Source organism: Bacillus safensis FO-36b (assembly GCF_000691165.1).
GTDB classification, from domain to species: Bacteria; Bacillota; Bacilli; order Bacillales; family Bacillaceae; genus Bacillus; species Bacillus safensis.
In genome coordinates, this window is sequence record NZ_ASJD01000011.1 from 1 (window position 1) to 57,671 (window position 57,671).

Sequence of the window (57,671 nt, forward strand, 5' to 3'; positions counted from 1 at the left end):
GCCGACAACAAAAACAGAAATCTATCCGCGTGATCCAAAGCTTGAATCAGAAAAATCAGCGGTTTTGCAGAAAAAAGCAGAAGGTAACAAAGATGAGAAACACCCAGAAGTAGGCGATACCCTGCTTTATACAATTAAAACAAAAAACACGGTAGAAGACAGTCTTGTTGAAAATCTAGTGATTTCAGATCAATTACCAAAAGGGTTGAAGTATGTCACCGGGTCCCTTCAAATTGATGGGGAATCTGTCACAGATGTGAAAGACGACGATAGCGGTGACTACACAGATGGAAAGGTTACAGGTTCTTTTGGTGATGTGAAGGACACGGACTGGCATACAGTGACGTTTGAAGTGACAGTTGAAAAGGGACAGGCTGGTCAAGACATTCAAAACACAGCTGAAGTAACTGGCGAAAACACGCCGCCAGATGATCCAACAACGAAAACAGAAATTTATCCTCGTGAACCAAAACTAGCATCTGAAAAGGCTGCAAGTATTCAGAAAAAGGCAGAAGGCAACAAAGATAAAAAGACACCACAGGTAGGCGATACCCTTCTTTATACAATCAAAACAAAGAATCTTGAAGAAGACAGCATCGTCAACAATCTCGTGATTTCTGATGAACTGCCAGAAGGTCTTCAATATGTCGAAGGTTCACTAAAAGTAGATGGTCAAGCCGTCACAGATGCAAAAGATGATGACAACGGAGACTACACAAAAGGTACAGTCACCGCTCAATTCGGCGATATCAAAGAGACCGACTGGCATACAGTGCCCTTTGAAGCGAAGATTGCTAAAGGCCAATCAGGTAAAAGCATTCAAAACACAGCAAAAGTAACAGGCGATAATACACCGCCAGACGAACCAACAACCGAAACAAACATTGATCCAAGAGATCCAAAGCTTGAATCAGAAAAAACATCAGAAATCTCTCAAAAAGCAGAAGGCAATACCGATGAAAAAGAAGTACAAGTAGGCGACACCCTTCTTTACACGATCAAAACAAAAAACACGGTAGAAGACAGTGTCATCAAAGACTTAGTGATCGCAGATAAACTGCCAGAAGGTCTTGAATATGTCGAAGGGTCGTTAAAAGTAGATGGACAAGCTGCCACAGATGCAAAAGATGACGATAACGGAGATTACACAAAAGGCACAGTCACCGGTCAATTTGGCGATATCAAAGATACCGACTGGCATACAGTGACCTTTGAAGCGAAGGCTGCCAAAGGATCTGAAGGGAAAACCATTCAAAATATCGGAGTCGTGAAGGGTGAGAATGTAGATGAGCCAGACAAACCTGAAAACTCAACGACAGTAGAACCACCAAACGTGCCAGAAGTCCCAGCAAATCCAGATCAACCTTCTGAGCCACAACAGGATACACCTGGTCATCATCTTCCGAATACTGCAACAGCAATGTACAACCTTTTACTAGCAGGATTTGCCCTTGTATTAATAGGTGCATCCCTTATTGTATGGAAAAGAAGAAAAAGAAACGGATAATCGTCCATGGTTCAAAAAATCATCTCAACTCTATTGATTACAGCAGGTATTTGTCTTGTGATCATAGGATATATAAGGATCGTTGATGGACAAAGGCAAGTAGATCAATCTTTCCAGTCTGCACAAGCAGCCATTCAGCAAAAGGGGGAAACGGATTCCCCTTTTGTTCCAAAGGCTGGTGAAACCATTGGACTCTTACACATTCCAAAGTTAAACGCTGAGTTACCAATTGTAGAAGGAACAGAAGCAGAGGACTTGGCAAAGGGTGTTGGTCATTATCATGAGAGCAATTTACCAAATGAACAGGGACAAATCGTTTTATCTGGGCATCGTGATACTGTGTTTAGACGAACAGGAGAACTTGTGAAAGGGGATCAACTCGTCATTGAGCTTTCATACGGTCGGTTTACCTATGAAATTGAGAAAACAAAGATTGTAAAAAAAGATGATCAAAGTATTATTACACTACAACAGGAAAAGGAAGAACTTGTCCTGACAACATGCTATCCTTTTTCTTTCATTGGTCCTGCACCAAACAGATATATCATATATGGAAAGCGTGTTTAACCACTGGATCAGCCTGCAACTTATCCTTTCACTAACCGATTAAAGTACTTCATTCCTTGATAAAGAGGGAATTGCCTATATCTAGAGATGCAGGAGGGGGGTCAATTTGTTAAATCAAGACTATGTAAGATATATAGATAACTTTGGAAGAATTGTTCTTCCGACAGATATAAGAAAACGGCTAAAAATTCTTCCGCAAGATTTTATGGAGATTTATCGAGAAGAAGACCAAATTGTGATGAAGCCATATTGGCAGGACAAACCTTGTATCGTCACAGGGGAAGTGACAAACTCCAATAAGGTGCTATCCGGCGGGGTGGTCATCAGTCCAGAGGGAGCGAGACTGCTCCTGCAGGATTTACTGGCGCTTCGCCTGCAAAAAGAGATATAAAAAAAGGCTGTCCTCACCACGTGAGAACAGCCTTTTTTCATCATACTGGATTCAAAATCCGGTTTAAGAATTGTTTTGTTCGTTCTTCCTTTGGTCGTTTGAAGATTTCCTCTGGAGGACCTTGTTCGACGATGACGCCGCCATCAATAAAAATCACTTCGTCTGCTACTTCTTGGGCAAACTTGATTTCATGTGTGACAACCGCCATGGTCCAGCCTTCCTTCGCTAGATCCTTCATGACCTTTAAGACTTCTCCGACAAGCTCAGGGTCAAGCGCAGAGGTAGGTTCATCAAAAAGCATGAGCTCTGGCTGAATGGCAAGTGCACGGGCAATCCCGACACGCTGCTTTTGACCGCCTGAGAGCTGGAATGGATACAGATCCTTTTTATCTTCCAGACCGACCTTTTGCAAGAGCTGAATGGCTTCTTTTCGAACCGTTTCCTTTGGACGGCGCTGCACTTGGACAGGGCCTTCCATCACATTTTCAAGCACTGTACGGTGAGGAAACAGGTGATAATCCTGAAACACCATTCCTGATTTCCGGCGTAGCTTCAGCAGATCAGCTGATTTATTTTTTTTCGAAAAATCAATCGAGAAATCATCGAAGGTAAAGGAGCCGCCATTTGGTATTTCAAGTGCATTTAAACAGCGAAGCATCGTTGTTTTTCCTGAACCAGATGGACCGAGGATGGCCACAACCTGCCCTTTGTTGATCGAAAAATCAATCGACTTTAAAATCTCATTTTCACCAAAGGATTTCTTTAAGCCTTTGACTGTTAGCATGTCGTTCCCTCCTTACCTTGCGACATATCGATCAAGTCGTTTTTCAATTTGATGCTGAACGAGCGATAGAATGAAGCAGAATACCCAATAGATGAGGGCTGCTTCCATATAAATAAACAAGATCTGATCCAAGTTCGCCGCAGCAATCTCCTGTGATTTACGGAACATCTCTGCCACGAGAATTTGGGAGGCAAGGGATGTATCCTTCACCAAACTAATAAATGAATTAGAGAGCGGTGGAATCGATACACGCACAGCCTGCGGTAAAATCACGCGGACGAGCGTTTTGCGATGTGTCATCCCAATGGAATAACCTGCTTCCCATTGCCCTTTTGGAACAGACAGGACGGATGCACGGATAATTTCCGACGCATACGCACCTACGTTTAATGAAAAAGCAATAATGGCACTTGGATATGGATCCAGTGTGATATTAAATGTCGGAAAGAAATAGAAAATAATAAACAATTGCACAAAAAGCGGCGTTCCGCGAACGGCCGACACATAGATGGAGAAAATCCATCTGAGGGCTTTCATTTTAGACATTCTAGCAAGAGCTGTCACAAGCGCGATAAAAATACCAATAATAAAGGCAATGATGGCGAGGGGAATTGTATAATAAATCCCCTGCATCACCATTGGCCAAAAAGATTGCTGAAGAAGATCCCAAGGAATGACGACTCCTAGGATGTTATTTTGTAACATCTTCACCAAACCATTTCTTAGAAATCTTAGCGAGTGTACCGTCTTTTTTCATTTCTTTTAATGCGCCATTCACTTTGTCAACGACTTCGCCGCTGCCTTTTCTGAATGCGAAATACGTTTCTTGAGGATCTCCTGTTTCAAATGCAACTTTTAGGTTTTTGTTACCGCTTGTTTTCAAGTAATTCAATACAGCCAATTTGTCATTGAACGTCAGATCAGCACGTCCTTGCTGAATCAATTGAATGGATTGTGCAAGACCTTCAACGCCTTCAATCTTAGCGCCAGCATCTGTTGCTAGTTTATTGTAGTTACTTGTTAATGATTGTGCTGCTTTTTTGCCTTTCACATCAGATAGTTTCTTGATGTCGTTGTTATCTGATTTTGTCACAACAATAGCTTGAGATGTCGTATATTTATCAGAGAAATCGTATTGATTTTCACGTCCAGTTTTCCCAACTTGGTTCGCTACCACGTCAAAACGTTTTGCATTCAGTCCAGCAAACATACTGTCCCATTGTGTTTCTTTGAATTCAGGTTTTAAGTCAAGACGTTTTGCTACTTCTGTGATGACTTCTACATCATAGCCAGTTAATTTATCTGTCTTTTTGTCATGGAAGGTGAAAGGAGCATAAGTACCCTCTGTTCCGATGGTTAATACACCTTTATCCTGAATGGATTTCCAAAGGTCTCCTGATTCCTTAGACCCAGATTGTTTATTCGCGTTGTCGCTTGCACCAGATCCACATGCCGTGATCAATGCAACACAAACGCCTAAAATAATGGCAAAGAACATTTTTTTCATTTTATTCCCCACTTTTCTTGTTGGTATTTACAACATATGATCTTACAGAGAAGCAACCTAAAAGTAAAGCATTTGAAACTAGCTTGAGCGAATCTCACCAACTTTATGCCCTCAAACGGTCGAACGGACAAACGATAGAACTATACCCAAGTTAAAAGGTGAATAAAACCATACACAAGTTCAAGATGATTAAGATGATTTGATTGGTGGAACGTTAGATAAACGATTCGGGTAAAATATGCTATGATCATCCCAACGAAATTTTCCAATCGATTCAATTGACTTCTAAGAAACAAAAGGGAAGTGTGAACATTTGCATACATCGAAACAAAAACCTGTCATGATCTTAATACACGAAATGGAATAAATGATCATATGAAGAGTATGATCCATTATTTCGACAAAGCTGGATTTGAGGTTTATTGTCCTCATTTATTGGGACCGGCGAAGCACTTCCCTTATGTCAGTGAAAATGAGGCTTACGACTACTTTATGAATAAAGTTGGTTTTGATAAGCCGGTAAAGAGTGTACTGAATCTGGCAAAAGAGTTAAAGACGAAGAATGCCGCGATAGATATATTTCTGCTAGGTTTTAGTGTGGGGGCAACAATTGCCTGGCGATGCAGCCAAAATGATCAGCTGTTTAGAGGAGTTATTGGATTTTATGGTTCAAGGATCAGAGATGACGTCGATCTTGCGCCCGCCTGCAAAACGCTGTTATTTTTCCCGGAGATCGAAGCATCCTTTCATCCCAGGGAGATTGCGAGTGTTTTGGAGAAAAAGAAAAAGCTTTGCGTGACAATAGTAGAGGGAGAGCATGGATTCGCCAATCCTTATTCTGCGGCTTTTCACGCTGAATCTAAAAATCGCTGCTTTCAGGAAATAGATGAATTTATCAAAGTGTGTTTGCTAAAAGCAGAATGACTTGTGACAAAAGTGATCATAAGAACTGTCTAAAATGAGACTCGAAAAGAATGAAACGAAACCAGTGTGCAACGATAAAGTTTCATGCTGGTTTTTTTGTGCAATATTTTAGATATATGGCATCCTATCAAATGGTTTGATCCACCACATAGTTGTGCGAACATTACTAAAATAAAGACTTTGAGACAGTGACCATAGAAGGAAGCATATTTATTATAAAAGATGTATAATTAGTAGGTTGTTTTGAAAATGGAATGAATCACATGGAGACATGTTTTGATAACAGAGCATCTTAGAAGAAGGAGGGCATCATTGTGGATGTTGGACAAAATCAGCCTGAACAATTGAAAAGGGCGATGACCTCCCGCCATTTATTTATGATTTCACTTGGCGGTGTCATTGGGACAGGCTTTTTCTTAGGAACGGGCTATACGATTGGACAAGCAGGACCGGTCGGAGCCGTTCTTTCATATATTGTGGGCGGATTGATCATGTATTTAACCATGCTGTGTCTTGGGGAGCTGTCTGTTGCACTTCCTGTGTCGGGGTCGTTTCATACGTATGCGACGAAATTTGTCAGCCCGGCAGCGGGTTTTGCTGTCGGCTGGATTTATTGGCTCGGCTGGGCAGCAACGGTTGCCCTTGAGTTCTTATCAGCAGGGCAGCTGATGAGGCGCTGGCTCCCGCAAGTGGATGTGTGGATTTGGTGTCTCGTATTCGGACTCTGTCTTTTCTTATTAAATGCCCGGTCAGCGAAAGCGTTCGGGGAGTCGGAATTTTTCTTTTCTACCATTAAGATTATTGCAATTTTACTCTTTATTGGCGTAGGCGGAGCGGCGATGTTTGGGTTTATTGATACAACGAGCGGTGAACCCGCCCCTTACTTCAGCCATTTTGTGAATGACGGGCTGTTTCCAAATGGCCTGCTTGCTGTTGTGGTTACGATGATCACAGTGAATTTTTCATTTCAAGGAACAGAGCTGATCGGGATTGCGGCAGGAGAAAGTGAAAACCCTGAGAAAACCGTTCCCCGTTCGATCCATCAGACCGTATGGCGTACACTTGTCTTTTTCGTCTTATCTATTTTTGTCTTAGCGGGTATGGTGCCTTGGAAGGAAGCTAGTGTGCTGCAAAGCCCATTTGTTACTGTGTTTGAGAGAACGGGCATTCCTTTTGCGGCAGACATCATGAACTTTGTCATTATCATTGCTTTATTATCTGTTGCGAACTCTGGCTTGTATGCATCAACAAGAATGCTGTATTCCTTATCGAAGGAAGGAATGGCAGGAAAAGCATTTAGACGCGTCAATCAGCGCGGTATTCCGATGAATGCTTTACTGCTCACCTTCCTATTTACAGGGATTTCGCTGTTATCCGGCTTCTTTGCAGAGAAAACGGTATTTGCCTGGATCGTGTCCATTGCCGGCATGAGTGCCCAGACAGGCTGGATCACGATTACATTATCGCAGCTGCTTTTCCGTAGAAAATACTTGAAAGCAGGCGGAAAGCTGGAAAACTTAAAATTTAAAACGCCTCTTTATCCGGTGCTCCCGATCATTGCAATTACACTGAATACCATCGTATTGGTCAGTCTTGCCTTTGATCAAGAGCAGCGCATCGGGCTATATGTCGGCGTACCGCTTATGATCATTGGATATGTTGTCTATCACCGCTATGTGAAAAAGCATCAGGCACAAAGTGAGCCGCTGAAGCTGCAAATCAATGGAGATGACGAGATCCGGTTTTAAACCATCAAAAAGAAGCCAACCCAATCGGGAGGCTTCTTTTTTTGATTCAATGAACGCCTTTCATCGCTTTCTTAATCACTGGTGTCAGTAATAGCATCACACCGCATAAAACGATGGCAAGGAATCCGATGATACCGAAATAGACGGTTTCCGGCACTTTATCAAACAGTTTGACTACTTGCGCATTGATCGCCTGTGCCATTGCATTTGAAAGGAACCAAAGGCTCATCGTTTGCGCTGAGAAGGCAGCAGGGGCCAGCTTTGTTGTCGCTGACAGTCCAACTGGTGATAAGCAGAGCTCTCCGATCACGACGAGGAAGAAGCTCAGAACGAGCCATAATGGGCTCACAAGTGTGTTCGGACCGGACATGTATGCAGGAATGATCATGATGATGAAGGATAACCCTGCAAACAAAAGACCGAGTGAGAATTTAATCGGGGTAGACGGCTGTTTCTTCCCAAGTCTGACCCATAACCAAGCAAACACTGGGGACAGCAGCACAATAAAGATTGGGTTCAATGATTGGAACCATGAAGACGCTAGTGTCATCCCAAGGAAATTCAAGTTTGTTCGTTGATCTGCATATGTCGCTAAAATGTTTGAGCCCTGCTCTTGAATCGCCCAGAACATCACGGCAGCAAGGAACAATGGAATATAAGCGAGAACCCTGGATTGCTCCACTGCGCTCGTCTTTTTACTGAAATACATGACAATGAAATAAACAATTGGAATGAGTACACCAAGGGCACTGACAAACCAAGTGAATAGATTAATTGTGAGTGCGCCTGTTTGAATGCCAATGACAGCAAAAATCGCAAGCAAAATCACAACCAATGAACCGTAAATTTTGAAGTTCTTACGTTCGGCAGCTGATAATGGATTGGTCACATAAGTGCCGGCAAGACCAAGGTTCGGTTTTTTTGTGACGACAAATGTAATGAGTCCAACAAGCATCCCAACGGCAGCGAGTGAGAACCCGAGGTGGAAATTCACTTTTTGACCGAGTGTTCCGACAATTAATGGGGAGATAAAGCCACCCATGTTGATCCCCATGTAGAAAATACTAAATCCAGAGTCCCTGCGCGGGTCTGTTTTTGTATACAGGTCGCCAACAATGTTTGAAACGTTTGGCTTGAGAAGACCTGTCCCGATAATAATCAGTCCCATACTAATAAAGAGCGCTGTTGCTCCGCTTGGCAAAGCCAAAATCACGTGGCCAAGCATAATGAAAACTCCGCCATAAAAGACCGTACTGGATGATCCAAATACCCGGTCGGCGAGCCATCCGCCAATCACTCCTGACATATAGACAAGCGCACCGTAGACAGACATGATCGAATTGGCTGTCGTCTGATCAAAGCCTAGACCGCCTTTTGTCACCTCTGTGTACATATAATAAATAAGCAGTGCACGCATGCCATAATAGGAGAAACGCTCCCAAAATTCAGTGAAAAACAGGGTGTAAAGTCCTTTAGGATGTCCAAAAAACCCTTTTTGAGGAACACTTTTAACAATTTTATCGTGGTCAATTGTAGACATGGCATAGATCCTTTCTTAAAAAAAGAGATATGAGAAAAATGATATTCTTGTATAGTTCTTGTGTCAATATAAAACTATTCTAAAACAGGAAAATGTTAGTTCAATAGGCGTAAAGACTCAAAAAATTAAAAAATTCATTGAAGTAAAAATTATCGGAAAGTTATTCCTGAAGAATTTATTTAAAATTTGAAGCAATGTACAAGCAAACCTTTGACACATGCATAGGATGACGAGAGAACATGTGTGAAAAGGAGTGATTTAGGTTGGGGGAATTGAATGAAGCTGATCTAAAAAAACCTGTTGTCAATGTACTAGATTTTGGCGTAATTGCTGATGGGAAAACGGATTGTACAGCTAAGATTAATGAATGTTTAGAATGGACAAAAGCACAGGGGTATTCCCATGTCTGGCTGCCGAGCGGCACGTATTTAATCGATGCGGTGTACAGAGGTGATTCATTTTTTCCTTTTCGAGGTGCGGGTATACGGGTGCCAAGTCATATATGCATTGAGATGGCGTCAGACGCTGTAATAAAGGTAAAACCAAATGATTCATGGGGGTATGCAGCCTTTTATATAGGAAAGGTTCAGCATGTGACCATCCGAGGCGGGCGTATTGAAGGGGATCGTCATGAGCATGTATACAAGCTGCTCCCCGCTGAACGAAGAACCCATGAATGGGGCTTTGGGATATGTATTGAAGGTGCCTCACATGTGGAGGTGAATCATGTCCAAATAAAAAATTGTACGGGAGACGGCATCATTGTCAGTCCCCATGGTTTATTGACAGAGGGTGAACCTTACTCTCCTGCTTCATCTATTGATATTTCTGGCTGCACCATCACAGATTCGAGACGAAACAATATTTCGATTACAGGCTGTGATGGGGTTATTGTGGAGGACTGTCTCTTGGAAAGAGCAGGAGTAAATGGGGTCGAGCCAAGAATGGGTATTGATATTGAAGGCTATGGAGAAAATGCCGTTAATATGGAGGAGCCTTTGAATATTCAGATTCGCAACAACATCGTCAGAGGAGGTGCTGCAAGCTCCATCTATAACTTTAACGGCTATGGTGTGATCATTGAAGGCAATCATACAGATAGCAGTATCTCCTATGGCTTCTCCACCGAAACGATCATTGCCAACAATTTGATTCGTGCAGTAGGAGGAGGTGTGACAAAAGCAGGGATTACGAGCTTAGGCGTCTCACTTGGCCAAACGGAAAACAATGTGATGATTATTGGCAATATGATTGAGGGGTTTGAAAAAGGAATTGATGTGAGAGGAGACAGCGTTCACATTACAGGCAATAAGATTAGTCTTTTTGAAGATGCGGCTGTGTCCGTTTATATGGCGAATCGTATTCTAATAGAAGGAAACCATATTGAATCAGGAACGAATACCGGAAAAAGAAGCGCCTCGCTGCGTATCTATCAATCGGATAGTGTCGTCTTTTCAAACAATACGGTCTACTCTGTTATCGATGCGGCCGTGGTGAGAGGAACGAATATTCTCATCCAGCACAATCAATTCAAAGAATTCAGCAGAGGAATCTGGGTGCAGGAAGGGGAAGCTGGGCTCAACGGCAACCACTTTATTCAAGAAGGACACCCGGAGCTAGATTCTTCGTATACGATCAGTGTCACAGGAAATGCAAAGGCTTTCATCTGGCAAAATCGCTTTAAGCACTATCAAAACTACGCTGTATACAGCAGCACGACGGGGGCATTGGAAATTAAAGATAATTCCTTTGAAGAAACATCCTTATATGTGGTGATGTATATTAAAAATGGTTCACCACAAATTGGAGATAACCGTTTCTATTTAAATCGATCGATTGGACAGCCGACGGCGATCTTTATTGACCAGGCCGCCTCAGCCCGTGTGCTGCGCAATAACATCATCAATATTTCTCCTCAAAAAGCAATTGCCGTCCGCACCGCCAATTCCACTCATTCTGTCATCGCTCACAACATGCTGGAGCGTAGTCAACTGGTGACACATACCACAGACAGGCTCATCGGAAATATTGAGATTGATACACCGTCATGAGTGTTTGAAATCCCTTATTTTGGAGGTTCAGAAGGCGGTTGACAATCCTGTAAAAAGGGCATATAGTAATAATTATTTTTCATTTTTCGCAACATTTGCCCTTTTTTTTATTAATAAAACCGATTAATTCAATCAGAAAAATGTATCTAAGGACTTCGGTTTGATACATTTAGGATATAGAAAGGATGAAGAACAAGTGTCACAGCCGAAAAGGAAGCTCAAGCTAGGCGTATTCATCGCAGGAACTGGACATCACGTTGCCTCTTGGAGACATCCGAATGCAGTACCAGACGCAGCCATGAATCTAGATTATTTTAAACAATTAGCGAAAAAGGCAGAGGAAGGAAAGCTGGATTTGCTCTTTTTAGCCGACAGTTTATCCATTAATCAAACCTCTCATCCGAACGTATTAACAAGATTTGAACCGCTCACGCTACTTTCATCTATTGCTGAGTCTACTTCAACCATTGGTTTAGCAGCAACAGCTTCCACTACATACAGTGAGCCTTTCCATATTGCAAGGCAGTTTGCTTCCCTTGATCATTTATCAGGCGGAAGAGCGGCATGGAATGTGGTCACATCTTCTATTGAAGAAACAGCGAAAAATTTTAGCGGAGAAGAGCATTTAGCACACCATAAACGATATGAGCGGGCAGAAGAGTTCGTCGAGGTCGTCAAAGGTCTCTGGGATTCTTGGGAGGAAGACGCCCTTGTCAGAAACAAGGAAACGGGAGAATTCTTCGAATCTAGTAAGCTTCATGAGCTCCAGCACAAAGGTGAGTTCTTCTCAGTAAGAGGTCCTCTCAACGTATCACGCACGCCGCAAGGGCAGCCCGTGATCATTCAAGCAGGATCTTCTGAAGATGGCCAAAAGCTTGCAGCAAAAACAGCAGAGCTCATTTTCACTGCACAAAACGATCTCGATAAAGCGAAGGAATTTTATCAAAGCTTGAAGGGGAAAGTAGAGGCTGCTGGCCGTGCTAGAGAGGACGTCAGCATCATGCCGGGTATCTTTCCAATCATTGCTGATACAGAGGAAGAAGCCCAAGCGAAATATGAAGAATTACAGGAGCTGATTGTTCCTGAGATTGGACTGAGCATTCTGCAAAATTACTTAGGCGGGATTGATCTGTCTCAGTATCCTTTAGACGGACCGCTTCCAGAGATTGATCCGAGCACGTCAAATGCGGTGAAAAGCCGTTTTGATCTCGTGATGAATATGGCGAGAAAGGATAACCTGACCATTCGCCAGCTTTATCAATCGGTTGCCGGCTCACGCGGTCATAATATTTTCATTGGAACGCCGCAGCAGCTGGCAGATGTGATGGAAACATGGCTTCGTGAAGAAGCAGCAGACGGCTTTAATGTCATGCCGCCGCTCTTGCCAGAAGGGCTGGATGTGTTCGTAGACCGCGTCGTCCCAATCCTTCAGGAGCGAGGCTTATTCAAAACCGATTACACAGGACAAACCTTACGAGAAAATCTTGGATTAACAGAGCCAAAAAATCGCTACACGACATAAGGGTGAGGTGACTAACGTTGGGATACACGTTTCGTCTGGCAACAGAGGCAGATATAGAGGCGCTGCTTGAACTGACAACAAGAGCATACGAGCCAATTCGTGAGCTAGGCATCCAGTTCCAAGCAGCACATGCCGATTTCGCTCTCGTTCAGAAAAATGTACAAAAGAATCTTTGCTATGTGATGGAAGAAAACGGAGAGCTTCTATCCACCTTATCACTCCGTATGCCTTGGGGAGAGCAGCCAGGACCGTTCGGCGTCCCTCATATCTGGTGGTTTGCCTCAGAACCAGCCGCCAAAAAAGGCACAGGCTCAGCCTTGCTGGAATGGGTGGAAACCGAAGTGCTAAGGGATACACTGAAGGTGCCGTACGTGTCGCTCGGTACAGCTGATAAGCATCCATGGCTGATAGAGATGTATGAGCGTAAAGGCTATGTCAGAGCAGGAGAAAAAGATTTAGGCAAAGGTCATATCACGGTTTATTTCAAAAAACAATTAAGATCAGATATCACACAACCATAAGAGGAAGAAGGGTTTACAAACATGAAAAACAAAAAGTGGCTAGTCGTTCTATTTGCAGCAATGCTGGCAGTTTTAGCAGCTTGCGGCGGCAATCAGAGTGAAGGCAAAGACGAAAAAGTGTTAAAAGTAGGCGCTACAGGACAAAGCTATCCGTTTGCTTATAAAGACAATGGCAAGCTTGTCGGATTCGATGTTGAAGTAACAGAAGCCATTGCGAAAAAGCTTGGCTACAAACTAGACTGGCAGCTGAGTGAATTCAGCGGACTGATGGGACAGCTGACGTCTGGTAAGCTCGATACAGTGTCAAACCAAGTTGCCATCACAGACGAGCGTAAACAAACATTTAACTTTACAGATACGTACGCTTACGCAGGAACACAAATCATCGTGAAAAAAGACAACAACGACATCAAAGGTCTTGACGATTTAAAAGGAAAAACAGTGGCGGCGGTTCTTGGCTCTAACCATGCTAAAAACTTAGAGAGCAAAGACCCGGACAAGAAAATTAAGATTAAAACATATGAAACGCAAGACGGCGTATTAAATGAAGTGGCAAATGGCCGCGTAGATGCTTATGTCAACGGACGAAGTGTATTACTTGCTCAAATTGAAAAAACAGGTCTGCCGCTGAAAATCGTAGGCAACCCAATTGTATATGAAGAAGTAGGCTACCCATTTGCGAAAGATAAAAAGCATGACAAACTAAGAGAAGAATTTAACAAAGCCATCAAAGAATTAAGAGAAGACGGGACACTTAAGAAATTGTCTGAGAAATACTTCAAAGACGATGTCACAGTGCCAATTAAAAAATAAAGACAGCGGCGGTGAAGAGCAGACATGAACAAAATTGATTGGCAGTATATGGTGACGGTGTTTCCGACATTGCTTCAATACTTGCCGATAACGATCTTCATGGCGATTGTCTCCATGGTATTTGCCATTATTATTGGTGTGGTATTCGCTCTCATTACGAAAAACCGGATACCTGTTTTATACCAATTTGCCAAGCTGTATATTTCTTTCTTCAGAGCGGTTCCAACCTTGGTTCAGCTCTTTCTCATTTATTTTGGTCTCCCGCAGCTATTCCCTGCGATGACCTCAATGGATGCTTTAACAGCGGTCATTATCGGATTAAGTATTAAAAACTCAGCATACTTAGCAGAAATTTTCAGAGCGGCTCTGAACTCAGTGGATGAAGGGCAGCTTGAGGCATGCTTATCTGTCGGTATGACAAGATGGCAGTCTTACATTAGAATTATTTTCCCGCAGGCCATCAGAAATGCAATTCCAGCGACGGGGAATACCTTTATCGGTCTTTTAAAAGAAACATCTCTTGCCTTTACGATTGGTGTGGCAGAAATGTTTGCACAAGGGAAGATGATTGCATCGGCGAACTATAAATACTTTGAAACCTATTTAGCCGTAGGGATCGTGTATTGGGTGATGACGATCATTTATAGCTTCCTGCAGGACCTGTTTGAACGAAAAATCAGCAAACCTTACCGGAATTAAGGAGGTGTGGACATGATCAAGCTCACCAATTTGAAGAAATCATTCGGCGACCTTGTCGTCTTAGACGGAATCAATCTCGACGTGAAAAAAGGGCAGGTTGTGGCCATTATCGGACCTTCTGGCTCCGGTAAATCCACTTTGCTGCGCTGTTTAAATTTATTAGAAACGCCTGATGAAGGCACGATTGAAATTGGCGATGCGAGGCTCGATGCGTCCAAATATTCACGTAAAGAAGCCCATCACCTGCGTCAACAAACGGCCATGGTGTTTCAAAACTATAATTTATTTAAAAACAAGACAGCACTGCAAAACATAACAGAATCATTGCTTGTGACGAAAAAAATGACGAAGCAGCAGGCGAATGAAATCGGTATGAAACTGCTGAAGCAGGTAGGGTTAGAACAAAAGGCTGACAGCTATCCAGTCACGTTATCTGGCGGACAGCAGCAGCGAATTGGGATTGCCCGCGCGTTAGCGGTTGATCCACATGCGATTTTGCTGGATGAACCAACGTCTGCGCTTGACCCAGAGCTTGTCTCAGGTGTGCTTCAAGTCATTAAATCCATTGCGATCCAAGAAACAACGATGATCATCGTCACACATGAAATGGCGTTTGCAAGAGAAGTGGCAGACCATGTGATTTTCATGGCGGATGGTCATATTATCGAGCAGGGGACGCCAACTGAGCTATTTGATGAAACGAAGAATGAACGGACGAAACGATTTATCCAAAAAGAAGCAGCGGCTGAAGAAGCATAAGCTGCTTTTTATTCTTTAGAGGGGTGAGTGTCTAGTGAAATCAATAGGAAATGAAGATTTAAACAAACGTTTGATTCATATTCGCCGAGCGCTTCATGAGCATCCAGAGCTGGCGTTTGAAGAATATGAAACGACAAAGAAACTGCGCCGCTGGTTAGAAGAAGAAGGGATTACTGTGCTTGATATCCCGGCACTTCAAACAGGTGTTGTCTGTGAAATCAAGGGAGAACAAGAGGGACCGACGATTGCTCTGAGAGCCGATATTGATGCACTTCCGATTGAAGAGGCATCTGGCGAACCATTTTCTTCAAAGGTACCGGGTAAAATGCATGCATGCGGTCATGATTTCCATACAGCTTCTATTTTTGGTTCGGCTCTTTTATTAAAAGAGCGGAAACACGAAATCAGAGGAACGGTCCGTATTTTGTTCCAGCCGGCTGAGGAAGTTGCTCAAGGGGCGAAACACGTCATAGAGGCAGGCGTTTTAGATGGAGTCGATGCAATTTTCGGTATGCACAACAAACCTGACCTGCCAGTTGGCACGATTGGCATTAGAGAAAAAGCATTGATGGCGAGTGTGGACCGGTTTGAAATCGATATTAAAGGAACGGGTGGCCACGCCGGTATTCCAAATCACACGGTAGACCCCATTGCCATCAGCGGGCAGATCACAAGCGCCCTTCAGCAAATCGTCAGCCGCCGCATCAGCTCCTTGCATCATGCGGTTGTCAGTATCACACGCATCCAAGGCGGTACATCATGGAATGTCATACCCGACCGTGTTGAGATGGAAGGAACCGTTCGGACGTTTGAGCCTGAAGTAAGAGCGATGATTCCGGAGCTTATGAAACAAATCGTCAGCGGGATTGCAGAAGGTTTTGGAGCAGAGGCTGAAGTGAGATGGCATCCTTATTTGCCTTCTGTCATGAATGATGAGCGTCTGACAAAGGTGGTTGAAGAAACGGCTGGCTCGCTTGACTTACATGTTGTGCAGGCAGAGCAGTCACCGGGCGGAGAAGATTTTGCTCTTTATCAAGAACGCATTCCAGGATTTTTTGTATGGATGGGGACTAGTGGAACGAGGGAGTGGCATCACCCTGCGTTTACATTAAATGAAGACGCACTTCCAGTTTCCGCTGCCTTCTTTGCTGAGCTTGCCGTTCGGGCATTGGAGTCTCGATCATGGAATTAACAAAACAACTGGCAGAAGCAGTGCTTTCTGCTGATCCGCTTCAAGATGAACGGGCCATTCAAATGGCGAGAAATGCACTGTTAGACGCTGCGGCATCAGCGCTTGCTGCGAAAGGGGATGAAGGGATTCAGAAGCTGATTCAGGTTGTTGAACAGGAAGGCGGAACCGCTCAGATTCCTGTCATTGGACAAGGAAAGAAGGTGAGCCGCCAATCCGCAGCGATGCTGAACGGCTACCTCATCCATGCCCTTGATTATGATGATGTTCACTCAGATGTGAGAGGACATCCGAGCGCGGTCATCATTCCAGCGCTGCTATCACAGCTGACAGACGGCAAAGGGTATGGCGAGCGGTTTTTAGCTGCCTACATCACAGGTGTTGAAGTGATGGCAAGACTTGGCGAATCGATCGGCAAGGCGCATTATGAGCGGGGCTGGCATAATACAGGAACACTCGGAGCCATTGCGGCAGTGTGTGCGATTGGTTATTTGAAACAGGTCACACGAGAAGAACTGATGAAAGCAATCGGCTTTGCCGGAGCGCAATCAGCCGGAATGCGGAAGCAATTTGGCTCTGATATGAAACCATTACAAGCCGGCTTAGCTGCTAAAACAGCCGTTTGGTCTATGGACTTAGCTTGTTCAGGTTTTGGCGGGAATGACTCGGTTCTTGATGGCGCACTTGGTTTCTTTTCACTCTATGGAGATCTGGAACTTGCGGAAAGCCGTTTACTAGAGGGCTATGGTTCTACATGGCGTATCGTTTCACCGGGGCTGTGGTTCAAAGTATATCCATTCTGCTCAGCAGCCCACCATGCAGCAGATGCGATCCAATCTTTAACGAAAGAGCGGGCTTTCTTGCCGGAGCAGGTGAAACAGATCGATGTCATATTCCCGCCAGGCGGAGATGCAGCACTTATTGAGCAGACACCTTTGACTGGAGAAGAAGGACGTTTCAGTGTCGAATACGTCATCGCACTGGCAGTGTTTGGACAGACGCTTACGCTGGATGCCTTTACGAAAAAAACCATTCCATCAGACATGCGGACATGGATGAAGCGGGTAAGCAGAGGATATGATCAAACGATTGTACCTCATTCCGATGCTGTTCCAAAAGGCCGCTTTACGATTGTGAAGCTCACCTTATCTGACGGCACCACCATCAGCAAACGTGTTGATGTTCCGCAGGGAGCACCCGGACACGCGCTATCGACAGATGATATCATGAAAAAATTAAACAGTGTGACAGACGATTCTCATGCCCAGCTTATGCGGCAGGCAGTAGAAGAGGGGAACGATTCTTCCTTTTTGCAGCTTTTGGTATGATCACGAATGAGGCTCATCCATCGGGATGAGCCTCAGCGTGTAGACAAACCCTCGCATTCGTTGTCAGTCCGCGTGCCGGTGCTCACGAATGTTTCATTCGCTCCGCTCCGGTACTCGTCCATCCTAGACTGCAAAGGTTTTCTATCACGCTGAAAAGAAGACAAAGAGCTAAAATAGAGATCATTTTAGCTCTTTGTCAACAATCTGAGGCTCATCCATTGAGATGAGCCTTTCTTTATGGAGTCACAAAATCATAATTTATTCATTCTTGGTAAACGTCAATCCAATATGAGCAAGTGCCTGTGGTAAGTCTTTCCGGATGGTGATGTCTTTAAACGATATATTGGATTGAATCGCACTTAAAGCAAGGTCTTGCTTAATGCCCGTTAAAACTGCCGAAATTCCTAAAAGTCTCAGTGTTTGTGCATAGCTGACCAAATATTGAATGCTTTGTTCATTCAGGCTTTTTGTTCCCGATACATCAATGACCAAATGAGAGAGCGACAGCCTGTAGCTTTCCTGTAAAATGGTTTCCAAAATATGCTGAGCACGTGTCTCTTCGATATCACCAAGCAGAGGAAGCACGGCGACACCATCAACAACAGGTACGATCGGTACAGACAATTGCTTAATCTGCCGGTTAGCACGGTCTAGTTCGAGAACGTAGCTTAATAAAGAAGCCATCGTTTCAAACATATACACATGCTCTTCTGTGAACTGCTTCGGCCTCAAATCAAGTCCACAAATCGTCCCGTAGTTCGTCCCATCTGTAAAATCAATGGGAACCCCAATAAACGAGCCGCTTTGAAGGTGTTTCGTGACCTCTAAGTATTTAGAACGGTCATCCCTCGAAATGTCAGGGATCACAAGTGTATCCTGATGATCGACCGCCAGTTTGCAAAATGTTTTTTCGTAAGGAAGTTCTTCTCCTTCTTCAAGAAGCTGCTCGTCATGATTTAGCACCTTTACAATCTGATTGGTGTTTTGATCATTTTTAGCAATAAACAGTGTATTCACATCAATGAATTGACTCATCATGTTTAAAATACTAGTAGAAGCATCATGAAAATTGCGAAACTGTTTTAATAGTTGTTGACGAGGCATTGTTTTAGGACTCCTTGTAGCTCCGAACATAGGCCGGAACGTATAGTTGATGTGTCTCTATCATACAAAATCAAACAAGAAATAGATACACTTTAATGCGCAAAAACACTCTGATCGTCGAGATGAAAAAGACTGCCGATCCAAAGATCTGGCAGTCTGCTGATTAAAGAGAGACAGGGACAGTAGACATGGAGAAAAATTCCTCATACAAGGCTTGGACAGCTTCTTTTTCTTGCGCCGCTTTGACGCCAAACATCATGCTGACCTCTGAAGAGCCTTGATTGATCATTTCAATATTGACCTTCGCTTTTGACAGCGCCTTTGCCGCTCTTGCTGTTGTGCCAACATTATGACGCATCGCTTCTCCTACAACCATAATCAGCGAGAGATTTCGCTCTAAAACGACCTCATCTGCATCAAGCACGAGCTTCAAGCGGTCTAGCAGCTCCTCTTCAATATGCTGCTCCTCCAGCTGATCCTGCCGTAAAATAATGGTCATATCATCAATGCCAGAAGGTACGTGCTCATACGTAAGCCCGTATTCCTCTAATGTTTGCAGCACCTTACGTCCAAAACCAACTTCTCTGTTCATCAAATATTTACTAATGTAAATGCTGCAAAATCCATTGTCTGAGGCAATTCCAACAACAGGTCCATTTGTATGATCCCGCTGATTTACGATTTTTGTCCCTTTTGCCGACGGGTTGTTGGTGTTTTTAATCTGAACTGGAATACCTGCACGGAAGGCAGGAATAAGTGCTTCATCATGGAACACAGAAAAACCAGCATAGGACAGCTCGCGCATTTCCCGGTATGTCAGCTCTGTAATCTCTTTCGGTTCATGAACGATTGTTGGATTGACGGCATAGACAGCATCGACATCTGTAAAGTTTTCATATACATCTGCCTTCAAACCGTTCGCCAAAATGGAGCCGGTAATATCGGAGCCGCTTCGCGAAAAGGTGACGATGTCTCCCGCTAGACTAAAGCCAAAAAAGCCAGGGAATATAATAATGCCAGAGCGCTCTCTTAATTTGTACAAATGATCATAAGACTCCGGCAGGACTTGCGCTTGGCCAGGCTCATCGCTCACGAACAAACCAGCTTCCTTTGGATTCACATAATGAGCTTCAACACCCTGGTGGCGGAAATAGGCGGCAATGAGCTTAGCGTTATTGTCTTCACCGCTTGCTTTAATGGCATCAAGATAGCACTCAGGGCGGGATGAATCAGCCTGTAATAATGTGTCTAGATCTTGCCTGATGGTATCGATAATGTCTTGACCTAATCCGAGTTCATCCGCTATTGAGGCATACCTCTCGATGACTGCTTCCTTTAAATCATGTGCTTCGCCTAAACGTAAATATTGTTCACCGCAGCTAATTAATAGATCGGTGACCTTCGTATCCGTTGAATGCCGTTTTCCTGGTGCGGAAACAACGACTGCTTTTCGAGCTGGATCTGCTGTTACAATGTCAAATACCTTTTGCAGCTGCTTGCCAGATGCAAGTGAACTGCCACCAAATTTAACGACCTTCAATGCATACATCTCCTATAGTAAAAATTTTCTCACAAATTGAATAGTTCCTATTATCAACTCTTTTCCTTAAATTATCAAGGTTTTTCTTTACTAGAAATACAAATGTGTTTTCAGAGAGGACGATATTGTATGAGTATATGAAAAAAGAGCCGGCCATATGCCGAGCTCTTTTTCTTATGAAGAAGACGAGGAGGAAGATAGCTCCTGCTTCATCACTTTATTCTCACGTTTTTTTTCCTTTAAGAAAAAGGAGAGGACGAGTCCAATGACCGCAATCACACCAGAAATGAAGAATGACGTATTCATTCCATGAACGGCCGATTTTAATGGATTGGCCAATTCTGCATTTGCAGCAGAGGTGCTCATGATGGAAACAAGCACAGCCGTTCCAATGGAACCGCCTATTTGTCTCATCGTGTTATTCATCGCTGTCCCATGAGGGATCAAATGAGGCGGTAAAGAGTTAATACCTGCGGTTGTCAACGGCATCATGATCATCCCAACCCCAATTAAGCGAAGCGTGTAGGCGACCGTAATGAGGGCGATTGATGAATCAAGGGTGAGCAGCATAAACGGCAGGGTGGTAACGGTGAGTATCGTAAAACCGCCTAATGCCAGCCCTTTTCCGCCGACTTTATCAAAAATCCGTCCAATAATCGGTGACAGGAGTCCCATGAAGAGAGCACCTGGCAATAAGATAAGCCCTGTATCAAGTGCAGACAGCCCTCTGACATTCTGCGTATAAAGCGGCAGAATCGTCTCTGTACCAATCAATAAAGCAAAGACAAGCATCCCAAGGAAGGTTGTTAAGCTAAAGATCGCAAATTTAAATACACCAAACTCAAGCATCGGTCTTGTTAAGTTCGACTGGCGCAGGATAAAGAAGAACAAGCTCACAGCGCCGACAATCAGCGAAATGAGAACAGTCGCACTCGTCCATCCATACGTGCCGACACTAGAAAATCCATAAAGCAGCCCGCCGAAACCGAACGATGACAAGATGACAGATAAGACATCAATACGTGTCTCTCTTTGCTGCGTCACATTTTTCATTAAGAAGAAAGCAAGAATGAGATCAATGATACCGATTGGCAGAACAATATAGAACAAGAACTTCCAGCTGAAGGAGTCGACAATCCAGCCGCCAAGTGTTGGCCCAAGTGCAGGTGCGAACGAAATGACAAGTCCGACCATGCCCATTGCCTGCCCGCGTTTTTCTTTCGGGAAAATGGTTAAAAAGATCGTTTGCATCAGCGGCATTAAAATCCCTGCACCGGCTGCCTGCACGATACGCGCAGCAAGTAACACCGGGAAATTTGTTGCAAATGAAGCAAGAATTGTACCGGCTGTAAAGATGCTAAGTGCCGTTAAAACTAAAGAACGGCTTGAAAATTTCTCAATGAGGAAAGCCGTAATAGGGATGAGAATCCCGTTTGTCAGCATAAAGGCTGTTGTAAGCCACTGTCCTTTGCTGACCTCAATATTGAAATCTTCCATGATATGCGGGATTGCTGGAATGAGAAGCGTTTGGTTTAAAATCGCAACGAATGCCCCAACGAGGAAAATCCCAACAATCACAGATCGATTATACGATGTAGTTGATTGGTTCATGTTATCCCTTCTTTATCTATAAAATGATGTTTTTGAGCTGTGACACGTTTTGTGATAAAACGCTGTTTTTGCCTAAATAATCGAGCAGTGAGCTGACTAAAAAGGTTCTCGGTTCATTCTTTGATAATTCTTGATTGAGCAGCTCATACGCAGAGAGGAGATCGTCTTTTTCTTCTCCGTTTGACAGTGCGTGAAGCTCTTGTTTGATCTTCGTTAAGTACGAGATGACAAGTTTTTCTTCATCATATCCGTCCTGTGAGGAAAACAAATAAGATTCCATCAGCTGATCTGTTAACACAGGCTCAATTGAGCAAGGTTTTTTCGATACACGGTCCATCACACCGATAATCATCTCGGCAGCATTTTCTAATTTGATGTTCTTGTGCTCAATCGCCAGCATTAAGATGAATTCTCTCATTAATCCATTGAGAACAATCACGAGATCCCAGACATAAGGAGCGACAGATTCACCATATGTGCTCAAAATTATGTCTCTGTGCCGCTGCATGATAATGGAGCGTGTCTCGCGTAAGTGTTTAATGACAATAGGCGAATGCTGAGAAAAAGCTTCAAAGGACAGCATGTTCAAAAATTTATGATTCTCTTTAAACTCTTCAAGCTCAAGCTTGATCTTCTTTGTGAATTTTTCCTTTTTGGACAGCGTCGTTTCTGAATGAATGATGCGGGAAATCTCTCTCATTTTGCGCTGATTGTATTTAATCAGTTCTAATAGAAGAGCTTCCTTTGAATCAAACAGTTTATAAATAGACGCTTTTGATATTTTACAGGCATCGGCAATTGACTGCATGGAGACACTCATATAGCCTTTTTGAGAAAATAATTTCTTTGAAACCCGCAAAATCTCTTCTTGCTTTTCGTTCATCTTCATAAGTCCTTTCCGAATCGGCGAAACCATAGGGTCACAATGGAAACCGAGTGGTCACTTTTGCTATGATAACAAAACCAATGCCCTAAGACAAGAAAATGAACTTAAAAAAATACCCGTCTGCATGACAGGTATTTTATCCTTCCGCATGTGCGGTATATATTTTTGTTTTGCCGTGAAGTTCGATGACCAAAATGTCTTTCTTCAAAGCAGTCTCATTACTCATAGACGTTTGTGAAGCCATATCGTTACTTGACCGTCAGCTTCAGGTGAATGAGATTGTATGTTGGCACAAAATACGATACATTTATTGTATGACGAATCCAAACCATCCAAATAAAGAAGATATGAGACTGATTTCTGTGCTGCACGCATTGGCTGATCCAATCCGGTTAGAAATTGTCCGCTGCTTAGCAGAGGCGGGGGAGAGGACATGCGGCACGTATGAGATGAATATTGCCAAATCCACGCTTTCCCATCACTTCAAAGTGCTGAGGGAGGCAGGCGTCGTGAAAGTGAGAATTGACGGGAAGCACCGTTACTATTCTTTAAGAAAAGAAGACATCGAGACCGCTTTTCCTGGACTCATGTCATCGATTCTAGCTATAGATAAAAAGCGGTGGTAAGCCAGCTGTCTGTGAAGGGCAGCTGGCTGTTTTATTTCCCGAAAATGGCGTCATACAGCCGTTTTACTGCCGGCTGAATATCCTCTTGCTTCATATGTGAGAAGCCGAGGACGAGCGGAACAAAGCCTGGCTGATGCCCCGGCAATTGCTCATCAAGGGTAAAGCGATCCATTCCGTACATTTTCAGCTTTCTTTCTTTCGCTCGCTGTAAAATCTCATGCTGCGTTCGATTTGAGCGAAACTCTGCAATAAAATGAAGCCCGGCATTTTCCCCAATAATCCGCACATTGTCAGCAAAAACCGTATTGAGCTCTTCAATGAGCTGCTTCCGTTTTTCCTCATATAAACCATTCATTCGTTTAATATGCCGTTGATACGCCCCATCTTTTATAAAATGAAGAAGGGTGTATTGTGTAAAAAGATTAGCTGTTTGAATGAAAAAATGCTGTTCCTCCTTATAGCGTCTCAATAAATGCTGAGGCAGCACCATATAGCTTAGCCGCAAGCCGGGCAGCAATGATTTTGAAAAGGTGCCCATATAAATGACTTTGTCATATCGGTCAAGACTTTGCAGCGCCGGAATGCTGTCTGTGCCATATTTAAATTCACTGTCATAATCATCCTCAATGATATAACGGTCTGGCTGATCAGCTGCCCAGTTTAACAGCTGAATACGCCGGGAAATCGGCATAATCACCCCTGTTGGAAATTGATGTGAAGGGGTAATGATCAACACATTCGGCTGTTTTTTATGAATGTCGCTCATCCGCACACCTTTTTGGTCAATGCCAATCGTTTCAATTTGGTGATGATTGTTTTTCAGCATTTGATAGAGCCTGCGGTAGCCGGGGTTTTCTAGCCCGTATACTTGATCGGCTGGAAGAATGCTTGATAACGAATGGATCAGTGACTGTGTGCCTGCACTTAAAATGAGCTGTTCCGGATAGCATTTGACTCCTCGCGCAAGTCCGATCAATCGGGCAATCGTTTCCCTCAGCTCATACACACCTTGTGGATGCGGAAGCTCACCGAAGGCATCTTGGTGGAGATGGATCGCCTTTTGTTCACTTTTCAGCCAGCTTTTAAATGGAAAGTTCGCTGTATCGACGGAGATATGTGAAAAGGAATACCAGTCGTCTCGTGCAATCGGTTCTTCCTTTAAATCTACAGGAAGAGAAGAGGATTTTAGCTGACCAGATTCATGAAACGTTTCTAGTGATTCCACGAAAAACCCTTTGCGTTCAACCGAATATAAATATCCCTCGGCAAGCAGCTGCTGATAGGCGCCATTCACTGAATTAACGCTGACGTTTAGTGCACCCGCTAACTCTCGTTTGGACGGTAATTGATCATGCGGCTGAAGGTTGCGGTTTAAGATTTCCCCTTTAATTTTCGTATAAATTTGATGATAAATATATCCGTTTTGCCCTGTTTGATCTAGTTGAATTGTCAGCATCTCATCATTCCATCCTCTCTGGTACCATGAAAAAAATGATATTGGTACTTTCTATCATACCAAAAAATATTCAGAATAATAAAAAAGGATATAAAGGGGATGGATGACAATGAGTCAAACGACAACAAACCGTTTTTCAACCGAAGAATGGCAGGGAAAAAGAGATCAATACGTCGCAAGAGGCGTGAGTAATGGCAACCGTCATCTTGCAGCGAAGGGGAAAGGAGCCGAGCTGTTCGATATCGATGGGAACCGATTTATCGATTTTGCAGGCGCCATTGGCACATTAAACGTAGGACATTCACATCCAAAGGTTGTTGAAGCGGTCAAAGCACAGGCAGAGAGCCTGATTCACCCAGGATTCAACGTGATGATGTACGAATCGTATATCGAATTGGCAGAGAAGCTGTGCCATCTCACACCAGGGGATCATGATAAGAAAGCCATTTTTCTTAATTCAGGTGCAGAAGCTGTTGAAAATGCGGTGAAAATTGCACGTAAATATACGAAAAGACAGGCTGTTGTGTCGTTTACAAGAGGTTTTCACGGCAGAACGAATATGACAATGAGCATGACGAGCAAGGTCAAGCCGTATAAATTTGGCTTCGGGCCATTCGCATCTGAGGTGTACCAAGCACCGTACCCTTATTACTATCAAAAACCTGAAGGATTAAGCGATGCTGCTTACGACGAGTACATCATTGATCAATTCAATCAATTCTTCGTCGCAGCCGTTGCACCAGAAACCGTTGCTTGTGTGGTCATGGAACCAGTCCAAGGGGAGGGCGGATTCATTGTGCCATCGAAGCGCTTCGTTCAGCATGTCGCTTCCTTCTGTCAGCAGCACGGGATTGTCTTTGTTGCAGATGAAATCCAAACCGGTTTTGCAAGAACAGGGAAATACTTTGCGATTGAGCACTTTGATGTGGTACCGGACTTAATTACTGTGTCAAAATCTCTTGCAGCTGGCTTACCGCTGAGCGGAGTCGTTGGCAGAAAAGAACTGCTTGATGCGGCAGATCCAGGGGAGCTTGGGGGAACATATGCAGGAAGTCCGTTAGGCTGTGTAGCTGCACTGGCTGTCCTTGATATCATTGAAACAGAACAACTGAATCAACGATCTGAACATATTGGACAAGTCATTGAGGACAAAGCCAATGAATGGAGAACAGCGTATCCATTCATTGGGGAAGTTCGCCGGTTAGGGGCAATGGCGGCAATTGAAATTGTGGAAGATCAAACAACGCGTACACCAGATAAGAAAAGAGCCGCAGCGATTGTAGCATATGCAAATGAGCACGGGCTGCTTCTTTTAACGGCAGGGATTAATGGGAATATCATTCGCTTCTTAACACCACTTGTCATCACAGATGAGCTGCTTCACGAAGGACTAGGGATCATCGAGGACGCCTTCAAAGCACGCTAAACAACAAAGGGGGATGGTTGTATGCAAAAACAACAAATGGCAAAAACCATGTCGCAGTCTGACGTACTGTTTTTGTCCATTGGTGCAATGCTTGGCTGGGGCTGGGTTGTACTTTCGGGAGATTGGATTTTAACAGCTGGATTTTTAGGCAGTGTGATTGCTTTCGTTATAGGCGGTATTCTCGTCATCTTTATCGGACTTACGTATGCTGAGCTTTCGTCTGCGATTCCAGAGACAGGCGGAGGGCTCGTTTTTGTCCAGCGGGCATTTGGGATGAAAGCAGCGTTCGTCTCAGCATGGGGCGTATTATTTGGTTATGTGTCTGTGATTACGTTTGAAGCTGTCGCTTTGCCGACCGTCATTGATTATGTGATTCCAACACAGCATGCTGGCTTCTTATGGAATATAGGGGGATGGGACGTTTATTTCACGTGGGTATTGATTGGATCTGGCGGTGCATTGTTTTTAACAGCGCTGAATTACATTGGGGCGAAGCCTGCTGCCATTTTTCAGTCCGTGTTCACAGTGGCGATTATTCTGACAGGTTTTCTCCTTTTAGGCGGCGCAACATTTAATGGAGATTTTGCAAACCTAGAGCCTATGTTTCAAGGTGGTGTTGGCGGTCTTATGGCGGTGTTAGTCATGATTCCCTTTTTATTCGTTGGGTTTGATGTCATTCCGCAAGTAGCGGCGGAGATTAACGCACCAAAAAAAATTATTGGGAGAATCTTGATTATTTCCATCGTGAGTGCGGTCATTTTTTATCTGCTTATTGTTTTTGGGGTAGCTGCTGGAATGTCAAAGGGACAGCTTGAAGCCTCTTCATTAGCAACAGCAGATGCGATGGTTCAGCTTCTCGGTCATCAAGCGTTTGGAACAGTGCTGGTTATTGGCGGTGTAGCAGGGATTGTGACGAGCTGGAATGCTTTTATTATCGGTGCAAGCCGTATTCTATATGCTATGGCGGAAAGAGGTATGATTTCCAAATGGTTTGCGTATATTCATCCAAAGTATAAAACACCGACAAATGCCATTTTATTTCTTGGAGCTTTAGCTTTTTTCGCTCCATTACTAGGGCGCCCTGCCCTCGTATGGATTGTCAATGCGGGCGGTGTCGGAATCATCGTCGGGTACTTAATCGTGTCCATTGCCTTTATGAGACTTCGGAAAACAGAACCTGAGCTGGAGCGTCCATATCGCATAAAATATTGGCGGACGACAGGTGTTTTAGCTATCGGACTGAGTCTTCTTTTCCTTTCATTTTACTTTCCAGGAATGCCGGCCTCCTTATCTTGGCCAGCTGAATGGATATTGCTTTTAGGTTGGGTACTCATTGGGTATATACTATATGTAATGAATCCAAGAACGAAGGAGACGATAGAGCATGACAAACGAACTCAAAGTGTATAATCCTGCAACAGGAGAAGAAATTGCTTCAGTTGCTCAGCATACAAAAGAACAGATCCAAGACACAATTTCCCGCTCACATATAGCATTCAAATCATGGGCAAAAACGTCAGCACATGAACGTGCCAATATCATTCGCAAGTGGTTTGATCTGATGATTGAGCATAAAGAGAGGCTTGCAAAAATCATCACAGAAGAAAACGGAAAGCCGTATCAAGAAGCATTAGGAGAAATCGTCTATGCGGCTGGTTATATTGAATGGTACGCAGAAGAAGCAAAGCGAATCTACGGCAGAACCATCCCGTCACATACGACGAACAAACGCCTTTTCGTCACAAAACAGCCAGTTGGTCCTGTTGCTGCCATTACTCCGTGGAATTTCCCTGCGGCGATGATTACGAGAAAGGCAGCTCCTGCGCTTGCAGCAGGCTGTACGTTTATTGTAAAACCTGCTGAAGACACACCGCTGACAGCTATAGAACTAGTAAAATTAGGTCATGAAGCCGGCATTCCAGAGGATGCACTGCAATGGGTTGTGGGAGATGGCAAAGAAGTGGGTGAAATCTTCACAGATAGTCCATTGATTCGAAAAATCACGTTTACAGGCTCAACGCCCGTCGGGAAGCACCTGATCAAAAACAGTGCCAGTACAGTCAAACACGTATCAATGGAGCTTGGCGGTCATGCTCCGCTCATCGTAGACAAGGATGCGAATCTTGAACTAGCTGTCAAACAAGCAGTGGCATCTAAGTTTCGGAACGCAGGGCAAACCTGTGTCTGTGCCAACCGCTTAATTGTGCATGAAGACATTCATGAAGCATTTGCGCAAAGATTCAGCAAAGAAGTAGAAAAGCTGAAAGTAGGAAATGGCTTTGAAGAAGGCACATCCATCGGTCCAATTATCAACAAGCGCGGTTTTGATAAAATTGTCGGCCAAATTCAAGATGCAGTGGATAAAGGGGCGAAAGTTCTTGTCGGCGGCGATACGCATTTCGACGATGACAAATCATATTATTTTGTCCAGCCAACGGTTCTTACACATGTGGACCCTTCGATGAACATTATGCATGAAGAGACCTTTGGTCCAGTGGCACCTATTACGACATTCAAAACGTTAGACGAGGCAATTGAATTAGCCAACGATACACCTTTTGGCCTTGCAGCTTATTTCTTTACAGAAAATTATCGGAACGGACTCTACATTTCAGAACATCTCGATTATGGGATCATTGGCTGGAATGATGGCGGTCCATCGGCTGTCCAAGCACCTTTTGGCGGTATGAAAGAAAGCGGAATTGGGCGAGAAGGCGGCATCGAAGGGATCGAGCCTTATTTAGAAACAAAATATGTATCCATTGGTTTAGACGAATAAACGTGAAAAAGACTGTCAGAGGAATCTCGGCAGTCTTTTTTATGTTATACAGCAGGCGGGAAAAGCTGATCCACCGTTTCTTTCGTTTCTTTCAAAATTTCATGTATGTAATCTGCAGATGCCTGCTCCATGCTGCTGAACAAAAGCCGTTCGACAGGCTGAACGCCAATAAAATTGAAGACTTCAGTATCGGTTGTCATGTGATGGGAGGAGGTGGAAATCTTATTGGAATTAAGAAAAGTCCTCGGTGCATCGTGGGTGTTGATAATGACACCTTTTTTGTGCCGAAGCAGATTTTCAATCTCTCCATCCTCACTGATCTGATAAGCAAAACCTTCAGAAAAGACGCGTTCTACATATCCTTTTAGCATAGCCGGCAAGCCTGTCCACCATATTGGAAAAATAAACGTCAGCACATCCGCTTGCTGAATCAGCGTCTGCTCTCTTTGAATAGCGATTGGGACATCACCGCATTTGATGGCAGCCTTTTCTGCAATGGTGAGCTCTGGCGAAAAACCTAGGGCATAGACATCACGAACAGTCACTTTATGACCATTGTTCAATAGAGTGCTCACAACAAGATCTAATAAGGTTTGATTTAAGCTTTGCTGGGGATGAGCAAATATGATTACATGGTTCATCTCATAGCCTCCTATGTGGTCATCTGTCTCATTATGTCACGCGGCATTATCCTATTCAATCCTATATTGGTAATAACAAGTTGGGAAAATGGAAAATAATTGATCGTCATAAAAGTAAACAGTGCGATTTGTACATGTGTAAAGGAAGAAAAAGCGATCGTTTCTAAGAAAACGATCGCTCATACAGCTTTTATTTCTTTCTAAAAGCAAGTCCAAGTGCTATCAGTGCCACGACTAGAGCAGCAATGGACAGACCAAGGACAAGTGGTGAGGAAGAAGCAGTGGCTGTTTCAGAGGCCTTTTCTTCTATTGGTTTTTCCTGGCCATGTGAATCCGTTACAGTATTAGATGCCACAATGTTTGTGATGGAATGAGGTTTATCAGCATCTTTATCGCCAGTCCATTCAACGACTGTTCCATCCTTATAATATTGATACGCATCCCAAGCAGCTTCCCCTGCTTTTTCAGGGTTTTTCGCTACAAAAACGAATTGCTGGAATTGTCCAGCAAGCACACCTTTACCTGTTGCTTCCCAAGTCACTCTTGTTACCTTGCCATCTTTCTCTTCAGTTGATGTTTTCCAGCCAGGTACTGGCTCATATTGCTGGAATTCTACGCCTTTAGGAATTGTCACGACAACCTTAGTCGTCGGGCTGTCACTCTCAGAAGGAACCTTTAATGTATAGGTCTCCCAAGCATTTGTCGCAGATGTATCAGGCTTGACTGTTACGTGCGCACTCACAGGAATCGCCAATAAAAATGAAGCGAGAAGCATTGGTAATAAAGCTTTAACGTATTTTTTCATATGTGATAACTCCTTTTAGTTTCTTCTAATAAATGTGGTATCGATATTCTTAAAAGAACCAGTTAACGCATGGATTTCAATTTTCCATGTGCCTTTTTCATTTAATAAGAGATTTTCAGCAGAGAAATGACCATTTTTTAATCGTTTCAGCTGAAATTCACTCGGTGTCTCATCACCGAATAAAGCCACCTTATGGATCTTGGCTGTTACAGATTGAATATCAGTGATCGTTTCGCCATTCTTCTTTGTAAATGCCACTTCGAATGAGTTTTTCCCCGGGGCATTCGGAGTAATGCTCAAGGACACAATATCACGATGCTCGACCTGATTTGCGCCAAAGAAGGGCTCTGGTGCAGGCGGAGGAGGGCTCGGAATATTGGTAAAGACAGCCGTTAATAACAAAATGGCGATCCCGAACATCCATTCAGCTCGTAAGGAAATGCTGCGTTTCTGCTTCTTTTCCCATCTCAGCATCAAGTAATGCATAAGCCCAAGAAGGCCCATGATGATAAATAAACCAAGCTTGATTAAAAAGGTGCGTCCGTATGCTGATTGGAAAAGAGCGTCAAACGATTGCAAAATAAAGATCGCATTCACAAATCCTGAAAACACAATGAGTCCAACAGAGAGCAGTGCCCAAGGATGAAATGCTGCTAGCGTACTCCGAATGAGCGGCTGATCTTCATTTGGCAGTTTCCTCATTAATAGAAGGACAATGGCTGTTAAACCACCGACCCAAATCGAAGCAGAGACGAGATGGATGAAATCAAGTGATGTTGTGAGTATTTTATTGTCTGTTGCGGCTGGATGTCCGATTTGTGCCTTCAGCCAAAGAAGCACTATGAAGAGAAGCAGTGGAAACAGCCAAACTCGAAAAGAAGAGAAATCCCCTTTTCTCACCGCCACAATCGTCCAGATGGTGAGAAGAACAAATGACGCCATAAGCATCATCCAAAGACTACCGCCAGAAGTGGACGCAATCGTTTCTTGTAAAAGCGAAGGCTGAAATGCCCCCCAAAAGGACACGTCTGCCGCTGATTTTGTCTGAATCGGCAGCTGGAACACAAGTGCTCCGCCCATCATGATCAATGACACGGTCAAAAGCCGCTTCATTCGTTTCTCCAATACAGGTGAAATCGTATTCTTAAACCAAAGCAGTCCAAACAAAATGGTCCCAAGGAATAAGCTGAATGACGTATAAAGAAAGGCTTTATCAATAGTTGAAGCCATATCTATGGATTCATCTGTTTGGCCTTGCTCTAATTGGTCAAAACCGCCATCCGCTTTTCCAATACTAAACGGAATCATGCCAGAGACAGAGTGTCCGTCCGCTGATACCGCATTCCACTGAATGGTGTAAATCCCTTTTGGTAAATTCTTTTTTAAAGCTGCTTCCATGATCTTTTGATCTTTAATGACCGTATCTCCTTTATCCACACGATCACCTTTTGCATTTAACACCTTAATGGCATGAAAGCCGCTTTCAATTCCTTCACTAAATGTGATCGAGACTGAAGGAGGCTGCTGATCCAGCTCTTCATTTGCTGCTGGGTTCGAGCTCACGACGTATGCGTGAGCGAATGCTTCCTTTGGAATGAAAAAAGCGAACATGACCATAAGAAGCAGAAGCCACTTACTATTTTTAAACAAGGTGAATAACCGCCTTTCTACCTATGAAAATGTCTCATGTATCAGAAAGAAAGCGGCAGTAAACTGTGAGTCACAGAAAAAACCGCTCTTCCTATTGTACCGCCCTCTTTAAAAGGTAAACGAAACAAACAGCAAGATGGTTCACTTTTTCTGTGTCATGTCTGCGCAGACATTTCTTAATTGAATAGGTTTGATCAATTATAAGCCTATTCGATTTAAGAAGAGGAAACAAGAAGAGACCATTTGAAAGTTGTGAAATTCCCATGAATTTTGTTTCAAAACAACGGCAGATCAACCTTTTCGCTCCTTTTGTATTGGGATCTGAAGGTATTTTCACATCATTTTTCAATTTTGTCACACACTATGTGACAAAGTGACATTTAGTTTCAATTGAAGAGAAAGTGAAAGCGTTTTACGATAGGCATAAGGGCTTCACTGAATCTTGTTCTTATATCTTTTGACCTATAAAGCCCTAAATAAAGGGAGAGAAGAAAGGAGTTTTCATAGATGCAGGAAAAAAGCGGATTTCGAGTAAAAGTACAGCGCTTTGGAAGCTATTTAAGCGGTATGATCATGCCGAATATTGGAGCGTTTATCGCTTGGGGACTCATCACCGCATTATTCATTCCAAGTGGTTATTTTCCAAATGAACAATTAAATACACTTGTTGGTCCAATGATCAACTACTTGCTGCCGCTCTTAATCGGTTACACAGGCGGGAAGCTCGTATATGACCATCGAGGCGGGGTACTCGGTGCAACCGCTACGATTGGGGTTATTGTCGGTTCGGACATCCCAATGTTTTTAGGCGCAATGATCATGGGACCGCTTGGCGGTTATCTCATTAAGAAAATCGACCAGCTGTTTAAAGACCGAATCAAATCAGGTTTTGAAATGCTGATTAATAACTTTAGTGCAGGTATTCTAGGTGCCATTTTAGTCGCCATTGCTTTCTACGCAATCGGCCCAGTGGTACTAGGTCTGAATAAAGCCCTTGCGGCAGGTGTAGATATCATTGTCAATGCACATTTACTTCCGCTGGCAAGTATCTTCATTGAACCAGCGAAAGTATTGTTCTTAAACAATGCAATTAACCAAGGAATTTTAGGTCCATTAGGGGTGGAGCAAGCGGCGAAGACAGGCCAGTCCGTTCTGTTCTTGCTTGAAACAAACCCAGGACCAGGTCTAGGTGTTCTTCTAGCCTACATGTTCTTTGGGAGAGGGACTGCAAAGCAGTCTGCACCGGGTGCGATTGTCATTCAATTTTTAGGGGGAATCCATGAGATTTACTTCCCATACATCTTAATGAAGCCAAAGCTCATTTTGGCGGTTATTGCTGGGGGAGCAAGCGGCGTTCTGACCTTTACACTGTTAAATGCAGGCTTAAAGGCTGTGCCGTCACCAGGAAGTATCATCGCTCTTATGCTCATGTCACCAAAAGGCGGCCACCTTGCTGTTCTAGCAGGTGTTGTCGTGGCAGCTGTTGTATCGTTCCTTGTCGCTTCTGTCATTTTGAAAGCGTCTAAAGCAGTGGACGAAGACTTAACAGCAGCAACTGAAAAAATGCAAGACATGAAAGGCAAGAAAAGTGCAGCAGCAGCTGCTCTTACAGCACAAAAAGAAGGTGCTGAAGCAAGCGAGCAAGCAGCATCTCCAGATGAAATCAATCCAGATAACGTGAACAAAATCATCTTTGCCTGTGATGCAGGAATGGGCTCAAGTGCGATGGGTGCGTCCGTTTTAAAGAATAAAGTCAAAAAGGCAGAGCTAGATATTGATGTAACAAATACATCCATCAGCAACATCCCAGATGATGCCGATGTGGTCTTTACTCATAAAGATTTAACAGATAGAGCCAAGGCAAAACTGCCAGGAGCTGTCCATATCTCAGTTGATAATTTCTTAAACAGCCCGAAATACGATGAGCTGATTGAGAAATTGAAAAAATAACATGACGAAACGGGTTGAGTCCAATTTTTCCTAATTGAACTCCCCGTTTTGGTTGTTTTCTGATTTTCCATTCTAAAAAAGGTGTGTGATCTTTCATGAAACAAGTACTTTCAAAAGACAATATTTTTCTAAACGAACAAGCGGGCTCTAAAGAAGAAGCCATTAAAAAAGCAGGCGAAGTCTTAGTGGCAAACGGTTATGTCACAAGTGATTATGTGGACAAAATGTTTGAAAGAGAAAATATTTCTTCTACATTTATGGGCAACGGAATTGCCATTCCTCATGGAACAGAGGATGCGAAAGCGGCTGTCCTTCATTCAGGAATTTCCATTATCCAAATTCCAGATGGCGTTGAATATGGCGAGGGGAATATTGCCAAAGTTGTATTTGGTATCGCTGGTAAAAATAATGAGCATCTCGATATTCTTTCTCAAATTGCGATTGTCTGTTCAGAGGAAGAAAACGTAGAGCGTATCATTCATGCAAAGGATCAGGATGAACTGATCGCCATCTTTAACGAGGTGAACTAACATGAAGGCACTTCATTTTGGAGCAGGCAATATTGGCAGAGGATTTATCGGATCTTTGTTAAAAGCATCAGGCTTTGAGCTCGTTTTTACCGATGTAAATGAAGCGGTGATCAACGAGCTGAATGAAAAAAAAGAATACACAGTGGAACTCGCAGCTCCAGGGCAGCAGCAAGAAGTAGTCGGTCCAGTGTCCGCTATCAATTCCGCAAAAGATCCAGCTGCATTAACTGAGGCAGTTGCAACAGCTGACCTCATTACAACAGCTGTTGGACCAGCTGTTTTGAACATCATTGCTTCATCGATTGCTGAAGGTTTAAAACAGAAAAAGTCTGATCATATCATCAACATTGTGGCGTGTGAAAATATGATTGGCGGCAGCTCTCATTTAAAGGAAGCTGTTTTCTCTCATCTAACAGCTGATGAACAAGAAGCGCTGTCACACACAGTTGGTTTTCCAAACGCTGCGGTTGACCGCATTGTCCCCATTCAGCACCATGAGGACATTTTGAAAGTATCAGTCGAGCCATTTTTCGAGTGGGTCATTGATGAGACAGGCTTTATTGGAGACGTTCCTCAGATCGATGGAGCGACCTTTGTACAAGATTTAACGCCTTATATTGAGCGTAAGCTCTTTACTGTCAACACAGGACATGCACTAGCTGCTTATGTCGGGTACGAAAAAGGCGTTCAAACGATTAAAGAAGCTGTCGATACACCAGAGATTCGTCAAGTGGTCGAAGGTGCACTACACGAAACGGGCAGTTATTTAATCGACACCTATGGCTTTCAAAAAGAAGAACATGATGCGTATATTCAAAAAATCATCAAACGATTTGAAAATGCCTTTATCTCTGATGAAGTCACGCGCGTCGCACGTTCTCCGCTTAGAAAGCTTGGAGCAAATGACCGTTTAATCGGTCCAGCGAAAAAAATCAGACAGCCACAGTATTTAATTAAAGGCATTGTGGCAGCTTTGGCTTACGACTTTACTGAAGACGAAGAAGCTGTTCGTCTGCAGGCATTAAGAAAAGAAAAAGGCATTGAAGGTGTGCTGGAAGAGGTATGTGGACTCTCACCATCAGACGATCTTTATCAAGCCATTCTGAAAGAAACAGCTCGATAATGAGAAAAAATCCCTTTCCAACGTGCGAAAGGGATTTTTTCTATGACTTTTTTAATACTTTTCCCTGCTTGACGATATATAAAGTAAGGGGGAATTTGTACATGAAAAAGAAAGCGTTTGCGTCAAGAAGTGTCTTTTTTCAATTAATGTCTGCCATTATCGTGATCACGATTTTAACGGGCGGACTAGTTGGAACAACAGGGTATTTGTTAGCGAAACATGTCTTAATTGATGCAGGGAAAGCAGATTTAAAGCACATCGTCAGCGGAGCGATGGCCACACTTGAACAGTTGAATAACCGTGTGGAGAAAAAAGAACTGACGCTTGAGCAGGCGCAAGAACAAGCCCGGCTTTACTTGAGCGGGCCCAAAAATGACAACGGGAAGGGATACCAATCTCAAAAATCAGATTTTATCTATAAAAATAAAGGCTATCTGATCGCTTATGGCACTGACTATTCTACCCAGGTTCATCCGGTCAACGACATCGGCGTCATTCCAGATAACACGACCAATCGTCAAAAAATGGTCGCTGGCGCCAATGCAAAAGGTGAGGATGCACACTATGTGACCTATATGGATAAGGACGATGCAACGGGCGAAGAAAAAGAAAAGCTCGCCTATATGAGCCAGTTTACACCGTGGAATTGGAGTGTAGGTATCGCTGTTTTCCAGGACGAATTTTATAAAGAATTAGAGCAGATGAAGCTCTATATTATTCTCATTACAGCGGGTGTCGCCCTTCTGAGTCTAGGCGTCTTTTATTTAGCTGCTCGAGGAAAAGTCAGACTGCTGAAGCAAGTCACTGCTGCTTCAAAGGAAATTGCGGCGGGGAATATTGAACGCACGAGTTTAAAGGAAACAACGGATGAAATCGGACAGCTGGCAAAAGGCTTTAACCATATGTCAGGAGAGCTCAGAACGCTGGTGAGCGGTTTACAGGAAACGAGCAGTCAGCTTGTTGAATCAGCGACAGATTTATCGGCGATATCTGAAGAAACCTCAGCCAGCAGTGAAGAAATTGGACGAGCCATCGGAGACATTTCGACTGGAACACTTCATCAAGCATCTGATCTTGAAGAAGCCAATCAACAAATGACCCAGTTTAATCAATCGATTGAGAATGTCAAAGAACAGAGTGATCAAATTAAACGGATTTCCGACCAATCGAGTCAATCATCACAGCAGGGCCAGCAAATCGTACAGCAATTAAAACAATCGAATGAACAATCGATTCAGGCTTCTCAAGGCATTAGAGCAGGAATCGAGCAGTTAAGTACAAAAGTACAGGATATCTCTCAAATCACAGATACGATTGAGAGCATTTCAAATGAGACGAATTTACTGGCACTGAATGCAAGTATTGAGGCAGCACGTGCAGGAGAGCATGGCAAAGGCTTCTCAGTTGTGGCGAGTGAAGTGCGGAATTTAGCTGAACAGACAAAGCAATCAGCCGTTCAAATTCAGCAAATGATTCAAGGCATTAAAGAAGAAACGACGGCAACAGCCGGCATCATGTCGAGCACAATGGATCGTTTTGCCGAGCTGGATGAAGCAGTGCATAAAACAGAACATGAATTCAATGCCATCTCTACATTGATTTCACAAACCATCGTTGAAACAAACGCGATGGCAAAAGAGCTGAATACACTGCTGGAGCAAAACGACCTCATCACAAAAGCCATGCACGGCGCAGCACATGTTTCTCAAGAAAATGCGGCGGCGATCGAAGAAATTACTGCATCCACAGACGAACAAGTGACAGCCATTTCTAATGTGGCAAAAGCAGCAGAAAGACTTAATGAGCTTAGCATGCGATTGAATCAGGACATTGCGCGTTATCGTCTGTAAATCAAAGAGGACCGGATGATTTCCGGTCCTGTTGATTAAGAAGATTTTTTAATAATGATAAATGTTATAACAGAAGAGATTATGGAAATAACAGTGTAACAAACTACCCAAAATAAAAAAGAGAAGTTTCCTTCTGCTAAAGTAAACCAAAACACCAAACTTAAGACAAGAGAAACAAGAGGAGAAATCCATATGTTTCTAAAGATACGTGTACCTAATATTCCAATTAGAATCGACAATATTGGCAAGACGAAAATAATTAATAAAACAATAGATCCCACTAGGTTATCCCCCTTATTACTGAATTAATTCAAGTCGTCCCGTTTCCCAATCTTTTTTTGAGTGAATATCGATGGAATTAGTTAATGTTCCCTTCTTTAAATTATATATATCTACATGTCCTATCACATTTTGTTTTTTTTGAGTAGGATACTTGAAAAACGCATACATATTATCTTTAGAGTATTGAATGTTTTGGAGATATTGTTCTTCTTTTGTATCTTTCATAACAAAAGATTTTATTAACTTAAAATTTTTATCATAGATTAATACTTTGCCCTCAGAGGATGGGATAGCAATATTACCATCATGGAGTAATTCAATTTGTGTTGGAGAAAAAGATTTTTGATTAATTGTAATTTCTTTTTTTATTTTTAAATTAGACTTATTAATTAATAAAATTTTAGATTCTTCATTTTGGTTAACCGTATCGGTTAGGGCTAAAGCTATTGTATCAGAGTCTAACTCTTTAAATGCATCTTTTTCGTTACCTTCAATAAAATAAATCTGTTTATTTGGAATACGTTTATCCGAAATAATTTTATTGTTATTTGGATCAAGAACTTTTATGGATAAGTATTCATCGTCATAGTTGGAAAGTATATAAAATTTCCCATCTATTAACCTTGCAGAGTTGAGCATCCCCTTTAACTTTATATGTTGTTTTTTATCATCGTTGTTGTCTGTCCAATAAATAAATTCGCTCTCATACCCTTTATCTGTATAACCGATATTTATATCTTTAAAAACGTATGAGTTGCTAGCATTAATAAAGAAAGATCCTTCATCTTCTGTTGTTTTTGACATACTTTTTAAATTACCTTCTTTTAGTGAACCTGATTTTTTGTTTATGGTAAAATAATCATTACTTCGACTGCTATTAAAATAAATATTATCCTTGCTTTGTGTGCTGGATATAATACTATAACCAGAATTCAATAAACTATCTTTTATACTATTTCCTTTACTATCAAAGTAAATTATTTCAGTACCGGATTTTAATGTATTGGACAGAGAAATAATAAATGATGTATCCTTCATTTTGGTGAATTTTTTCTCTTTTGGGTTATTTTCTGAATTATTGGCTGTACAAGCTGATAAAATTAAAATAACAAATATACTTAAAAAGATACGTTTACTAAACATTTATAGACATCTCCTTAAAGACTAAAACAACCGTATAAGAAATACGATTGTTTTGAGTTAATTATTTTATTTGTTATGTTTAAAAATCTTAGTATTATTTGACTTTACAAGTTCCATTGGAGTGACAATAGTATCCCATTTGATATTATCAATATCTATGCCTTGATTCTTCCATGCTCTCCATGCAAGCTGTGAACAATAGAAACTTTTAGTAGTGTTTTTGTTTAAAAAATTCCAGTTATAAGGTTTTTTATTTGATGCTTGTTTTTCTGCATATTTAGCTGCTCCAATATATTTAGCGTTAGAAGAACCTTTAACCCATAAACCATAAACTTTTTTCTTCGTATTCCATGTATTCGGGTATTTTCTCACACCATCTTGCTTCTTTGGGCTATAACTTTTAGCCCAAGATTCTACAGTATTTGAGCTGTTTTGGGCTACAATTGCTGCATGTCCAACTCCTATTGAGGCGCTTCCAGAGTTAATTTCATAACTAACTAATACATCTCCCTTTGTGCCCATAGATTTTTTAGTAGACAAAGCAGATATTTTATTTTTCTCTACTTTATATTTAGGATAAAGTTTGTCAATTTGTCCTGAAGTTTCAAGCTGTTTGAACTCTTTTTGATCTTTTTTGTATAATTCGTCCCCTTTAGTTTCAGCGAATTTTCGATCATCTTTAGCGGTCTTAATTAATTCAGTAATTTCTTTATCGCTCATTCCTGATATTTTGTGTTGTTTTATTGCCTCTTTTTCTAAAGAATTTGATTCTGCAGCAAAAGATTGCTGAGAAAACCCAATACCAGTAATTAAAAGTGTAGAACATAAAACAGTTTTAAACGTTTGTTTATTTATCATACTAAAATCTCCCTTCAAATTTATAAGTAAAATATACAATAAAAAAACTGCCCTTTAAACCCATATTTTCAATTTTAAGGTTATTTTAAGGTTTATTTTTACTTATATATTTTGAAAGACTTTAAGTATGATTTACACATATTTGTGTAGAGTGCAAAGAAAGTGAGAAGCTTAGACAATAACAAAATTTCTTTTCATTCCACATTGGTAGTTAGTGCTAGTCTCATTTAGGAAGGTATCTATCGTTACTCTTGAATACATCACTTATTGTTACTATGAAAAGCACTGCAAATCACAATCATTGAGCAAACACCGGCGAAAAAAGCATGTTTTTTTCTCATTCTGATTCACTCCCTTCAAAGCCCATTAGGAGACCGCATCACATATTTCAATGAAATGACCATCAGGATCAGACACATAAGCGACCGTTTGACCCCATGGTTTTTTTGCAGGTTCTTTGATGATCGAAACCCCTTTTTCCTTCATTGATGCAATCGTTTGCTCCACATCATCCACAACAAAGCCAATTTCAAACGTGTGAGACGCTTGATTTGCTTCAGGGACAGGCAATCCGAGTGCTTCTTTGACATCTTGGCGTGAATTAATTGATAACGTCACGTCTCCAGTATCAAACTCAACATAGGATTCAACCCTCAATTTTATTGGGAAACCGAGTACTTGCTGATAGAAATGAATACTCGCCTCCACATCGTTTACATATAAAATGGTATATTTCATTTTCATGTGAAAAACTCCTCTCTTCATATACGTGTCAAAAACGGAAAGGTTTCCCACTCATTGTACCATATAGGATATAAGGTGTATTTCGTGCCAAAAAAATCAAAATATTTAGCTCAATAGTCTTGAAAAACAAAAAATGGTGACATATGATAAAAATGTAAAATTAGAAAAAATAGGGGGATCTTACATGTTGAAAAAAATCATGGTGGCTGTCTTGTCTTTAGTTCTTTTACTAAGCTTTACACAAGTCGACACCCACACAGCAGATGCAAAAACGGTCAAGTCTTACAAAAATTGCAAAGCGCTGAACAAAGTATATAAAGGCGGCGTAGCAAAAAGCAAAAACACGAAAAACAAAGGCGGAAAAACAAAGTACAAGCCTTATGTATCAAAAGCACTTTATCAAAAAAATATGCGGCTTGACCGCGATAAAGACGGCATTGCGTGTGAACGCTAAGCACATGTGAAAAAGACCTGTCACAAGGTCTTTTTTCTATGGGATCAAACTCGTCCCTTTGTGCCAGCTTCATCTTTATATTAAAATAAAGATAGTTTCAAAAATCGATACAAAGTGGGGTACTCAATTTGTCAACACAAGCTCATAAGAAAGACATCCGATTGATTGCCATTGATATGGATGGCACGCTGTTAAACAGTGAGCACATCATTCCAGAGGAAAATAAACAAGCCATTAAAGAAGCTGAAGCAAAAGGGGTCCATGTGGTCATTAGCACAGGGCGGACACTGATGACATGCCGAGAGCTGGTTGAGCCGCTCAAGTTATCGTCTTACCTCGTGACAGCAAACGGAAGTGAAATCTGGGATTCAAATTTTCAGCTGATCGAACGAGATCTGCTGCATCCTGATCACGTCCAAATGATGTGGGATTTAAAAAATAGGTACGAAACCGATTACTGGGCTTCGACTGTGGATAAGGTGTGGAGAGGTGAATTCCCTGAACGGATTCATGACCATGAATGGCTGAAATTTGGCTTTGATATTCATGATGATGACGTTCGTGAGGAAGTACTCAATACATTGAAAACAAATAAGCACCTAGAGATCACAAACTCAAGTCCAACGAATATCGAAGTGAATGCAGCCGGCATTAACAAAGCGGCAGCTCTTGCAAAAGTAGCAGAACGCATTGGCTGTACGATGGACAACGTCATGTCACTTGGCGACAGCCTCAATGATATGGCCATGATTCAAGAAGCCGGATTAGGCATTGCGATGGGAAATGCCCAGGAAGTGGTGAAAGAGGCGGCTGATTGGATTACGGCTCCTAACACAGAACACGGTGTTGCAAAAGCCATCCAACATTGGGTGCTGTCTAAATAAGGTGCACTTCATTACAAGAAAAAGTGAGAGGACTTTGCCTCTCGCTTTTTTTGTTTTCTCCTAGTTCGAATGTTATATTTTCTGCCAATTTCATGTGTAGTCTATCCAAAGTTGGTATAATCAATATAAATTCGAATATTCGGACTTTATATTCCGTATTTCGGAACAACAAGGAGGGATTCTATGTATCAAGTGGATATCAACTGTGATTTGGGAGAAAGCTTTGGTCAATACACAATCGGTGCAGACGAACAAATCTTAGAATATGTCACCTCAGCCAACATTGCTTGCGGTTTTCATGCAGGAGATCCAACGGTCATGAGAAAGACAGTTAGAATGGCACTGGATAAAGGGGTCAAAATTGGTGCGCATCCGGGTTTGCAAGATTTGGCCGGCTTTGGCAGACGTCCAATGGCTATCTCCGCAGAGGAAGCCTATGATCTTGTCATCTATCAAATTGGCGCTCTATCAGCCTTTCTCAAGGCCGAGGGCGGCACGATGCAGCATGTCAAACCACACGGCGCCCTCTACAACATGGCGGCTGAAAATACTGAATTATCTGAATCGATTGCGCAGGCTGTGTATGATGTGGATCCAAACCTTGTGTTATTTGGTCTGTCAGGCAGTGAACTTGCGTTAGCAGGTGAACGAATAGGTCTGCAAGTGGCACATGAAGTGTTTTCTGATCGGACGTATCAAACAGACGGGACGCTGACATCCCGCCGCGAACCACATGCACTCATTGAAGAGGATGAACGGGCCGTCCACCAGGTTGTTCGTATGGTGAGAGAAGGCAGGGTTCGTACAGTTCAAGGAGAAGATATCGAGCTCAAAGCAGATACGGTCTGCATTCACGGAGACGGCAGCCATGCGCTTCAATTTGCAAAAACCATTACAGCGAAGCTAAAAGAAGCCGGGATTCATCTCAAGGCGTTTCAATAAAAATCGTCATCAAAGGGGGAAACAGCATGAAAACAGAGAAAGTCAAACAAATGAAGGCACCAAAGGGGAATCGGTCTATGCTGATGGGCGCTGCCTTTTTAATGGCGACGTCCGCGATCGGACCGGGATTTTTAACACAAACAACCGTCTTCACACAGCAGCTTGCGGCTAGCTTTGGGTTTGTCATTTTGATCTCAATTTTATTAGATATTTTTGCACAAACAAATGTATGGCGCATCATTGCCGTTTCAGAAAAACGAGGTCAGGATATAGCGAATATGGTGCTCCCGGGTCTCGGGTATGTGCTGGCCTTTTTGATTGTCATTGGAGGACTTGCCTTTAACATCGGAAATATCGCTGGAGCTGGTCTCGGTTTTCAGGTGATCTTCGGTGTCGATCCGCGAATCGGCGCAGGGATCAGTGCTGTGATTGCCATTCTCATCTTTGTGATCAAAGAGGCTGGGAAAGCGATGGACCGTTTTACGCAGGCAGCAGGCTTTGTCATGATTGGCCTGATGCTGTACGTGGCGATTTCAACAGCGCCGCCAGTTGGAGAAGCAGCCGTGAGAACATTTGTCCCAGAGACGATTGATATTTTATCCATTGTGACACTTGTGGGCGGAACGGTAGGCGGCTATATCGTCTTTGCTGGCGGGCATCGCTTGCTGGATGCAGGTATTAAGGGGAAGGAAGCACTGCCGCAAGTGACGAAAAGCTCTATTTTCGGTGTGTTAATTACATCTGTCATGCGTGTGGCACTCTTTCTTGCCACATTAGGAGTTGTCTCAAAAGGCTTGCAGATAGATCCATCCAACCCGCCTGCCTCTGTTTTTCAATTAGCTTCAGGAAATATCGGATATAAAATGTTCGGGATTATTATGTGGGCTGCGGCGATTACATCCGTCATTGGAGCAGCATACACATCTGTTTCTTTCTTCAAAACCTTCTCACCAAAAATTGAGCAAAACCAGCGTGGTATCATCATTGGCTTTATTGCCCTCTCGACCCTTTGTTTTATTACGATCGGAAGACCAGTGAACATCTTGATATTAGTTGGAGCGATCAATGCATTGATTTTGCCGCTCGCCCTTGGCACATTACTCGTTGCGGCGTATAAGAAAGACATTGTCGGAGATTATCGGCATCCATTCTTTTTGACAGTGACTGGTGCATTTGTTGTGGTCATTATGGCGATGATGGGCGGCTATACCATCATTAATGAAATCCCGAAACTATGGAGTTGATTCAGATGAATACTTATCAAACATATGAGCCATCACAGATGAGAGAATTGATTCGCGAAAAAAAGATCACAGGACCAACGGCTGGCTTTGCAGAGGGGTTTGCTCAAGCCAATTTAATGATTGTCAAAAAGGAACTTGCCTTTGATTTTCTTTTATTTTGTCAGCGGAATCCGGCTGCATGTCCCTTGCTTGATGTACTGGACCCAGGTGATCCAGTGCCAAGACGGTCGGCCCCTCAAGCGGATATTCGTACGGACTTTCCTAAGTACCGTATTTACCGAAAAGGGATTCTTGAAGAAGAGGTTACAGATATCACTGCTTATTGGGAGGATGATATGGTTGCCTTTCTCATTGGATGCAGTTTTACGTTTGAGCACGCGCTTATGCTAAATGACATTCCTGTCCGCCATATCGAAGACGGTCATAACGTACCCATGTATCAAACGAATATAGCTTGTGAAAAAGCAGGAGTCTTTCATGGCCCGATGGTGGTCAGCATGAGACCCATTCCGGCGCATCAAGTCACAAGAAGTGTTCAAGTGACATCTCGATTTCCATCAGTCCATGGCGGACCGATCCATATAGGGGACCCAGCGGTGATTGGCATTTCCGATATAGGTCAGCCTGACTTTGGAGAACCATCTGTGCTCAAAGAAGGAGAAGTCCCGGTGTTTTGGGCATGTGGTGTGACGCCGCAAGCCATTGTCATGCATACAAAACCCGATATTGCGATCACTCATGCACCCGGTCATATGTTCATCACAGATCGAAGAGATCAAAAGCTAGGTGTACTGTAGAAAGAGAGGTGTTCTCAAGTGGCTTTTTCAACGATAAAAGACTCCATCACCTACCACCCGCTGGGAGATGCAGCGATCGTCATCCAAGCTGGAGCTGACATACGTGAGGAGATTCATGCACGTGTTGAGCAGCTGTTTGCATGTATTGAACAGCACCCATTTGAAGGATATGTAGAAGCGGTTCAAGCCTTTACAAATGTGACTGTTTTCTACGAGCCATATACCGTTCATCAATCGGCCCAGCTTCAAACACATGACCTGTCTCCATATGAATGGGTCAAAGGCTACATTGAACAACTTCTTGAAGACAAATGGCAGGAGGGAGTTCAGGTAAAGCGCCGCATCGTTGACATTCCAGTCTGTTACGGGGGAGCGCTGGGCCCTGATTTAGAAGAGGTTGCCCGTATCAATGGTTTAACGCCAGAGGAAGTCGTGCGTATTCACACTGCGGGCACGTACCTTGTCTATATGATTGGATTTGCCCCAGGGTTTCCGTTTTTAGGCGGGCTGTCTGAAAAGATCGCAGCACCACGCAGAGAAACACCAAGAATGTCCATTCCAAAAGGCTCTGTTGGTATTGCAGGAAAGCAGACAGGCGTTTATCCAATTTCTACACCCGGGGGCTGGCAGCTCATTGGACAAACCCCGCTGCCGCTTTTTCGCCCAGACGAGGAAATTCCGAGTCTATTGAAAGCAGGGGACGAGGTCAGATTTGTCCAAATGTCTGAAAAGGAATTTTTCAGCATGAAGGAGGCAGAATGTTGAGTATTCATGTCATCAAGCCAGGGATGTACACAACCATTCAAGATAAAGGGCGGCAAGGCTATCAAAAGTATGGTGTCTTAACGAGCGGCGGCATGGACCCGCTCTCACTTAGAATCGCCAACATTCTCACCGGTAACCAAGAAAACGAAGCCGTGCTGGAAGTCACGTTGATGGGGCCGGGGCCTGTGTTGACATGTGAGAAGGATCAGCTCATTGCCGTCACTGGTGCTGATGTTGAGATTGATATTGATGGAGAGCGGGCACCATTATGGAAGCCGCTTTTTGTCCGATCAGGAAGCACGATCACCTTTGGTCCTTGTAAGAGAGGCTGCCGCGTTTATCTTGCTGTGGCAGGTGGATTTGATGTGGCACCAGTCATGCAGAGCAAAAGCACTTATGTCAGAGCAGGAATCGGTGGACTGAAAGGACGACCGCTTGAAAAAGGCGACATTCTGCCTGTTGGAGAGCCGTCTATCGTAGCGGATCATTTGTTTGATAGGCTGAAAAATAAAGTGAAACAGGCGGGATACGGCGCACCCGATTGGACAGTGAGTCATGATCATTTTTTGCCGCTGCTGAAATCGCCAGTGATTCGCGTGCTGGCAGGCAGGCATCTTTCTTTTTTTCAAGAAACATCTCAAACCGCTTTTTTTGAGCAGCCTTATCAGGTCACACCCCAATCAGATCGTATGGGCTGCCGGCTGAAGGGGGAGCCGGTTCATTTAAAAGAAAAGCTGGAATTGATCTCAGAAGCTGTCGCCTTTGGATCTATTCAAATTCCACCCGATGGCCAGCCGATTATTCTGCTGGCAGATCGGCAGACGACAGGCGGATACCCGCGTATTGGAGAAGTAGCAACTGTTGATCTGCCGCTTATTGCACAGGCGATGCCTGGGGCAAAGCTGTATTTTGAACAAATAGATCACCGGGATGCAGAGCAGGCGTTATTTAAGCAAGAAGCCGAACTGAGGGAGCTGGCCGCAAGAATCAAGCTGGAAGCATTCTCGTTTAGAAAAGGTGAAGAAGATGCAAAACACAAATAAAACGGTTGTGAAATCAATGGAGATTTTGCGGCTGTTTATCGCTCACGATCAATTAACATTAAATGAAATGATCGAGCTTTCCGGTATGCCGAAAACATCTGTTCATCGTATGGCGAGCTCTTTAGCTGATATGGGGCTGTTAGAAAAGCAAGAAACGGGTGTTTATCGATTAGGCTTGATGTTCCTTGAATACGGTCAGCTTGTGGCGGACCGCCTTGATATTCGAAGGATTGCAAGACCATTTATGGAAAGCTTACGGGATGAAGTAGGTGAAGCTGTACAGCTCATTGTTCGTGAGGGCGACGAAGCCATTTACGTGGAAAAGATTGAAGGTACGCAGCCTGTTCGTCTCTACACCGCCGTCGGCAGACGGTCCCCCCTATATGCGGGTGCCTGTGCGAGAAGTATTCTCTCCTTTTTGCCAGAGAGCGAGAGACTTGCCTATATTGACTCAATTGAGCTGGGGAAGATCGGAATTGGGACCATCACAGATAAAGAGGTTCTAAGAAACATGCTGGAAGAATCAAATGCACGGGGATATACGCTAAGCTATTCTGAGCTTGAAAACTATACAGCTGCGATTGGAGCCCCAATTTTCAATCATCTGGGGGAAGTGGCAGCAGGTATTAGCATTGCAGGATTTGAAGCAGGATATCAAAAAGAACGCTTACCTTACTTAATTAAACAGGTGAAAAAAGCCGCCAGTGATATTTCGAGGGAATTAGGATTTTCATCTGAACAAATAAAAAGCCAATGACCGTAAAGATCATTGGCTTTTTGCGTGCAGTTATTAGAAAGTTTTTCCTAAAGCTTTCGCACGTTCGATTGCATCTGCTTTAATTTGCTCTGCTTTTGCAGGCTCAGCATTGTGGCCTTCAACGATAAGACCTTCGAAAGAAGGAATTCCGAAGAAGCTAGCGATTGTACCAAGGTAACGGTGACCTGCTTCAAGTTCAGCAGCAGGACCTTCAGAGTAGTATCCGCCACGTGCTTGGATGTGAAGAGCTTTTTTGTCTGTTAATAATCCAACAGGACCTTGCTCAGTGTATTTGAATGTTTTACCAGCTACAGCAACAGAGTCGATGTATGCTTTAAGAACTGGTGGGAATGAGAAGTTCCAAAGTGGTGAAACAAATACATATTTGTCAGCAGAAACGAATTGATCACTTAATTCGTTTAGACGAGCAACTTTCGCTTGCTCTTCAGCTGAAAGTGTATCGAAACCAGCGCCAGATTGAAGTTTGCCCCAGCCAGCGAATACATCTGCATCAATGTGAGGGATGTTTTCTTTGTACAAATCGATATGTACAACCTCGTCACTTGGATTTGCTTCCTTATAAGATTCAATAAATGCCTTAGCAGTAGCCATACTGTAAGAAACTGTTTCATCATGCGGATGTGCAGTGATGTATAAAACTTTTGCCATGTTCATTCAATCCTTTCTGTTTCGGTTATTTTTTTAGCGTATCCCAATGATACACTGAATATGTGGCATCTTTAATCATATTGGAATGCTATGAAAAAGATGTAACAAGCACAGTTACATGAAAACTGATATTTTCATTGTAATCACAATGTAGTTTGAAGTCAAGGTATAAAGTCTCGAAATCAAGATAAAAAGTTTGTAAATTTTTCTGGAACGCGTAAACACGCAGTTTTCAGCGTAAAAAGCCTACTCTTATTGAACAAAAAATCGTTCGATATCGCAAGTAAAGAGTTTGTAAAGGCACTGCATCTCAAAAATAGATGGATGCCCCTAAGTCATCTGCTACAAGCAACTGTTCTCCGAATTCGTATATATAAGAGAAGGCAGGAGAGAGTGAGGGATAAGAGTGGGACGATCCTATGTTGCGATTGGAGATTCCTTAACAGTTGGGGTGGGGGCACGTTTATTTGGCGGAGGATTTGTTCAGCGATTTTGGTGGATGCTTGAAAAAAAGACACATGCACCGGTCGAGCTGTCCGTATTTGCAAAATCAGGGTTAACGACTGATCAGATTTTACAGCTCTTCAAACGGTCAGAGGTGAGACGTGCGATTGCAGCAGCAGACATCATCACCATCACAGGCTGTGGGAATGATCTTGTTCAAGCTGTTCAGCAGTATGAAGAAGGTGAAGATGAAAAGAAACTGCTGCAAGCAGTCATACATTGTCAGGCGAATTTTAGCAAGATGATTCAAGAAATTGCTCAGATCAAAAAAGGGCAGCATCAGCCTTACTACGTATATTTCATGAATTTATATAATCCATTTCCGCAAATACCAATAGCCGGGCGGTGGCTTCAGCAATATAATCAACAACTTCGTTTGCTTGCTGCGAATCCGCATGTAGAAGTTGTGGATGTGTACCGAGCGTTTGAAGGGCATGAAAGAGCCTACTTATCGATTGATCAATTTCATCCGAATCCTAAGGGGTATGAAGCGATGGCAGAAGCATTGTTTAAGGCATACTGTAAACAGCTGTAATCCGTGGGATTGCAGTTTTTTTCATCCTTTTCAATAAATGACGGTTTCGATATGATAAAAGAAACGAAGGCGAAAGAGGTGTGGAGGCATGGAGGAGATTAGTGCATATTTTCAAGAGATGACTGGAACGGCTTATGAAGTGGGAAAACAGCAGGCTGTCTGGCTTAAGGAGAACCCGCTGCTAAAGACACAATATATTCGGACAGAACCGGTAACACAACAGGCTGTGAAAGAAACGAAGCAGCTGATCCGTCCCTTTCTTCCTCAATTAGATGAAGAGTTTGCTGGGTTTTGTGATGAAATGCAATTAGATGAGCGTTATTTGACCTTTTTCTATTCATCTTATCTTCAGCCAGGCTGTTCCCACTGTGTGAGGCAGGGGAATATGGCGGCAGGCCAACAAACGGTCATGCTTCGTAACTATGATTTCTCCCCGATTTTTGATGATATGCGTCTTGTGACGACACATGTAAAAGGCTCGGCATATCATACAGGCTCGTCGCTGCTCTTGTTTGGCAGATCTGATGGGATGAATGAGCATGGTCTTTCTGTAACTTTCTCTGCTTGCGGTCCGCCGGTTGGCAATGAACCCGGTTTAAAGCCCCCAGCAGTCGCCGGTTTGCAGGTGTATCATGTGATTCGCTCTGTTCTGGAAACCTGTCAAACGGTCGAGGAAGCCATTCGCTCTATCGAGGAAATGCCCGTTGCCTCAAATGTTCACATCATGCTTGCGGATCGAAAAGGAGAGGCGGCTGTAATTGAAATCATTGATGGTCAAAAAAGAGTGAGAAGACCGGAGAGAGGTTATATTGCCGCAACGAATCATCCGGTAGCTGATCAAACAGCAAAAGGGATGACCAAACATCATTCTGTTGTCAGATACGATATGTTAATGGAAGCGTTAAAAGAACAACGATCAAGTGATTCTCTTGTGAAACTGTTCCAGACAGAATATCCTGATGGTCTGGCTGTGCACAATTATGAGGAGCTGTTTGGAACGATGCGAACCGTCATGTTCCGTCCAGAAGAAGGCACAATCGATTATTGCTTTGGCTCTCCAGTATACAATCCGACTTATTCTTTAAAAGCGGGGGGTTCACTGCCTTTTCAAGAACAAAAGGTTCAATTTCATCAAAAGGATTATGGACCGTCATTTTGGAGAAGTGTCTGATGATCCCTTGTTTATATTTTGTCACAGCCGCTGTGCCAAATTCAGATCAACTTAAGATTGCAACGCTCGTTGAAAGCGTTTTATATTAAGGTGTGACAATAGACCTATTTATACAGAAGGAGGCATTTCATGTACATAACGGCACGAGAACAGAAAGTCATTAAATACATCATTCAGCAAAATCGTTATGTCACCATTCGTGAGATAGCCGATTCTGTTCAGGTGAGTACTAGAACGATTCATAGAGAACTAAAATCCATTAAACCAATTTTGAAAGATTATCATCTTTCATTAGATAAACAGCCGGGGAAAGGCTTGAAGGCAGTCGGCGAACAGGAGGATAAACAGCGGCTTCTTGCTCATATGTCAAATGAGGATCAAATCGAATATAGCTCAGATGAACGAAAGCTCTTAATTCTATGTGCGCTGCTTGAAGCGAAGGAACCGGTGAAATTATACACACTCGCAGCTGACTTGCAGGTAACAAATGCGACGATCAGCTATGATTTAGATGAACTGACGGAGTGGATTGCTCCATACGGTTTGCAGCTTATCCGCAAGCGCGGGTACGGCATTGAATTAAAAGGGCCGGAGGAAGCAAAACGAAAAATTGTCGGCAATCTCATTGTTGACCGGCTCGACATTCAATTGTTTTTAGAAACGATTGAAATGAATATCAAACATCGAACGAAAGCAACGGAAAAGGTGTTTGGCGTTGTCAGCAGAGGACAGCTGCTAAAGGTAGAAAGGCTGCTCTTTCATTTGAAAGATCGACTGTCACTCTCTTTATCTGATAGTGCCTATATTGCACTTGTTGTTCACTTAACCTATGCTATTGAACGTATTCAGCTTGGGGAAACCATTCGAATGGAAGAGGAAGAGCTGCTGGAATTAAAGCGGACGAAGGAATTTGAATCATCACTTCGAATGGCAAGAGCGCTTGAACGCATGTTTAATGTGGAGATCCCTGAAGCGGAGGTCGGATATATGACCATCCACCTTCGCAGCGCAAATCGCAGCTTTCAGACTGAATACCGTATTGATGAAATTGAGCTGGATATAGCGCTGAGAACGAAAAAGCTCATTGATTTTATTTCAAATAAAACCGGCTATCATCTCAATGAAAATGATTCATTGTATGAGGGGCTCGTGTCTCATCTTGAGCCTGCCATGAACCGTCTAAAGGAAAAGATGAGAATCTATAATCCGCTCACACAACAAATTAAAAAAGACTACTTTTTGCTGTTTATGGCGATTGAAGAAGGAGTCGAGCGTTTCTTTCCAGAGATTGAATTTCCAGAGGATGAAATTGCCTTTCTTGTGCTTCACTTTGGCTCAGTGCTTGAAATCAAAAAAGAAGAAACAAAAATTCATGCGCTGGTTGTTTGCTCAAGCGGGATTGGTTCCTCGAAAATGCTCGCCTCCCGGTTGAAAAAAGAATTGCCGGAGATCGCCAAATTCGATCTATCCTCTTTGATGGAGCTAAAGGAAATCGATGCATCGAGCTATGACATGATTGTCTCGACCGTTCCGATCCCATATGAGCATATCGATTACATCATGGTCAGCCCGCTTTTAAACGAGGATGATGCTATGCGTGTGAAGGCTCATATTAAACGGAAGATTCCTTATATCATCGAGAAAAAAAGAATAAAAGAACCTCCCGAAGAATTGGCGCAAGAAACCGTTGATATGATGGCGGTTGCAGAGCAGGTGACGAATTATATGTTTGTGATTCGCAGCATCCTGTCCCATTTTACCATCGAAAAAAGAGAGACGATGCCGCAGCATGATGAAACCATTAGGCAGCTGCTTCGTCAGCTTGAAGAGGAAGGATTTATCATACATGCAGATGATGTGGCGGGCGGCCTTTTGGAACGTGAACAGCAAGGCGGCTTAGGCATACCTGGCACTGAATTTGCTCTTTACCATTTAAAGCATACATTCATCAAGGAACCAATCTTTCATATTTATGATCTTGATCAGGCATACGAGGTTAAAAGCATGGATGGCGGGCAGCAGCAGATGTCACGAATGCTCATGATGCTGGCGCCGCAAGAGCTTGGCAAGGAAGGGTCAGAAATGTTTAGTCTGATCAGTTCATCCATCATTGAAAGTGAAGAAAGCATGGCGCTTTATGGACAAGGAACAAAGGAAAACATTGAACAGAAATTACATCAGCTTTTCTATCAATTTGTCAAAGAGGCAAAGTGGTAAGAAAAAGGCCGAGAGCTTATTCGCTTCTCGGCTTTTTTGCTGTGACACAGACGGCAAGGGTAGGTCGAATCTCTTCATACTCAATAGAAAATTCATCAAACCCTGCAAACTGCAAGTCATTTAATATGTTTTCACCCATCTCTTTTGTCCGATTGGCGTCAGCTCCTTTTTCTCTTGGCTGCATCACAATAACGAGTGTCCCGCCTGGTTTTAAGGTGTGATAAAGATTGAGTAAGCCCGTTTTTGGATCATCCCAAATCGTAAAATTGTTAACAGACAGTACTTTGTCATACTGCTCTCCGGGAAGACGTGTTTTCTCGATTTTGCCGACATACAGACGAACCTGTTTGTCTTTTGCCCGTTTGCTGACGCGGGACTGTGCTTGCTCCTGCATGGTGGAAGAAGCATCCAGCCCATCAATGTGAAGGTCTTGATAATGCTTGAGCATATGTTTGATACTGTAGCCTGGTCCATAGCCAATTTCCAAAATGTTTTCACCATCTGTCAAATCTAAGTGGCGGATGGCCCACTGATTCAATGCTTTATTTTCATTTGCCATAATGAGTCCAGCAATGCTTCCGAGCCAGCCTTTTGGTCTGCTAAAGGTTTTCGAAATAGACAGCATGTGAGAACGCTCCTTTTTGATGATCATGTAACCGATTTTTCCCTTGTTCAAACATGCTGATTTTCGGGAACACATCAATACAGCTTCATGATGTTTGAGTGAAAAAATGAGGTGGTAATGAAAGGATACATCAACAAATCAAGGAGGAGCTTACACATGGATTTACGTGATTATTTAACAAATGGCATTCCGCGCCAAACGCAGGATCAGCAGCCAGGCAGTGAAAGAGAAATGAATCCAGCGCCGATCTTTGAGGATGAATCATATCAAGGTTCTGGCAAGCTAAAAGGAAAAGTGGCACTGATTACAGGTGGAGATAGTGGAATTGGACGGGCAGTATCTGTTGCCTATGCAAAGGAAGGTGCACATGTTGCCATTGTGTATTTAAATGAACATGAGGATGCAGAGGATACGCAAAAACGTGTAGAACAAGAAGGCGTCAAATGCTTAACGATTGCAGGAGATGTCGGTGACGAAGCCTTTTGTGAGAAAGCAGTAGAAAAAACAGTTGAAGCCTTTGGTCAATTAGACATTTTAGTAAATAATGCGGCTGAACAGCATCCGCAAGAACGTATTCAAGATATTTCGAGTGAACAGCTTCACCAAACCTTTAGAACCAACTTCTATTCCTATTTCTATTTTACGAAAAAGGCATTGGATTATTTAAAACCGGGAAGCTCCATTATTAACACAACATCCATTAACCCATATAGAGGTAACCCAGTGCTGATTGATTATACGGCAACAAAAGGAGCCATTAACGGCTTTACGCGTTCTATGGCACAATCGCTTGTGAAAGATGGGATTCGAGTGAACGGTGTAGCGCCAGGTCCAATTTGGACGCCGCTCATTCCATCTACATTTGATGAAGACAGTGTGGAAAGCTTTGGAGCAGAAACTCCGATGGGAAGACCAGGACAGCCTGTTGAGCATGTCGGCTGCTTTGTCCTGCTGGCTTCTGACGAATCGTCTTATATGACAGGACAGACACTTCATGTCAATGGCGGTTCCTTTATGAATACATGATCTACCGCGGCACCGCCCAGCTTTGATTGGGCGGTGTTTTTAGTATTTCTTGCGATTTTTCTGCACAGATATGACAGACCATACGATTATGCCTACAACAACTGCCGCAATGACAAGTGAGCTCAAATGAAACATCGTTTCATGATGCATGTTCAATTTCTCCCTTCATTGAACCTGTTTTTTATAGCATCAGCCAGAAGGTCTCTTTTTATGAAAAACACATTTCTTTGTTTAATGAATGGGCTGTCGTGGAAACCTACGTATACGGATGAAATTTTGAAGGAGTGAAACGATATGTCTCAAGAAGAATTAAAACAAAAGGTATTAAACCTGTTAGATGAACAAAAGGTGGGAACACTAGCGACTGTTGAACAGGATAAGCCGCATACCCGCTATATGACTTTTTTCCATGAAGGGCTGACGTTATATACACCAACGAGTAAAGAAACACATAAAGCAGAAGAAATTGAAAAAAACCCGAATGTTCATATTCTCATTGGATATTCAGGCGAAGGATTCGGTGATACGTATGCAGAGATTGCAGGCACCGCAACATTAACCGACGATCCGGAACTGATTGACCGTCTTTGGTCTGATGAGATGGAGAAATGGTTTAAAGGAAAAGATGACCCAAATCTAGTGATCCTGAAGATTGACCCAGCCTCCATTCGTTATATGAATGAAGGAAGCCGTACACCAGCAGAATTATCACTTTAACACTTGCGAAAGCAGGGGGAATGTGTTATAGTTTGATATTAAGTGTTGAAATAAGCAAATAAATAAAGAAAGTAAACTTTCTTTTTTCTATGACATAATGAGAAGCAATAGAGCTTCTACTTGATAAGAACGAGACGCTGTCAAAGCGAACAAACTTATTCTTTTCCTTCTGCCACCGCCCCCTATAAGAGCGGAAGAATGGAAAAAAGACGTTTTGATTTACAATTCACACTGGCACGGCTTCGGAGCCGTAAGGACGAATGAGAGGTAGGGCTTTCGTTGTCTTGTTATCCAGAACTTCCATGGCGTTTACTTTCAAACGTAGGTTCACTCGGAACACATATGACACACTGATATGATCGAATCTTAATTCATACACTCCGTAACGGAGATTAAACATTGATTATTTATTTGCATGAAAAGAGTAAGGAAAAGGCTGCCATCTATTTGGCAGCCTTTTTCATTGGGTCAAACAATAGAACCCCGAAACCAATGAGCACAAGAAAAGGAAAAACAAAGGTCGCTACCATTCGCATAGCGTCCGCTCCAAAAGGGTTCGATACTAACAGCAGGCCGATAAATGTACAGATCATCAGAGTGAATAAGGCGAGCTTCATGATCATTTACTTTGTCCTTTCTTCTGATACCGCCAAATTCTCTCAATAAAAAAGAACATAACCGCAAACAAAATAGAAAACATGAACATGTCCAGCAGTGTCACCCCTCTATTTGGGTGCACAAGACCAAACCAAACGAATTGCAGAACAAAAGAGATCGCAAAATATAGAATCGTTTTTTTCATCATATTGTCCTCTTTTCACTTATTTTTTTGTCCCTTAAGCCACATCAGCCAAATGATGAAGGAACCAATCACACATGAGAGCAAAGTGACAGGCGGCAAGGTGTGCCAGCTAGTCAGCCCCTTTACAAAACACATATAAAAAAAGAAAATGGAAATGGATACGAGTACCCATTGCTTGAACCAGCGAGGGACACGCAGCCAAGCTGCTAGAATGATTGATGATAGCTTATCCAATGAGATAACTCCTTTTTTGAATCTGATTGGATTTTATCGTAAACAACAAAGTTTGTAAAATATGGATTTTAGAGGCTTTGATGGTATTCTTCTAGCATGAAACATTTTCGCTGTACTGACGTATAAGTGAAAGGAACCTCAAGAAAGGAAGCGATCAAGTGAAAAGAGTACCAGTCATCTTCCTCAGATATATTGTCTTCTTTATTCCAGCAATCATTCTTAGTTTCTTGGTGTGGAACCATTACCAAGATGATTTGTCAGCAGGGAAAGCGACGCAATATGACGTCAGACGAATATTTACATTTGATGAAGGGAAACGAGTGGTGAGTGCTGTATCAAAAGACCAGCAGCTCCATTTTGCAATGTATGATCCTCAATCAGGAAAAAGAATTAGTGAATGGACCACAGAAAGTGATACGTTTCATGAAATGCTGCCATCCATTCAAGGAAACAATCTCTTACTGGCTTTAAAAAATAAAGACGGGCAGCTGTTGATCGAGAAACTAACACCAAGCGGAGAAAAGAAAGAGCTCGTTCAAAATAACCTGCAGATTCCCTCATTTTTAAAAACGAATACATACCAATGGAATGGACGGCTCGTATTTACAGGAGAAATGGACGGTGCCGCTGCAGTCATCGGTGAGCTGAAGGATGGTCAGTTTCATGTGCACAATCTGAACGATCTAAAGCTGCCAGCAAGACCCGTTTCTATCGATGTCGTCATGAATTCCTTTAGAGGGCAGACGCCAATTCCTATGTTTGAATTGGCTTTGAAAAATGACCAGAAGGCGTATGTCAGCGGAATCTCAAACGAGAAGCAACAGCTTGGGGTTTATGTCTCCAAAAACGCTGAACCGTTCAGTCTCATTGAAGATAAAGTGGAGCAGCAGCTGGAGAAAACAATCGGGACATCACAAAACTTTGCAGTCGCTGTCGAATCTAACTATCCAAAAAGGGCAAGGAAAGTGAATGCAGAGGGAAGGCTTGGGGAAGTCGTTCCAACACCAAAGCCGATTTATCAAACCTTTATTTACCAGCTTAATGAAGAAGAAGTTCTTCTTGCAGGCTCTACAGCAAAGGACGAAGCAAAAGGCAAACTGACAGGTTATATTTATAACCATCGCACGAATAAGGCGACGTCTGCCAGCAAGCTTTTGCAGTCGTTTTCATATGAATCTTTACAAAGAGAAGGGCTCTCTTTCAATAAAAATGTGAAGAGCGACTGGCTCTATTATTCATTTGACAATCAATTAACGGGTGCATTTGAGACGAAAAGCAAAGAACTAAAGGAATTTCCTTTGCAAAAGGTCATCTCAATTGAAAACGCCAGTCCGGCCCACCAAACGTCTGTTGATACCTTTACGCAATATGTTATGAAGGGCGGACCGCTCATTCTTAACTGGGCGATATGGATCTTGATCCCGCTATTAT

The 57,671-nt window shown here is 42.9% G+C and carries 56 protein-coding genes (1 of these 56 running past the window's edge); 35 read left to right on the forward strand and 21 right to left on the reverse strand.

Annotation, left to right across the window (positions count from 1 at the left end):
* From BA81_RS16505 to BA81_RS16515, 3 genes are all read left to right on the forward strand, one after another.
* Positions 1–1,507 (forward strand): isopeptide-forming domain-containing fimbrial protein (locus BA81_RS16505; protein WP_034283765.1); only part of this gene is annotated, 1,507 nt, incomplete at its 5' end.
* A 6-nt stretch (positions 1,508–1,513) separates the two neighbouring features.
* Entirely contained in the window at positions 1,514–2,074 is a 561-nt protein-coding gene (locus BA81_RS16510; RefSeq protein ID WP_034283766.1) for a class D sortase, read from the forward strand.
* A 106-nt stretch (positions 2,075–2,180) separates the two neighbouring features.
* The gene (locus tag BA81_RS16515; RefSeq protein WP_034283768.1) at positions 2,181–2,465 is read left to right on the forward strand and encodes an AbrB/MazE/SpoVT family DNA-binding domain-containing protein; all 285 of its coding nucleotides are present in this window, start codon (positions 2,181–2,183) and stop codon (positions 2,463–2,465) included.
* Positions 2,466–2,505: 40 nt separating this feature from the next.
* Here the strand turns inward: BA81_RS16515 and BA81_RS16520 are convergent, their stop codons facing one another.
* From BA81_RS16520 to tcyA, 3 genes are read right to left on the reverse strand one after another with little or no spacing between them, the layout of a single operon-like run.
* Positions 2,506–3,249, reverse strand: a complete 744-nt coding sequence (locus BA81_RS16520) for an amino acid ABC transporter ATP-binding protein (RefSeq protein WP_024424287.1) — start codon at positions 3,247–3,249, stop codon at positions 2,506–2,508.
* Positions 3,250–3,261: 12 nt separating this feature from the next.
* Positions 3,262–3,954: an amino acid ABC transporter permease gene (locus BA81_RS16525; RefSeq protein ID WP_024427294.1), complete on the reverse strand. Its 693-nt coding sequence runs from the start codon at positions 3,952–3,954 to the stop codon at positions 3,262–3,264.
* On the reverse strand, positions 3,941–4,756 hold the full coding sequence (gene tcyA / locus BA81_RS16530; RefSeq protein ID WP_024424285.1) for a cystine ABC transporter substrate-binding lipoprotein TcyA: 816 nt from the start codon (positions 4,754–4,756) through the stop codon (positions 3,941–3,943). The genes BA81_RS16525 and tcyA overlap by 14 nt, the downstream gene beginning before the upstream one ends.
* A 375-nt stretch (positions 4,757–5,131) precedes the next feature.
* Between tcyA and BA81_RS16535 the strand changes: the two genes are divergently transcribed.
* Both BA81_RS16535 and BA81_RS16540 read left to right on the forward strand, forming a co-directional pair.
* Positions 5,132–5,680, forward strand: a complete 549-nt coding sequence (locus BA81_RS16535) for a dienelactone hydrolase family protein (protein WP_227001699.1) — start codon at positions 5,132–5,134, stop codon at positions 5,678–5,680.
* 314 nt (positions 5,681–5,994) lie between these two features.
* Positions 5,995–7,428, forward strand: a complete 1,434-nt coding sequence (locus BA81_RS16540) for an amino acid permease (RefSeq protein ID WP_034283769.1) — start codon at positions 5,995–5,997, stop codon at positions 7,426–7,428.
* A gap of 46 nt (positions 7,429–7,474) precedes the next feature.
* Here BA81_RS16540 and BA81_RS16545 read toward each other — a convergent pair whose 3' ends face one another.
* A complete protein-coding gene (locus BA81_RS16545; RefSeq protein WP_034283771.1) occupies positions 7,475–8,968 on the reverse strand; it encodes a peptide MFS transporter in 1,494 nt (497 codons plus the stop codon).
* 263 nt (positions 8,969–9,231) lie between these two features.
* Here BA81_RS16545 and BA81_RS16550 point away from each other — a divergent pair, with 263 nt between their 5' ends.
* From BA81_RS16550 to BA81_RS16585, 8 genes are all read left to right on the forward strand, one after another.
* Positions 9,232–11,019, forward strand: a complete 1,788-nt coding sequence (locus BA81_RS16550; RefSeq protein WP_034283772.1) for a right-handed parallel beta-helix repeat-containing protein — start codon at positions 9,232–9,234, stop codon at positions 11,017–11,019.
* 196 nt (positions 11,020–11,215) lie between these two features.
* Positions 11,216–12,541: an LLM class flavin-dependent oxidoreductase gene (locus BA81_RS16555; protein ID WP_034283773.1), complete on the forward strand. Its 1,326-nt coding sequence runs from the start codon at positions 11,216–11,218 to the stop codon at positions 12,539–12,541.
* 17 nt (positions 12,542–12,558) lie between these two features.
* Complete coding sequence (locus BA81_RS16560; RefSeq protein ID WP_024427303.1) at positions 12,559–13,062, forward strand: GNAT family N-acetyltransferase; 504 nt, start codon at positions 12,559–12,561, stop codon at positions 13,060–13,062.
* A 21-nt stretch (positions 13,063–13,083) separates the two neighbouring features.
* Entirely contained in the window at positions 13,084–13,875 is a 792-nt protein-coding gene (locus BA81_RS16565) for an amino acid ABC transporter substrate-binding protein (protein WP_034283775.1), read from the forward strand.
* A 24-nt stretch (positions 13,876–13,899) separates the two neighbouring features.
* Positions 13,900–14,574 carry an amino acid ABC transporter permease gene (locus tag BA81_RS16570; RefSeq protein ID WP_034283777.1) on the forward strand — a complete coding sequence of 225 codons (675 nt, stop codon included), beginning with the start codon at positions 13,900–13,902 and terminating at the stop codon, positions 14,572–14,574.
* A 12-nt stretch (positions 14,575–14,586) separates the two neighbouring features.
* Positions 14,587–15,333 carry an amino acid ABC transporter ATP-binding protein gene (locus tag BA81_RS16575; RefSeq protein ID WP_025093644.1) on the forward strand — a complete coding sequence of 249 codons (747 nt, stop codon included), beginning with the start codon at positions 14,587–14,589 and terminating at the stop codon, positions 15,331–15,333.
* A gap of 34 nt (positions 15,334–15,367) precedes the next feature.
* Complete coding sequence (locus BA81_RS16580; protein WP_034283779.1) at positions 15,368–16,525, forward strand: amidohydrolase; 1,158 nt, start codon at positions 15,368–15,370, stop codon at positions 16,523–16,525.
* Positions 16,516–17,850 carry an MmgE/PrpD family protein gene (locus tag BA81_RS16585; RefSeq protein WP_034283781.1) on the forward strand — a complete coding sequence of 445 codons (1,335 nt, stop codon included), beginning with the start codon at positions 16,516–16,518 and terminating at the stop codon, positions 17,848–17,850. Before BA81_RS16580 ends, BA81_RS16585 begins: the two co-directional genes overlap by 10 nt.
* A 258-nt stretch (positions 17,851–18,108) precedes the next feature.
* Here BA81_RS16585 and BA81_RS16590 read toward each other — a convergent pair whose 3' ends face one another.
* The 4 genes from BA81_RS16590 to BA81_RS16605 all read right to left on the reverse strand — a co-directional run bounded on the left by BA81_RS16590 (position 18,109) and on the right by BA81_RS16605 (position 22,988).
* Positions 18,109–18,954 (reverse strand): GAF domain-containing protein, encoded by an 846-nt coding sequence (locus tag BA81_RS16590; RefSeq protein WP_034283782.1) that lies wholly within the window; start codon positions 18,952–18,954, stop codon positions 18,109–18,111.
* A 163-nt stretch (positions 18,955–19,117) separates the two neighbouring features.
* Positions 19,118–20,494: an aspartate kinase gene (locus tag BA81_RS16595; protein WP_034283784.1), complete on the reverse strand. Its 1,377-nt coding sequence runs from the start codon at positions 20,492–20,494 to the stop codon at positions 19,118–19,120.
* Between the two features lie 174 nt (positions 20,495–20,668).
* Entirely contained in the window at positions 20,669–22,105 is a 1,437-nt protein-coding gene (locus BA81_RS16600; protein WP_034283786.1) for an MDR family MFS transporter, read from the reverse strand.
* Between the two features lie 16 nt (positions 22,106–22,121).
* The gene (locus BA81_RS16605; RefSeq protein ID WP_227001700.1) at positions 22,122–22,988 is read right to left on the reverse strand and encodes a TetR/AcrR family transcriptional regulator; all 867 of its coding nucleotides are present in this window, start codon (positions 22,986–22,988) and stop codon (positions 22,122–22,124) included.
* Positions 22,989–23,305: 317 nt separating this feature from the next.
* On the opposite strand from BA81_RS16605, the gene BA81_RS16610 reads away from it, so the two are divergent.
* Complete coding sequence (locus BA81_RS16610; RefSeq protein ID WP_034283858.1) at positions 23,306–23,617, forward strand: ArsR/SmtB family transcription factor; 312 nt, start codon at positions 23,306–23,308, stop codon at positions 23,615–23,617.
* A 31-nt stretch (positions 23,618–23,648) separates the two neighbouring features.
* Here the strand turns inward: BA81_RS16610 and gabR are convergent, their stop codons facing one another.
* A complete protein-coding gene (gene gabR / locus BA81_RS16615; RefSeq protein WP_034283789.1) occupies positions 23,649–25,073 on the reverse strand; it encodes a MocR-like transcriptional regulator GabR in 1,425 nt (474 codons plus the stop codon).
* A gap of 109 nt (positions 25,074–25,182) precedes the next feature.
* Between gabR and gabT the strand changes: the two genes are divergently transcribed.
* The 3 genes from gabT to BA81_RS16630 are packed head-to-tail and all read left to right on the forward strand — an operon-like array spanning position 25,183 to position 29,278.
* Positions 25,183–26,499: a 4-aminobutyrate--2-oxoglutarate transaminase gene (gene gabT, locus BA81_RS16620; RefSeq protein WP_034283790.1), complete on the forward strand. Its 1,317-nt coding sequence runs from the start codon at positions 25,183–25,185 to the stop codon at positions 26,497–26,499.
* A gap of 21 nt (positions 26,500–26,520) precedes the next feature.
* The gene (locus tag BA81_RS16625) at positions 26,521–27,909 is read left to right on the forward strand and encodes an APC family permease (RefSeq protein WP_034283791.1); all 1,389 of its coding nucleotides are present in this window, start codon (positions 26,521–26,523) and stop codon (positions 27,907–27,909) included.
* Positions 27,884–29,278 (forward strand): NAD-dependent succinate-semialdehyde dehydrogenase, encoded by a 1,395-nt coding sequence (locus tag BA81_RS16630; protein ID WP_034283792.1) that lies wholly within the window; start codon positions 27,884–27,886, stop codon positions 29,276–29,278. Before BA81_RS16625 ends, BA81_RS16630 begins: the two co-directional genes overlap by 26 nt.
* Positions 29,279–29,322: 44 nt before the next feature.
* On the opposite strand, the gene BA81_RS16635 is transcribed toward BA81_RS16630, so the two are convergent.
* From BA81_RS16635 to BA81_RS16645, 3 genes are all read right to left on the reverse strand, one after another.
* Positions 29,323–29,919 (reverse strand): NAD(P)H-dependent oxidoreductase, encoded by a 597-nt coding sequence (locus BA81_RS16635; RefSeq protein WP_034283793.1) that lies wholly within the window; start codon positions 29,917–29,919, stop codon positions 29,323–29,325.
* A 190-nt stretch (positions 29,920–30,109) separates the two neighbouring features.
* Positions 30,110–30,724, reverse strand: a complete 615-nt coding sequence (locus BA81_RS16640) for a YcnI family copper-binding membrane protein (RefSeq protein ID WP_034283794.1) — start codon at positions 30,722–30,724, stop codon at positions 30,110–30,112.
* A gap of 15 nt (positions 30,725–30,739) precedes the next feature.
* Positions 30,740–32,374 (reverse strand): copper resistance CopC/CopD family protein, encoded by a 1,635-nt coding sequence (locus tag BA81_RS16645; RefSeq protein WP_034283797.1) that lies wholly within the window; start codon positions 32,372–32,374, stop codon positions 30,740–30,742.
* 507 nt (positions 32,375–32,881) lie between these two features.
* On the opposite strand from BA81_RS16645, the gene BA81_RS16650 reads away from it, so the two are divergent.
* The 4 genes from BA81_RS16650 to BA81_RS16665 all read left to right on the forward strand — a co-directional run bounded on the left by BA81_RS16650 (position 32,882) and on the right by BA81_RS16665 (position 37,827).
* A complete protein-coding gene (locus BA81_RS16650) occupies positions 32,882–34,324 on the forward strand; it encodes a PTS mannitol transporter subunit IIBC (RefSeq protein WP_034283798.1) in 1,443 nt (480 codons plus the stop codon).
* Positions 34,325–34,419: 95 nt separating this feature from the next.
* Positions 34,420–34,854 carry a PTS mannitol transporter subunit IIA gene (locus BA81_RS16655; RefSeq protein ID WP_012008933.1) on the forward strand — a complete coding sequence of 145 codons (435 nt, stop codon included), beginning with the start codon at positions 34,420–34,422 and terminating at the stop codon, positions 34,852–34,854.
* 1 nt (position 34,855) lies between these two features.
* On the forward strand, positions 34,856–35,977 hold the full coding sequence (locus BA81_RS16660) for a mannitol-1-phosphate 5-dehydrogenase (RefSeq protein ID WP_034283799.1): 1,122 nt from the start codon (positions 34,856–34,858) through the stop codon (positions 35,975–35,977).
* A 101-nt stretch (positions 35,978–36,078) separates the two neighbouring features.
* Positions 36,079–37,827 (forward strand): methyl-accepting chemotaxis protein, encoded by a 1,749-nt coding sequence (locus BA81_RS16665; RefSeq protein ID WP_034283800.1) that lies wholly within the window; start codon positions 36,079–36,081, stop codon positions 37,825–37,827.
* 35 nt (positions 37,828–37,862) lie between these two features.
* Here the strand turns inward: BA81_RS16665 and BA81_RS19465 are convergent, their stop codons facing one another.
* The 4 genes from BA81_RS19465 to BA81_RS16680 form a co-directional block, all read right to left on the reverse strand.
* Positions 37,863–38,108, reverse strand: a complete 246-nt coding sequence (locus BA81_RS19465) for a DUF2651 family protein (protein WP_080701244.1) — start codon at positions 38,106–38,108, stop codon at positions 37,863–37,865.
* 16 nt (positions 38,109–38,124) lie between these two features.
* Positions 38,125–39,252: a hypothetical protein gene (locus tag BA81_RS16670; protein ID WP_034283802.1), complete on the reverse strand. Its 1,128-nt coding sequence runs from the start codon at positions 39,250–39,252 to the stop codon at positions 38,125–38,127.
* A gap of 66 nt (positions 39,253–39,318) precedes the next feature.
* Complete coding sequence (locus BA81_RS16675) at positions 39,319–40,110, reverse strand: septation ring formation regulator EzrA (protein ID WP_034283804.1); 792 nt, start codon at positions 40,108–40,110, stop codon at positions 39,319–39,321.
* Positions 40,111–40,476: 366 nt separating this feature from the next.
* The gene (locus BA81_RS16680; protein ID WP_034283805.1) at positions 40,477–40,854 is read right to left on the reverse strand and encodes a VOC family protein; all 378 of its coding nucleotides are present in this window, start codon (positions 40,852–40,854) and stop codon (positions 40,477–40,479) included.
* Positions 40,855–41,038: 184 nt separating this feature from the next.
* Between BA81_RS16680 and BA81_RS16685 the strand changes: the two genes are divergently transcribed.
* The 8 genes from BA81_RS16685 (at position 41,039) to BA81_RS16720 (ending at position 47,740) form a co-directional block, all read left to right on the forward strand.
* A complete protein-coding gene (locus tag BA81_RS16685) occupies positions 41,039–41,308 on the forward strand; it encodes an excalibur calcium-binding domain-containing protein (protein ID WP_034283806.1) in 270 nt (89 codons plus the stop codon).
* A 128-nt stretch (positions 41,309–41,436) separates the two neighbouring features.
* Complete coding sequence (locus tag BA81_RS16690; protein WP_024425552.1) at positions 41,437–42,192, forward strand: Cof-type HAD-IIB family hydrolase; 756 nt, start codon at positions 41,437–41,439, stop codon at positions 42,190–42,192.
* Between the two features lie 183 nt (positions 42,193–42,375).
* Positions 42,376–43,134 (forward strand): LamB/YcsF family protein, encoded by a 759-nt coding sequence (locus BA81_RS16695; protein ID WP_034283808.1) that lies wholly within the window; start codon positions 42,376–42,378, stop codon positions 43,132–43,134.
* A gap of 26 nt (positions 43,135–43,160) precedes the next feature.
* Positions 43,161–44,378, forward strand: coding sequence for an NRAMP family divalent metal transporter (locus BA81_RS16700; protein WP_034283809.1), 1,218 nt, complete (start codon positions 43,161–43,163; stop codon positions 44,376–44,378).
* 5 nt (positions 44,379–44,383) lie between these two features.
* Positions 44,384–45,175: a putative hydro-lyase gene (locus BA81_RS16705; RefSeq protein WP_034283811.1), complete on the forward strand. Its 792-nt coding sequence runs from the start codon at positions 44,384–44,386 to the stop codon at positions 45,173–45,175.
* Between the two features lie 18 nt (positions 45,176–45,193).
* The gene (gene pxpB, locus BA81_RS16710; RefSeq protein WP_034283813.1) at positions 45,194–45,940 is read left to right on the forward strand and encodes a 5-oxoprolinase subunit PxpB; all 747 of its coding nucleotides are present in this window, start codon (positions 45,194–45,196) and stop codon (positions 45,938–45,940) included.
* Positions 45,937–46,983, forward strand: a complete 1,047-nt coding sequence (locus tag BA81_RS16715) for a 5-oxoprolinase subunit C family protein (protein ID WP_034283814.1) — start codon at positions 45,937–45,939, stop codon at positions 46,981–46,983. Before pxpB ends, BA81_RS16715 begins: the two co-directional genes overlap by 4 nt.
* Positions 46,967–47,740 carry an IclR family transcriptional regulator gene (locus BA81_RS16720; RefSeq protein ID WP_034283816.1) on the forward strand — a complete coding sequence of 258 codons (774 nt, stop codon included), beginning with the start codon at positions 46,967–46,969 and terminating at the stop codon, positions 47,738–47,740. Before BA81_RS16715 ends, BA81_RS16720 begins: the two co-directional genes overlap by 17 nt.
* A 33-nt stretch (positions 47,741–47,773) precedes the next feature.
* Here the strand turns inward: BA81_RS16720 and BA81_RS16725 are convergent, their stop codons facing one another.
* Positions 47,774–48,409, reverse strand: coding sequence for an FMN-dependent NADH-azoreductase (locus BA81_RS16725; protein WP_034283819.1), 636 nt, complete (start codon positions 48,407–48,409; stop codon positions 47,774–47,776).
* Positions 48,410–48,815: 406 nt separating this feature from the next.
* On the opposite strand from BA81_RS16725, the gene BA81_RS16730 reads away from it, so the two are divergent.
* From BA81_RS16730 to BA81_RS16740, 3 genes are all read left to right on the forward strand, one after another.
* On the forward strand, positions 48,816–49,448 hold the full coding sequence (locus tag BA81_RS16730; protein ID WP_034283821.1) for a GDSL-type esterase/lipase family protein: 633 nt from the start codon (positions 48,816–48,818) through the stop codon (positions 49,446–49,448).
* 88 nt (positions 49,449–49,536) lie between these two features.
* Positions 49,537–50,619, forward strand: a complete 1,083-nt coding sequence (locus BA81_RS16735) for a C45 family autoproteolytic acyltransferase/hydrolase (protein WP_034283823.1) — start codon at positions 49,537–49,539, stop codon at positions 50,617–50,619.
* Positions 50,620–50,748: 129 nt separating this feature from the next.
* A complete protein-coding gene (locus tag BA81_RS16740) occupies positions 50,749–52,836 on the forward strand; it encodes a BglG family transcription antiterminator (RefSeq protein WP_034283825.1) in 2,088 nt (695 codons plus the stop codon).
* 16 nt (positions 52,837–52,852) lie between these two features.
* Here BA81_RS16740 and BA81_RS16745 read toward each other — a convergent pair whose 3' ends face one another.
* A complete protein-coding gene (locus BA81_RS16745) occupies positions 52,853–53,461 on the reverse strand; it encodes a class I SAM-dependent methyltransferase (RefSeq protein ID WP_034283827.1) in 609 nt (202 codons plus the stop codon).
* Between the two features lie 156 nt (positions 53,462–53,617).
* Between BA81_RS16745 and BA81_RS16750 the strand changes: the two genes are divergently transcribed.
* Positions 53,618–54,487, forward strand: a complete 870-nt coding sequence (locus BA81_RS16750) for an SDR family oxidoreductase (protein WP_034283829.1) — start codon at positions 53,618–53,620, stop codon at positions 54,485–54,487.
* Between the two features lie 294 nt (positions 54,488–54,781).
* Positions 54,782–55,204 (forward strand): pyridoxamine 5'-phosphate oxidase family protein, encoded by a 423-nt coding sequence (locus BA81_RS16755; protein ID WP_034283831.1) that lies wholly within the window; start codon positions 54,782–54,784, stop codon positions 55,202–55,204.
* 443 nt (positions 55,205–55,647) lie between these two features.
* Here BA81_RS16755 and BA81_RS16760 read toward each other — a convergent pair whose 3' ends face one another.
* The 3 genes from BA81_RS16760 to BA81_RS16770 are packed head-to-tail and all read right to left on the reverse strand — an operon-like array spanning position 55,648 to position 56,240.
* Positions 55,648–55,827: a hypothetical protein gene (locus BA81_RS16760; protein ID WP_034283833.1), complete on the reverse strand. Its 180-nt coding sequence runs from the start codon at positions 55,825–55,827 to the stop codon at positions 55,648–55,650.
* Positions 55,824–56,006 carry a hypothetical protein gene (locus BA81_RS16765; protein ID WP_034283835.1) on the reverse strand — a complete coding sequence of 61 codons (183 nt, stop codon included), beginning with the start codon at positions 56,004–56,006 and terminating at the stop codon, positions 55,824–55,826. Before BA81_RS16765 ends, BA81_RS16760 begins: the two co-directional genes overlap by 4 nt.
* A gap of 15 nt (positions 56,007–56,021) precedes the next feature.
* Positions 56,022–56,240, reverse strand: coding sequence for a hypothetical protein (locus BA81_RS16770; RefSeq protein ID WP_034283837.1), 219 nt, complete (start codon positions 56,238–56,240; stop codon positions 56,022–56,024).
* 158 nt (positions 56,241–56,398) lie between these two features.
* On the opposite strand from BA81_RS16770, the gene BA81_RS16775 reads away from it, so the two are divergent.
* Positions 56,399–57,671 carry the 5' portion of a hypothetical protein gene (locus tag BA81_RS16775; RefSeq protein ID WP_227001701.1) on the forward strand. Its footprint extends 977 nt past the window's final position, so 1,273 of the gene's 2,250 nt are visible here — the first part of the coding sequence; it begins with the start codon at positions 56,399–56,401; its stop codon lies off the right edge, out of view.

Excerpts from the sequence above, each read along its gene's own strand:
- BA81_RS16755 (WP_034283831.1), top strand. The coding sequence starts at position 54,782 with ATGTCTCAAGAAGAATTAAAACAAAAGGTATTAAACCTGTTAGATGAA.
- BA81_RS16695 (WP_034283808.1), top strand. The coding sequence starts at position 42,376 with ATGTATCAAGTGGATATCAACTGTGATTTGGGAGAAAGCTTTGGTCAA.
- BA81_RS16600 (WP_034283786.1), bottom strand. The coding sequence starts at position 22,105 with ATGAACCAATCAACTACATCGTATAATCGATCTGTGATTGTTGGGATT.
- BA81_RS16570 (WP_034283777.1), top strand. The coding sequence starts at position 13,900 with ATGAACAAAATTGATTGGCAGTATATGGTGACGGTGTTTCCGACATTG.
- BA81_RS16720 (WP_034283816.1), top strand. The coding sequence starts at position 46,967 with ATGCAAAACACAAATAAAACGGTTGTGAAATCAATGGAGATTTTGCGG.
- BA81_RS16660 (WP_034283799.1), top strand. The coding sequence starts at position 34,856 with ATGAAGGCACTTCATTTTGGAGCAGGCAATATTGGCAGAGGATTTATC.
- BA81_RS16745 (WP_034283827.1), bottom strand. The coding sequence starts at position 53,461 with ATGCTGTCTATTTCGAAAACCTTTAGCAGACCAAAAGGCTGGCTCGGA.
- BA81_RS16750 (WP_034283829.1), top strand. The coding sequence starts at position 53,618 with ATGGATTTACGTGATTATTTAACAAATGGCATTCCGCGCCAAACGCAG.
- BA81_RS16575 (WP_025093644.1), top strand. The coding sequence starts at position 14,587 with ATGATCAAGCTCACCAATTTGAAGAAATCATTCGGCGACCTTGTCGTC.
- BA81_RS16680 (WP_034283805.1), bottom strand. The coding sequence starts at position 40,854 with ATGAAAATGAAATATACCATTTTATATGTAAACGATGTGGAGGCGAGT.
- BA81_RS16655 (WP_012008933.1), top strand. The coding sequence starts at position 34,420 with ATGAAACAAGTACTTTCAAAAGACAATATTTTTCTAAACGAACAAGCG.
- BA81_RS16675 (WP_034283804.1), bottom strand. The coding sequence starts at position 40,110 with ATGATAAATAAACAAACGTTTAAAACTGTTTTATGTTCTACACTTTTA.
- BA81_RS16670 (WP_034283802.1), bottom strand. The coding sequence starts at position 39,252 with ATGTTTAGTAAACGTATCTTTTTAAGTATATTTGTTATTTTAATTTTA.
- BA81_RS16740 (WP_034283825.1), top strand. The coding sequence starts at position 50,749 with ATGTACATAACGGCACGAGAACAGAAAGTCATTAAATACATCATTCAG.
- gabT (WP_034283790.1), top strand. The coding sequence starts at position 25,183 with ATGAGTCAAACGACAACAAACCGTTTTTCAACCGAAGAATGGCAGGGA.
- tcyA (WP_024424285.1), bottom strand. The coding sequence starts at position 4,756 with ATGAAAAAAATGTTCTTTGCCATTATTTTAGGCGTTTGTGTTGCATTG.
- BA81_RS16510 (WP_034283766.1), top strand. The coding sequence starts at position 1,514 with ATGGTTCAAAAAATCATCTCAACTCTATTGATTACAGCAGGTATTTGT.
- BA81_RS16650 (WP_034283798.1), top strand. The coding sequence starts at position 32,882 with ATGCAGGAAAAAAGCGGATTTCGAGTAAAAGTACAGCGCTTTGGAAGC.
- BA81_RS16700 (WP_034283809.1), top strand. The coding sequence starts at position 43,161 with ATGAAAACAGAGAAAGTCAAACAAATGAAGGCACCAAAGGGGAATCGG.
- BA81_RS16635 (WP_034283793.1), bottom strand. The coding sequence starts at position 29,919 with ATGAACCATGTAATCATATTTGCTCATCCCCAGCAAAGCTTAAATCAA.
- BA81_RS16760 (WP_034283833.1), bottom strand. The coding sequence starts at position 55,827 with ATGATCATGAAGCTCGCCTTATTCACTCTGATGATCTGTACATTTATC.
- BA81_RS16525 (WP_024427294.1), bottom strand. The coding sequence starts at position 3,954 with ATGTTACAAAATAACATCCTAGGAGTCGTCATTCCTTGGGATCTTCTT.
- BA81_RS16605 (WP_227001700.1), bottom strand. The coding sequence starts at position 22,988 with ATGAACGAAAAGCAAGAAGAGATTTTGCGGGTTTCAAAGAAATTATTT.
- BA81_RS16705 (WP_034283811.1), top strand. The coding sequence starts at position 44,384 with ATGAATACTTATCAAACATATGAGCCATCACAGATGAGAGAATTGATT.
- BA81_RS16590 (WP_034283782.1), bottom strand. The coding sequence starts at position 18,954 with ATGCCTCGTCAACAACTATTAAAACAGTTTCGCAATTTTCATGATGCT.
- BA81_RS16765 (WP_034283835.1), bottom strand. The coding sequence starts at position 56,006 with ATGAAAAAAACGATTCTATATTTTGCGATCTCTTTTGTTCTGCAATTC.
- BA81_RS16640 (WP_034283794.1), bottom strand. The coding sequence starts at position 30,724 with ATGAAAAAATACGTTAAAGCTTTATTACCAATGCTTCTCGCTTCATTT.
- BA81_RS16630 (WP_034283792.1), top strand. The coding sequence starts at position 27,884 with ATGACAAACGAACTCAAAGTGTATAATCCTGCAACAGGAGAAGAAATT.
- gabR (WP_034283789.1), bottom strand. The coding sequence starts at position 25,073 with ATGCTGACAATTCAACTAGATCAAACAGGGCAAAACGGATATATTTAT.
- BA81_RS16585 (WP_034283781.1), top strand. The coding sequence starts at position 16,516 with ATGGAATTAACAAAACAACTGGCAGAAGCAGTGCTTTCTGCTGATCCG.
- BA81_RS16535 (WP_227001699.1), top strand. The coding sequence starts at position 5,132 with ATGAAGAGTATGATCCATTATTTCGACAAAGCTGGATTTGAGGTTTAT.
- BA81_RS16520 (WP_024424287.1), bottom strand. The coding sequence starts at position 3,249 with ATGCTAACAGTCAAAGGCTTAAAGAAATCCTTTGGTGAAAATGAGATT.
- BA81_RS16625 (WP_034283791.1), top strand. The coding sequence starts at position 26,521 with ATGCAAAAACAACAAATGGCAAAAACCATGTCGCAGTCTGACGTACTG.
- BA81_RS16685 (WP_034283806.1), top strand. The coding sequence starts at position 41,039 with ATGTTGAAAAAAATCATGGTGGCTGTCTTGTCTTTAGTTCTTTTACTA.
- BA81_RS16545 (WP_034283771.1), bottom strand. The coding sequence starts at position 8,968 with ATGTCTACAATTGACCACGATAAAATTGTTAAAAGTGTTCCTCAAAAA.
- BA81_RS16610 (WP_034283858.1), top strand. The coding sequence starts at position 23,306 with ATGACGAATCCAAACCATCCAAATAAAGAAGATATGAGACTGATTTCT.
- BA81_RS16735 (WP_034283823.1), top strand. The coding sequence starts at position 49,537 with ATGGAGGAGATTAGTGCATATTTTCAAGAGATGACTGGAACGGCTTAT.
- BA81_RS16565 (WP_034283775.1), top strand. The coding sequence starts at position 13,084 with ATGAAAAACAAAAAGTGGCTAGTCGTTCTATTTGCAGCAATGCTGGCA.
- BA81_RS16665 (WP_034283800.1), top strand. The coding sequence starts at position 36,079 with ATGAAAAAGAAAGCGTTTGCGTCAAGAAGTGTCTTTTTTCAATTAATG.
- BA81_RS16725 (WP_034283819.1), bottom strand. The coding sequence starts at position 48,409 with ATGGCAAAAGTTTTATACATCACTGCACATCCGCATGATGAAACAGTT.